Source organism: Streptococcus sanguinis, assembly GCF_026781265.1.
In the GTDB taxonomy this organism is placed as follows: Bacteria; Bacillota; Bacilli; order Lactobacillales; family Streptococcaceae; genus Streptococcus; species Streptococcus sanguinis_T.
Genome location: NZ_JAKUVC010000002.1, coordinates 346,029 through 403,699, shown reverse-complemented (window position 1 = coordinate 403,699; position 57,671 = coordinate 346,029). Strand labels below are relative to the sequence as shown.

General features: G+C 42.5%; 45 protein-coding genes and 1 other annotated feature (2 of these 46 cut by a window edge). Of the genes, 35 read left to right on the top strand and 10 right to left on the bottom strand.

Translation table 11 applies throughout. The annotated features are described in order from the left end of the window. The 5 genes from MK370_RS02750 to MK370_RS02730 form a co-directional block, all read left to right on the top strand. On the top strand, positions 1-7,751 hold the 3' portion of the coding sequence (locus tag MK370_RS02750; protein WP_268684054.1) for a ZmpA/ZmpB/ZmpC family metallo-endopeptidase. The gene continues 1,270 nt to the left of window position 1, outside the view; 7,751 of the gene's 9,021 nt are visible here — the last part of the coding sequence; its start codon lies beyond the left edge, outside the window; it ends in the stop codon at positions 7,749-7,751. Between the two features lie 388 nt (positions 7,752-8,139). Beyond that, positions 8,140-10,557: an SHIRT domain-containing protein gene (locus MK370_RS02745; protein ID WP_268684053.1), complete on the top strand. Its 2,418-nt coding sequence runs from the start codon at positions 8,140-8,142 to the stop codon at positions 10,555-10,557. 324 nt (positions 10,558-10,881) lie between these two features. Continuing rightward, on the top strand, positions 10,882-11,919 hold the full coding sequence (locus tag MK370_RS02740) for a M42 family metallopeptidase (protein ID WP_268684052.1): 1,038 nt from the start codon (positions 10,882-10,884) through the stop codon (positions 11,917-11,919). Positions 11,920-12,016: 97 nt separating this feature from the next. Next, positions 12,017-13,132, top strand: coding sequence for a glycosyltransferase (locus tag MK370_RS02735; RefSeq protein ID WP_268684051.1), 1,116 nt, complete (start codon positions 12,017-12,019; stop codon positions 13,130-13,132). 12 nt (positions 13,133-13,144) lie between these two features. Further along, positions 13,145-15,634, top strand: coding sequence for a MucBP domain-containing protein (locus tag MK370_RS02730; RefSeq protein ID WP_268684050.1), 2,490 nt, complete (start codon positions 13,145-13,147; stop codon positions 15,632-15,634). A 45-nt stretch (positions 15,635-15,679) separates the two neighbouring features. Here the strand turns inward: MK370_RS02730 and MK370_RS02725 are convergent, their stop codons facing one another. Then, the gene (locus MK370_RS02725; protein ID WP_268684049.1) at positions 15,680-17,146 is read right to left on the bottom strand and encodes an alpha-amylase; all 1,467 of its coding nucleotides are present in this window, start codon (positions 17,144-17,146) and stop codon (positions 15,680-15,682) included. Between the two features lie 196 nt (positions 17,147-17,342). Between MK370_RS02725 and MK370_RS02720 the strand changes: the two genes are divergently transcribed. After that, positions 17,343-18,086 (top strand): ABC transporter ATP-binding protein, encoded by a 744-nt coding sequence (locus MK370_RS02720; protein ID WP_268684048.1) that lies wholly within the window; start codon positions 17,343-17,345, stop codon positions 18,084-18,086. Further along, on the top strand, positions 18,076-19,713 hold the full coding sequence (locus MK370_RS02715; RefSeq protein WP_268684047.1) for a hypothetical protein: 1,638 nt from the start codon (positions 18,076-18,078) through the stop codon (positions 19,711-19,713). The genes MK370_RS02720 and MK370_RS02715 overlap by 11 nt, the downstream gene beginning before the upstream one ends. A gap of 82 nt (positions 19,714-19,795) precedes the next feature. Here MK370_RS02715 and MK370_RS02710 read toward each other — a convergent pair whose 3' ends face one another. Both MK370_RS02710 and MK370_RS02705 read right to left on the bottom strand, forming a co-directional pair. Continuing rightward, entirely contained in the window at positions 19,796-20,569 is a 774-nt protein-coding gene (locus MK370_RS02710; RefSeq protein ID WP_268684046.1) for an XRE family transcriptional regulator, read from the bottom strand. Between the two features lie 104 nt (positions 20,570-20,673). Further along, complete coding sequence (locus MK370_RS02705) at positions 20,674-21,516, bottom strand: DegV family protein (RefSeq protein WP_268684045.1); 843 nt, start codon at positions 21,514-21,516, stop codon at positions 20,674-20,676. Positions 21,517-21,650: 134 nt separating this feature from the next. Here MK370_RS02705 and MK370_RS02700 point away from each other — a divergent pair, with 134 nt between their 5' ends. Continuing rightward, the gene (locus MK370_RS02700) at positions 21,651-22,226 is read left to right on the top strand and encodes a TetR/AcrR family transcriptional regulator (RefSeq protein WP_268684044.1); all 576 of its coding nucleotides are present in this window, start codon (positions 21,651-21,653) and stop codon (positions 22,224-22,226) included. A gap of 11 nt (positions 22,227-22,237) precedes the next feature. Here MK370_RS02700 and MK370_RS02695 read toward each other — a convergent pair whose 3' ends face one another. The 3 genes from MK370_RS02695 to coaA all read right to left on the bottom strand — a co-directional run bounded on the left by MK370_RS02695 (position 22,238) and on the right by coaA (position 24,047). After that, the gene (locus tag MK370_RS02695; RefSeq protein ID WP_268684463.1) at positions 22,238-22,762 is read right to left on the bottom strand and encodes a DNA topology modulation protein; all 525 of its coding nucleotides are present in this window, start codon (positions 22,760-22,762) and stop codon (positions 22,238-22,240) included. A 57-nt stretch (positions 22,763-22,819) separates the two neighbouring features. After that, positions 22,820-23,056 carry a 30S ribosomal protein S20 gene (rpsT, locus tag MK370_RS02690; protein WP_002895661.1) on the bottom strand — a complete coding sequence of 79 codons (237 nt, stop codon included), beginning with the start codon at positions 23,054-23,056 and terminating at the stop codon, positions 22,820-22,822. Between the two features lie 70 nt (positions 23,057-23,126). Next, a complete protein-coding gene (gene coaA / locus MK370_RS02685) occupies positions 23,127-24,047 on the bottom strand; it encodes a type I pantothenate kinase (protein ID WP_268684043.1) in 921 nt (306 codons plus the stop codon). A 94-nt stretch (positions 24,048-24,141) separates the two neighbouring features. Between coaA and MK370_RS02680 the strand changes: the two genes are divergently transcribed. The 8 genes from MK370_RS02680 (at position 24,142) to MK370_RS02645 (ending at position 31,867) form a co-directional block, all read left to right on the top strand. Beyond that, on the top strand, positions 24,142-24,729 hold the full coding sequence (locus MK370_RS02680) for a class I SAM-dependent methyltransferase (RefSeq protein ID WP_268684042.1): 588 nt from the start codon (positions 24,142-24,144) through the stop codon (positions 24,727-24,729). A gap of 1 nt (position 24,730) precedes the next feature. Continuing rightward, entirely contained in the window at positions 24,731-26,008 is a 1,278-nt protein-coding gene (locus tag MK370_RS02675; RefSeq protein WP_268684041.1) for a pyrimidine-nucleoside phosphorylase, read from the top strand. A 17-nt stretch (positions 26,009-26,025) separates the two neighbouring features. After that, entirely contained in the window at positions 26,026-26,688 is a 663-nt protein-coding gene (gene deoC, locus MK370_RS02670; RefSeq protein WP_268684040.1) for a deoxyribose-phosphate aldolase, read from the top strand. Continuing rightward, positions 26,675-27,064, top strand: a complete 390-nt coding sequence (locus MK370_RS02665; RefSeq protein ID WP_268684039.1) for a cytidine deaminase — start codon at positions 26,675-26,677, stop codon at positions 27,062-27,064. Before deoC ends, MK370_RS02665 begins: the two co-directional genes overlap by 14 nt. Positions 27,065-27,135: 71 nt before the next feature. Further along, entirely contained in the window at positions 27,136-28,191 is a 1,056-nt protein-coding gene (locus MK370_RS02660; RefSeq protein WP_268684038.1) for a BMP family lipoprotein, read from the top strand. Between the two features lie 136 nt (positions 28,192-28,327). Continuing rightward, on the top strand, positions 28,328-29,860 hold the full coding sequence (locus MK370_RS02655) for an ABC transporter ATP-binding protein (RefSeq protein ID WP_268684037.1): 1,533 nt from the start codon (positions 28,328-28,330) through the stop codon (positions 29,858-29,860). After that, positions 29,853-30,908 carry an ABC transporter permease gene (locus MK370_RS02650; RefSeq protein ID WP_002906683.1) on the top strand — a complete coding sequence of 352 codons (1,056 nt, stop codon included), beginning with the start codon at positions 29,853-29,855 and terminating at the stop codon, positions 30,906-30,908. Before MK370_RS02655 ends, MK370_RS02650 begins: the two co-directional genes overlap by 8 nt. Before the next feature lie 2 nt (positions 30,909-30,910). Beyond that, complete coding sequence (locus MK370_RS02645) at positions 30,911-31,867, top strand: ABC transporter permease (RefSeq protein WP_268684036.1); 957 nt, start codon at positions 30,911-30,913, stop codon at positions 31,865-31,867. Between the two features lie 105 nt (positions 31,868-31,972). Here MK370_RS02645 and MK370_RS02640 read toward each other — a convergent pair whose 3' ends face one another. Further along, positions 31,973-32,938 (bottom strand): polysaccharide deacetylase family protein, encoded by a 966-nt coding sequence (locus MK370_RS02640; protein WP_268684035.1) that lies wholly within the window; start codon positions 32,936-32,938, stop codon positions 31,973-31,975. A gap of 140 nt (positions 32,939-33,078) precedes the next feature. On the opposite strand from MK370_RS02640, the gene MK370_RS02635 reads away from it, so the two are divergent. The 7 genes from MK370_RS02635 (at position 33,079) to MK370_RS02605 (ending at position 40,446) form a co-directional block, all read left to right on the top strand. Beyond that, positions 33,079-34,365 carry a homoserine dehydrogenase gene (locus MK370_RS02635; protein WP_268684034.1) on the top strand — a complete coding sequence of 429 codons (1,287 nt, stop codon included), beginning with the start codon at positions 33,079-33,081 and terminating at the stop codon, positions 34,363-34,365. Position 34,366: 1 nt separating this feature from the next. Further along, positions 34,367-35,233, top strand: a complete 867-nt coding sequence (gene thrB, locus MK370_RS02630) for a homoserine kinase (protein WP_268684033.1) — start codon at positions 34,367-34,369, stop codon at positions 35,231-35,233. Positions 35,234-35,578: 345 nt separating this feature from the next. Beyond that, positions 35,579-36,484, top strand: coding sequence for a UDP-N-acetylmuramate dehydrogenase (gene murB, locus MK370_RS02625; protein ID WP_268684032.1), 906 nt, complete (start codon positions 35,579-35,581; stop codon positions 36,482-36,484). 180 nt (positions 36,485-36,664) lie between these two features. Continuing rightward, a complete protein-coding gene (locus MK370_RS02620; protein WP_002904388.1) occupies positions 36,665-37,822 on the top strand; it encodes an ABC transporter ATP-binding protein in 1,158 nt (385 codons plus the stop codon). After that, complete coding sequence (locus MK370_RS02615) at positions 37,803-38,609, top strand: ABC transporter permease (protein WP_002895634.1); 807 nt, start codon at positions 37,803-37,805, stop codon at positions 38,607-38,609. Before MK370_RS02620 ends, MK370_RS02615 begins: the two co-directional genes overlap by 20 nt. Beyond that, positions 38,606-39,379 carry an ABC transporter permease gene (locus MK370_RS02610; RefSeq protein ID WP_002900472.1) on the top strand — a complete coding sequence of 258 codons (774 nt, stop codon included), beginning with the start codon at positions 38,606-38,608 and terminating at the stop codon, positions 39,377-39,379. Before MK370_RS02615 ends, MK370_RS02610 begins: the two co-directional genes overlap by 4 nt. Continuing rightward, positions 39,376-40,446 (top strand): ABC transporter substrate-binding protein, encoded by a 1,071-nt coding sequence (locus MK370_RS02605; protein ID WP_268684031.1) that lies wholly within the window; start codon positions 39,376-39,378, stop codon positions 40,444-40,446. Before MK370_RS02610 ends, MK370_RS02605 begins: the two co-directional genes overlap by 4 nt. 70 nt (positions 40,447-40,516) lie before the next feature. Here the strand turns inward: MK370_RS02605 and MK370_RS02600 are convergent, their stop codons facing one another. Together MK370_RS02600 and ppdK are read right to left on the bottom strand one after the other, a co-directional pair. Then, a complete protein-coding gene (locus tag MK370_RS02600) occupies positions 40,517-40,933 on the bottom strand; it encodes a DUF6556 family protein (RefSeq protein WP_268684030.1) in 417 nt (138 codons plus the stop codon). 185 nt (positions 40,934-41,118) lie between these two features. Beyond that, positions 41,119-43,740: a pyruvate, phosphate dikinase gene (ppdK, locus tag MK370_RS02595; RefSeq protein WP_268684029.1), complete on the bottom strand. Its 2,622-nt coding sequence runs from the start codon at positions 43,738-43,740 to the stop codon at positions 41,119-41,121. Positions 43,741-43,986: 246 nt separating this feature from the next. Between ppdK and MK370_RS02590 the strand changes: the two genes are divergently transcribed. The 10 genes from MK370_RS02590 (at position 43,987) to MK370_RS02545 (ending at position 53,276) form a co-directional block, all read left to right on the top strand. After that, complete coding sequence (locus MK370_RS02590; RefSeq protein WP_002906671.1) at positions 43,987-44,616, top strand: CBS domain-containing protein; 630 nt, start codon at positions 43,987-43,989, stop codon at positions 44,614-44,616. Positions 44,617-44,621: 5 nt separating this feature from the next. Beyond that, positions 44,622-45,440, top strand: a complete 819-nt coding sequence (locus tag MK370_RS02585; protein ID WP_268684028.1) for a pyruvate, water dikinase regulatory protein — start codon at positions 44,622-44,624, stop codon at positions 45,438-45,440. 41 nt (positions 45,441-45,481) lie between these two features. Continuing rightward, positions 45,482-47,392: a fructose-1,6-bisphosphatase gene (locus MK370_RS02580; protein ID WP_268684027.1), complete on the top strand. Its 1,911-nt coding sequence runs from the start codon at positions 45,482-45,484 to the stop codon at positions 47,390-47,392. A gap of 100 nt (positions 47,393-47,492) precedes the next feature. Beyond that, complete coding sequence (locus MK370_RS02575; RefSeq protein ID WP_268684026.1) at positions 47,493-48,635, top strand: cysteine desulfurase family protein; 1,143 nt, start codon at positions 47,493-47,495, stop codon at positions 48,633-48,635. 3 nt (positions 48,636-48,638) lie between these two features. Then, entirely contained in the window at positions 48,639-49,853 is a 1,215-nt protein-coding gene (gene thiI / locus MK370_RS02570; RefSeq protein WP_268684025.1) for a tRNA uracil 4-sulfurtransferase ThiI, read from the top strand. Between the two features lie 21 nt (positions 49,854-49,874). Next, entirely contained in the window at positions 49,875-50,396 is a 522-nt protein-coding gene (locus MK370_RS02565) for a methyltransferase family protein (RefSeq protein ID WP_268684024.1), read from the top strand. A gap of 170 nt (positions 50,397-50,566) precedes the next feature. After that, positions 50,567-50,654, top strand: a sequence feature (ribosomal protein L21 leader region). A gap of 33 nt (positions 50,655-50,687) precedes the next feature. Continuing rightward, a complete protein-coding gene (rplU, locus tag MK370_RS02560) occupies positions 50,688-51,002 on the top strand; it encodes a 50S ribosomal protein L21 (protein WP_002904398.1) in 315 nt (104 codons plus the stop codon). A 15-nt stretch (positions 51,003-51,017) separates the two neighbouring features. After that, positions 51,018-51,362: a ribosomal-processing cysteine protease Prp gene (locus tag MK370_RS02555; protein ID WP_002900460.1), complete on the top strand. Its 345-nt coding sequence runs from the start codon at positions 51,018-51,020 to the stop codon at positions 51,360-51,362. 17 nt (positions 51,363-51,379) lie between these two features. Beyond that, positions 51,380-51,673, top strand: a complete 294-nt coding sequence (gene rpmA, locus MK370_RS02550; RefSeq protein ID WP_002895619.1) for a 50S ribosomal protein L27 — start codon at positions 51,380-51,382, stop codon at positions 51,671-51,673. A gap of 250 nt (positions 51,674-51,923) precedes the next feature. Further along, positions 51,924-53,276, top strand: coding sequence for a vWA domain-containing protein (locus tag MK370_RS02545; RefSeq protein ID WP_125409166.1), 1,353 nt, complete (start codon positions 51,924-51,926; stop codon positions 53,274-53,276). A gap of 97 nt (positions 53,277-53,373) precedes the next feature. Here MK370_RS02545 and MK370_RS02540 read toward each other — a convergent pair whose 3' ends face one another. Next, positions 53,374-54,114, bottom strand: a complete 741-nt coding sequence (locus MK370_RS02540; protein WP_101771298.1) for a hypothetical protein — start codon at positions 54,112-54,114, stop codon at positions 53,374-53,376. A 236-nt stretch (positions 54,115-54,350) separates the two neighbouring features. Here MK370_RS02540 and MK370_RS02535 point away from each other — a divergent pair, with 236 nt between their 5' ends. Together MK370_RS02535 and MK370_RS02530 are read left to right on the top strand one after the other, a co-directional pair. After that, a complete protein-coding gene (locus tag MK370_RS02535; protein ID WP_268684023.1) occupies positions 54,351-57,149 on the top strand; it encodes a glycoside hydrolase family 3 N-terminal domain-containing protein in 2,799 nt (932 codons plus the stop codon). 285 nt (positions 57,150-57,434) lie between these two features. Next, positions 57,435-57,671: the start of a peptide ABC transporter substrate-binding protein gene (locus tag MK370_RS02530; protein ID WP_268684022.1), read on the top strand. 1,725 nt of this gene lie beyond the right edge of the window; the window shows 237 of its 1,962 coding nt (coding positions 1-237); it begins with the start codon at positions 57,435-57,437; its stop codon lies beyond the right edge, outside the window.

Here is a 57,671-nt window from a genome sequence, read left to right as displayed (position 1 = left end):
AAGTTCCAGAATTGACGAACTATGGTACAACGCCAGATACTGCACCTGTTCAAGAAGTGCCTGAGCTAATGACTTATGGCACTGCACCAGATACCGCACCTGTAAATAAAGTCCCAGAATTAACGACGTATGGAACGACACCAGATGCTGCACCAGTTCAAGAAGTTCCAGAATTGACGAACTATGGAACGACGCCAGATACCGCACCGGTTCAAGAAGTCCCCGAATTGACGTCTTATGGCACCGCACCAGATACTGCTCCCGTACAAGAAGCTCCAGAACTAACAACTTATGGTACCGTACCAGATGACTCACCAGTACATCAAGCTCCAGAATTAGAGCTGACTGCGACGGATGAAATAAGAAGAGAAAAGATAGATTTTTCCGTCGAAGAACAGTATACTGATGAGATTCCAGAAGGCAGTCGCCAAATTGTCACACCAGGAGTACAGGGCGAGCGGGCTATTACCACTCGTATCTATACCTCGAATGGACAAGAGGTTGACCGCCAAGTTTTATCGGATGAAGAAATTCTTGCAGCAGTTACTCAAATTATTAAGGTCGGTACAAGTAAGTCAAGCCTGATTCCAGGTGAAGCACCAAAGGTAGAAAAACTACCAGAATACCCGCTAACTTACACTGACGAAACGCGCGTAGAGAAAATCAACTATACCATTCGTGAAGAAGAGACTGACGAGCTAGTCCAAGGTGCCCATCAAATCGCGATTCCAGGAGTTGAGGGCGAGCGAACGATTAAGACTCGTGTCTACAGCTCCAACGGTCAGGAAATTGATCGTCAAGAACTTTCAAATGAGGAAACTCTAGCGCCAGTAACGCAAGTTGTCAAAGTTGGTACGGCAAAACCAACCCTTGTACCGAACGATGCGCCGAAAGCCGATGCTCTTCCAGAGTACCCGTTGACTTATACAGATGAAACTCGTGTAGAAAAGGTTAACTTCACGGTACGTGAAGAAGAGACGGACGAGCTGGTTCGTGATGCCCGTCAGATTGCGACTCCAGGTGTTGAGGGTGAGCGAACTATCAAGACCCGCGTTTATAGTTCCAACGGCCAAGAAATCGACCGCCAAGATCTGTCTAACGAGGAAACTCTAGCTCCAGTAACACGAATTGTTAAAGTTGGCACGGCTAAGCCACATATGGTACCGAATGATGCACCAAAAGCAGACGCTTTACCAGAGTATCCGCTGACCTATACGGATGAAACTAGAGTTGAAAAAATTAACTATACTATTCGTGAAGAAGAAACGGACGAGCTAGCCCAAGGTACTCGCCAAATTGCGACTCTGGGCGTTCAGGGTGAGCGAACTATCAAGACCCGCGTTTATAGTTCCAACGGTCAAGAAGTTGACCGCCAAGAGTTGTCCAATGAGGAAACATTAGCTCCAGTGACGCAAGTTGTCAAAGTAGGTACGGCTAAGCCGAATATGGTTCCAAACGAAGCACCAAAAGCAGACGCTTTACCAGAGTACCCTCTGACTTACACGGACGAAACCCGCGTAGAGAAAATCAACTATACTATTCGTGAAGAAGAAACGGATGAATTGGTTCGTGAAGCCCGTCAAATTGCGACTCCGGGTGTGCAAGGGGAGCGAACTATCAAGACTCGTGTCTACAGTTCCAACGGTCAAGAAGTTGACCGACAAGAGCTTTCTAACGAGGAAACTCTTGCTCCAGTTACGCAAGTTGTCAAAGTCGGAACGGCTAAGCCAACCATGGTTCCAAACGATCCACCAAAAGCAGACGCTCTTCCAGAGTATCCACTGACTTACACCGACGAAACGCGTGTTGAAAAAATCAACTTCACCATTCACGAAGAAGAGACGGATGAACTTGTACGAGATGCCCGTCAAATCGCCACTCCGGGTGTTGAAGGTGAGAGAACTATCAAGACCCGTGTTTATAGCTCCAACGGCCAAGAAGTTGACCGTCAGGAGTTATCGAATGAGGAAACTCTAGCTCCAGTTACGCAAGTTGTCAAAGTCGGTACGGCCAAGCCAACCATGGTGCCAAGCGATTCACCGAAAGCAGACGCTTTGCCAGAGTATCCGCTTACTTACACGGATGAAACTCGAGTGGAGAAAATAAACTTCACTATTCGTGAAGAAGAAACGGATGAGCTTGTTCGAGATGCCCGTCATATCGCAACTCCAGGTGTTGAGGGTGAGCGCACGATCAAGACTCGTATCTATAGCTCCAATGGTCAAGAAATCGACCGTCAGGAGCTATCCAACGAGGAAACTCTAGCCCCAGTGACGCAAGTTGTCAAAATCGGTACGGCTAAGCCAACTATGGTACCGAATGATGCACCAAAAGCAGACGCCTTGCCAGAGTATTCACTGACTTACACAGACGAAACCCGCGTTGAAAAAGTAGCCTTCAATATTGAGGAACAATATACTGATGAGTTACCACAGGATGTCCGCCAAATCGCAACACCGGGTGTCCAAGGTGAACGCACGATTAAGACTCGTATCTACAGTTCCAATGGTCAAGAAATCGACCGCCAAGAACTTTCCAATGAGGAAACTCTCGCTCCAGTAGCACAAATTGTTAAAGTCGGAACGGCTAAGCCAACCATGGTTCCAAACGATGCACCTAAAGCAGACGCCTTGCCAGAGTATCCGCTAACTTACATGGATGAAACTCGAGTGGAGAAAATAAACTTCACTATTCGTGAAGAAGAAACGGACGAGTTGGTTCGAGATGCTCGTCATATCGCGACTCCAGGTGTGCAAGGTGAGCGTACCATTAAGACTCGCGTATACAGCTCTAATGGCCAAGAAATTGATCGTCAAGAGATCTCAAACGAAGAAACTTTAGCACCTGTTACGCAAGTTGTCAAAGTTGGAACGGCTAAGCCAACCATGGTTCCAAACGATGCACCAAAAGCAGACACTCTTCCAGAGTACCCATTGACTTATACAGATGAAACTCGCATAGAGAAAATTAACTTCACGGTACGTGAAGAAGAAACGGATGAGCTTGTTCGCGATGCCCGCCAAATTGCCACCCAAGGTGTTGAGGGCGAACGGACGATTAAGACTCGTGTCTACAGTTCCAATGGCCAAGAAATTGACCGTCAAGAGATCTCAAACGAAGAAACTCTAGCACCTGTTACTCAAGTTGTCAAAGTCGGTACGGCTAAACCAAATATGGTACCGAATGAAGCACCGAAAGCAGCAGCCTTAGAAGAATTCGATTTAATTCCACTACATAATCTATTAGCAGAAGCGGATCAGATTAAAGCTCAGGCACGTTATTTCAACGATAGTCAGAGTCATCAATCTAGCTATGATACTGCTTTGACAGCAGGTCAAGCGATTCTTAATCAATCACAAGCCAGCCAAGCAGAAGTCAACCAGCTTGTTGAACAAATCAATCAAGCCAAGGCACAGTTAAGTGGCCTTGAGGTTGTCAAAACGGCTCTTCAAAACGAATACGATTTAAATCCAATTATCAAAGCAGCTCCAAAATATAAAAATGCTGATTCAGATAAGCAGACAGCTTATACTGACGAATTAGCCAAGGCAGAAGGAGTTCTGAACAATCAAACTGCTACACAAGTGCAGGTCAACCAAGCTTTTGCTAGCCTGACAGCTGCCAAAGAAGCTCTAAATGGAGTACCTAAAGTCAAGCCGATAGTTTCCATTCTAAGTCTGACAGAAAATGCAGAGGATAAGTCGATTACAGTCCAATATAGACTGGAAGACCAGACCCAGTCCTTCCGTTCAGCGACTGCAGAATTGTACCAGGGAGATCAGCTTGTTCGTACTCTTCCAATTACCAATTTCGCAGGAAGTCTGAAAATTGGCGACTTAGACTACTATACAGGCTATACTTTGAAAACCAAGCTGACTTATGAACTGGATAATGGCAGTTTCACAGACCTTGAAACCGATAGCCGCAATTTTGAATTGGAATACAAGAAGATTGCCTTCCGAGATATTGATTCGGTCGAGTTTTACAGAAAAGAAAACGACCAGTTTAAGCGCGTCGTGTCCATGAGCTCTATGCCTACGGATTTGTCTACCTACTTTGTCAAAGTCAAATCAAGTGAATCTAAAGAAATGCTCCTGCCGGTTCACAGCATAGCGGAAAGCCATAAGGATGGCAGGGATGTCTATAAAGTAACAGTCTCTCTGCCTGAGCTGGTACAAGAAGGTGAGACAGGCTATAAGTCTGGCTATGACTTCTATATCAGTAAGGCAGCTGTTCCTAGTCAGCATAATGTCTACACCAGCTTTGCTGGCTTATTAGACGCTATGAAGCAAAATATGGCTGGCAACTATGTTCTGGGAGCAGATTTGGATGCTAGCGAGGTCAGTCTGGCACCTGCGGACTATGTCTATCTCAAAGGGAACTTCACAGGCAGTCTGACAGGTAATCATAATGGCAAGCAGTACGCGATTTATAATCTAGCCAAGCCTTTATTTGAAAACCTCAAGAGTGGTTCCTCTATTTCTAATCTGGACCTCAAAGAGGTTAATATTGTAGGAACATATGATTCAGCAGCCCTGGCCCGCAATGCAGAAAATACTCGAATCATAGATGTTTCTGTCCAAGGTAGAGTAGAAGTAAAAGACAATGCTTCACAGGTGGCAGGTTTGGTCGTTATTGCTAACAATACCCAAATTACCAATAGCTCCTTTACTGGAACTATCGTGTCCAATGATAAGCAGGGCAAAGAATACAATGTCGGTGGTCTGGTTGCCAATCTTAAGGGAGGAAACTCCTTGATTAGCCAAAGCAGGGCAGATGTGACTATTCTAGCTGGCGCTAGAGCCAATAACCAACGCTTCGGCGGCCTGGTTGGCCGTTTAGAAAACAATGCCCGCATCAGCCGTTCTTATGTAACTGGAAAGATTCAAAACTCCACTAAGAACGGTCAGATTGGCGGAGTGGTAGGTTCCAATTACTTCAATGGCTTGATTGATAATGTCATCAGCAATGTCAGCGGAACAAATGTCTACAGTATTTCTGGAGATCAGGGATATGAGAATAACCGTATCACAGAAGCTTATGCCGTTGAAGGAAATAAAACGCTGGAAAATGACAAGTTTGTCTCATCAACACTGACTCTTGACCAGGCAGAAGATAAGCTGGCTAGCTTAGACATTACGACCACACTAGAAGACACGAATCTCAACCTTTATTCTGTCAATTATGCTCAGGAAAAGAATGCTCGAGAAGACCGTCTGATAGCTTATGCTAACATGGAAAAACTCCTGCCATTCTACAATAAGGAAACCATTGTTGCCTACGGAAATAAACTTCCAGATAATCACAAGCTCAATACCGATTACTTGCTGGATGTTGTTCCAATGAAGGGCGACCAGATTATCACTGATATCAATAGCAACAAGACAGCGATTAACCGCTTGATGCTACACTTCGAGGATAATACGGTTGACTACCTAGATCTGACCTATAAAGGAGATTTCAAATATAAGGCAATTGCAGAATATACTGTAAACGGCTTAGACCTCCTTTATACTCCAGAAGCCTTCCTATCAGACTATAGCAGAGTTCTCAATCAAGTGCTGCCGGAATTGAACAAGGTTGTCCTGGACTCACCGGCTATGCGGACTGTTTTAGGCGTGAATGCTGACACTTCTCTGGATGATCTCTATCTGGATACCGCCTTTAACCAAGTCAAGACCAAGCTGTCAGAAGAGTTGCGCAAAGTTCTGGCTATGGACAAGTCCATCAATACTGAAGGCGATGTCGTGGCTGACTATGTAGCACAGAAGATTAAAGCAAATAAGGAAGCCTTCCTGCTTGGTCTGACCTATCTCAACCGTTGGTATAATATCAACTATGACAATATCAATGTAAAGGATTTGTCAGCCTATAAATTTGACTTCTTTGGAAATCATAATGCTTCAACCTTAGATACCATCATTTCACTTGGTAAGTCAGGCATGAACAATCTTAAAGCTAAGAACAACTATATGGCTTATGATGCCTCACTTTCTGAAGCGACTGGTAAACGAGGGCTCTTCAACTATCTAGAAGGCTATCGTCAGCTCTTCCTGCCGGACAAGAGTAATAATGAATGGCTCAAGACCAATACAAAAGCCTACATCGTTGAGGCCAAGTCGGATGTGCCAGAAGCCAGACAGCTTCAGGATGGAGCCGAGGGCAAGAGTAAGTATTCTGTCGGCGTTTATGACAAGATTACTGCTGATAATTGGGAACACAAGGGCATGCTTCTGCCACTCTTGACCATGACTGAGAAAGGTGTCTATGCTATCTCCAATATGTCTACCATCTCCATGGGGGCTTATGACCGTTATCGCCTTGATGCCAATGGCAGAGTGCGAACAGATGCCGAGCTAGCGGAATATGTCGAAGACCGAGTGAGAAAAACAGCTGAGTACCAGCGCGATCATTATGACTTCTGGTATAAGATTCTAAGCGATGAAAGCAAGGACAAGCTCTTCCGTTCTGTTCTAGTTTATGATGGATTCTCAATGGTTGACAAGAATGGTCAAAAATATTGGGCTCCAGCTAATGACAAAAAATCACTAGCTATGCAGGAATTCTTTGGACCAGCCGGCAAGTGGTATCCAAGCAAGGGATATAATGCCTATGCTACGGGAAGTGTAACCCACTTTGATGCAGCTAAATTGTTAGAAGACTATGGTAACTCTGTCTATACGCATGAGATGACCCATAATTCTGACGGTGGCATCTACTTTGAGGGCTATGGCCGCCGCGAAGGTCTGGGAGCTGAGCTCTATGCTCGCGGGCTCTTGCAGTCCACTCCAAGTGCAGATGAGGCAACCATTACACTCAATACCCTCTTTAAGGTGGACAAGGACTCTAAGACGCGCCTACACACATATAACTTCAAGGAACGCGTTCAAAATGCAGAAGATCTGCAACACTATGTCCATGGTATGTTTGACATGATCTACACGTTAGATTACCTAGAAGGTACTTCTATGCTGAAGCAGAGTGATGATGCGAAACTTCAGTGGTTCAGAAAGATGGAGAATTACTACGTTACTGATAAGTATGGTAAGGAAACCCACGCTGGTAACGAGACACGTAGTTTCACTGCTGAGGAAATCAAAAAGCTTAAGACCTTTGACTCCCTGATTGACAATGATGTCATCACTCGTCGGGAGAATAAGGAAAGTGGTAGGTATGCACGAAATGGCTATCTCAGTCTCAGTCTCTTCTCACCAATCTATTCAGCCTTGAGCAATCCAAATGGAGCACCGGGTGATGTCATGTTCCGCCGGACGGCCTATGAGTTGCTGGCAGCCAAGGGATACCATGAAGGATTTATCCCTTATGTTTCTGGTAAGTACTCTAAGGAAGCCTTTGATGAAGGTAAGAAAACTTGGGATGGATGGTCTGGAAGAGATGTTGGTCTGATAACAGACCAGAAAGTCTTGGAAAATGTATTCAAAGGTGAATATGACTCTTGGGTAGCCTTCAAGAAAGCTATGTATAAAGAGCGGATTGATCAGCTGACCAAGCTCAAGCCAATCACCATTGAGTACGAGCTTAAAAATCCAAGCAGTACCAAGAAAGTAACCATTCGCTCTTATGAAGAGATGCAGAAGCTGATGGATGCAGCAGTAGCAGAGGATGTACGCAACATTAGCAATGCAACTAGTCGTGTTGATGCTAGCTGGGTCAACCTGCTCAAGAAGAAGATTTACAATGCTTATCTTCGTGAGACAGATGACTTCAGACAGTCAATCTTTAATAAGTAAGCAATAAGTTGTTTTCCGTATATGTTTAAAAATGCCTAGACTGTAAAAAGTCTAGGTATTTTTTCTGCTATTTATTTCTAATAAAACAATAATAATCCATCCGAGTTAGATTAAAAAAATAATTTGTAACTTTTTTGTAATGAAAGTAGACAAAGAACAGATAAATGCTAATAAAAATTGTAGTTTACAAGGCGTAAATTATAATATTTTATGTTATAATTGATATGTATATGTCATATTTGCTTATCATATACAAACACATTCATTTTTAGTTTGGTAATAAATCTTAATTTAGAACCGACTGAAAATGAGGGGGTAGACAGGTGATGGTGTGCCTGCCAGCATTTGTCAAAAATAAAATTTAAAAAGAAGGAGGACCGCATTCAAGGTGAAACAAACTTATCATAAAGTGTCTCATGCTCTGATGACTTTGCTGCTTTTGGTATCAACCTTTCTTCCCTTGTTAAGCTCAAGTCCTAGGGTTTCTGCTGCAGAGTTAGGTGATGGCGACTATCAACTAACTACAAACGTCACTATTAATACTAATCCTTTAAAGGATACTGGCTACGGTGAAGGTAAATTTTACATTGCACCGACCTATACATTTGCAGATAGCAAAGTATTAAATAATGGTGATACCATGGTTTATCGTGTTCCATCACAGTTCAAAATTGAGCGAACTTTGGAGGAAAACATAAGCGCACCGGATGGCACTGTTGTTGCCAAGTTGGTGACAGATCCAGTTACAAATACAGTAACCATTACTGTCACAAATGCTGAGTATTTTGCGAAAATGCCAGATACCAAGCTTATTCAATCTTCTTTCACAGTGGTTTGGGCTGATAATATGCCTTATGACCAAGAGCAAGAAGTTAATTTCCCAGGTGCTAGAACCTATAGGCTGAAGCGCATCAAGGTTGATGAGGAGCCTCAAGGTTATTCCAAGTGGGGTGTTCAGGATTCTAAGGATCCAAACTACGTCAACTGGCGTATCCGTGTCAATCGCGATGTCCAAAATCTTGGTCAAGTTGTCATTGAGGACGCTATTCCAGAAGACCAAGAATTGGATGAAGATACAGGGATTACAGGTTACTACTTTACTGAGTGGGAAGGTGCTTCTGGCACACGTAAATCCTTTAACCCGAGCGATGTCGTTTCAATTACAGACTCCAATCATTTCACAGTTAATGCTGGGGATTTGAGTGGAAGAGGTATTTATGTTATCTACCGGACCCGTTTGACTGAGCCAGTAGATAAGGTAACCAAAAAAGCCTTTAACGATGTAACCGTTACATCTAATGGGCAAAAGATGCCTGATTTGTTAGCACGTCCATTTGCGCCTTTGACAACTCTTGATGGTGTCGGGGAAGGTACCCGTTCTGATGAAGTTATCTTCAAAGTCAAAAAGGAATTGACTGGCCGTAATTTGGAGGATGGTGAATTTACTTTTGATTTGATTAATAAGGATGACAACGATAAAGTTGTCCAAACGGTGACCAATAAAGCGGGTGCCGTAACCTTTAAGAAACTTCGTTTCAAAAAAGAAGGAACCTTTAACTACGTCATTCGTGAACGCGCAAGCAATCTGCCAGGTGTGACAAACGATGCCAATTCAGACATCAATGTTACTGTTACTGTAACAGACAATAACGGCGTTAAGACAGCAGCGGTTACCTATGACCGTGATGCTTTTACCAATACATACAAGTTAGAGCCAGCAACTGCAGCGATTACCGCTAAGAAAGTTCTGGATGGTAAAGCACTTGAAGCTGAAAAGTATACTTTCAAACTAACTGAGGTTGGCGGAAATAACTTGGAGCTTCAAGCAGCTAACGATGCCAATGGTAATATCAAGTTCCTTGGAATCAACTATGATAAAGAAGGCACTTATACTTACAAGCTGACGGAAGTAGCTGGAAATGAAGCTGGAGTGACTTATGACAGTACAGAACATACAGTGACTGTCACAGTGACCGCAAGCAAGGGCAAGTTGGAAGCTACCGTCGAAGGAAATAATCCAGTATTCACAAACACTTATAAAGACTTTGGTGTTAGCTATGAGTTTCTCAGCAGCAATGCAGCCTATCCAAATCTGCCAAAAGAAGTAACAGATTTGCTTCCAGCAGATGCTAATCGCTACACTAGTGGTACTAATGTAGACGCTAAGCAGCCTGCTAAAACAAGTGTTACAGTTACTGAAGGCACATGGACTTTCGAAGGCTATGCGGAAACGAATAGCCAGACTGTAGCAGATAAGGATCTTAAGTTTACCGGAAAATGGAATTTCACTCCAGCACCGAAATATAAGGCAACTTATGAATTTGTAAGTGCAGATCCGAACCGTAGCTTGCCAGCAGAGGTCACAGCATTATTACCAAATGATGCCACTGAATATGCTGACGGTGCTGCTGTTCAAGCGGTTCAGCCAGCTAAGAAAACTGTTGAAGCAAGTGATGGTACTTGGAAATTCCTCAAATATGACGCAGATAGTAAAACTATTGCAGGTGCAGATGTCAAATTTACAGGCACATGGACATTTGAAGCTAGACGTCCACAAGGACCAACACCACCACCATCTTCTTCAGATTCGACACCACCGTCATCATCTGGTGACAAACCAGTTAGATCGACTGATGGAACCCCGGGTAATTCGTCAGATAAAGATGGAAAAGATGTTCGTGGATCAGCAACTGGCAAAAAAGTTTTGCCGAAAACTGGCAGTGAAACATCTATCTTTGCGATAGCAGCAGGATTTGCTCTGATTCTTTTATCAGCTCTTGTCTATCGTTTCAAAAAAGCTAATTAATATTAGCCAAACGAATCATCTCAGCTAGCTGAGATGATTTTTTCTTGTCTTTGTCATCATCTATCCTTGATAATGTACTGACGGTTAAATTTATAAACTCTAAAATAAGCAGTCATTCGAATGGATGTTTTTGCTTTTAGGTTTTCTGGGTAATCTCTTCTTTTGGGATTTGCAAAAGATTGAAGTTCAGGTGGAGAAGGAGTAGAAGTACGGCGATAGTAATTGAGGTGTCATAATTTCTCAAAATCATTAAAAGCCTGCTGAAAATCTATTTGCTCAGGCTTTCTTTGTGCTATAATAAAGAAAAACGATGAGGAGACATTTGTGAATCAAACTGTTCAATATTTACAAGAATTAACGGTTATCCCTTCCCCAACAGGCTTTACGGCTGAGGTGGCAGACTATTTGGTACACACGTTGGAGGGATTGGGCTATGAGCCTGTCCGGACCAATAAAGGCGGCGTTCATGCTGTGGTTAAGGGGGAAAATGACGCCCAGCATCGGGTAGTGACTGCCCATGTGGATACACTGGGGGCTATTGTTCGGGCTATTAAGTCTGACGGTCGTCTCAAGCTGGATCGGATTGGCGGTTTCCCTTGGAACATGATTGAAGGAGAAAATTGTCTGGTCCATTTGTCCAGCAGTGGAAAGACTATCAGTGGGACTATCTTAGTTCACCAGACTTCCTGCCATGTTTACAAGGATGCTGGGACGGTTGAGCGAACTCAGGACAATATGGAAGTCCGTTTGGACGAAAAGGTGACAAGTGAGAAAGAAACGCGGGATTTAGGAATCGAAGTCGGTGATTTTATTTCTTTCGATCCGCGAACCACAGTTACCAAGTCAGGCTTCATCAAGTCCCGCTTTCTGGACGACAAGGTCAGCGCAGCTATTTTGCTCAATCTTTTGCGCATCTATAAAGAGGAAAATATTCAGCTGCCGGTGACGACTCATTTTGCTTTCAGTGTCTTTGAAGAGGTTGGTCATGGGGCTAATTCTAGCCTGCCGGAGCAAGCGGTAGAGTACTTGGCGGTTGATATGGGGGCTATGGGTGACGATCAGCAAACGGATGAATACACGGTTTCCATCTGTGTCAAGGATGCATCAGGACCTTATCACTATGGCTTCCGCCAGCATTTGGTAAATTTAGCCAAGGAGCAGGACATTCCTTACAAACTAGACATCTATCCATTCTATGGGTCAGATGCCTCTGCAGCCATGAGTGCAGGAGCAGAAGTCAAGCATGCCCTGTTAGGCGCTGGCATCGAATCCAGCCACTCATATGAGCGAACTCATATCGATTCAGTCGTTGCGACAGAGCGTATGGTGGATGCTTATCTAAGGAGTGGCTTGGTGGATTGAGAAATCAAATTTTTAAAAAATCATCTGAAACGCTTGCATAAAATTGTAAGTTGTGAGATATTATTATATAGAATTACTTTAGGTTAAAAGGGAGAAAATGAAAGTAGTTTGTGTGGATGCTTGTATCCGTTCTAGAGCGTTTGGGATTGACATTGCCCTCCGCAATCGATTTGAACTTTTTGAAGAAATGAAAGTTCCTTATGAATTGTGGGTTTCTGAAGCGGATACAGATATATATGCTAATGCCTCTTCTAGGCAGATTGTGTTGGACAGTTATGAAGCCTTGGGAATTGATAGGAGTAAAGTCCGTTTTCTGGGCTTAGAATTAGCTGGTAGGAGCCTGCAGGAGTTTGCTGAGGAGGAGCTTGAGCCAGAAGACTGGCTGATAATGGAGCGTCTGGATATTCCAGAAAATATTCTCTTGAGACGTGGGCAAGATTTTCATGTAGGTCGCGTCCTTCATCAGGATCATATGATTGCCCTCGGACAAGAGTTAAATAAAAAGGTGATGAGCTGGCTGGATCAGGATGTGTTAGACTTTTTGGTTTTAGTTGGGGAAGGCCAAGAGGCTTATCTACCTCAAAAGATGAGGGATAAGGCCCTCTTTATTCCAACAACCTATGCAGATCAAGTAGTCCAATATCCAAGAGAGAGAGTCTTTGATCCTAAGGAGATTCGCTTGGTGACAGTCAGTCGTTTGTCTGAGGAGAAAAATGTTCTGTTATTGCTGAAAATCATGGCTTTGCTGAAATTTAAAAGGTATGAGCAATTTAGGTTAGATATCTATGGAGATGGTTCAGATATGGCTATGCTGCAAGATGTAGTTCAGCTCAATGATTTGGAAGATATGGTTCATTTTAAGGGATATCAGTCTCAGGTGCCTTATCAAGCTTATGATGCCTATATCAGCACCTCTTTATCGGAAGCCTTTGCGACATCACTCTATGAGGCTTTGGTCAATGGCTTGCCTCTGATAGGTTTGGATGTGCGTTATGCCAATCGCGCTTATATTAAGCATGGAGAGAATGGCTGGCTGATACCGCATAATGACGCTAATCAATATATAGCCTATCTGGAGCAGTTTAGCCAATTTGGAGAAAAAGAATGGAGGGGGTTTTCGGCAAGATCCAAAGAACTTGCCAATCGTTATCACAAAGAATTACTAGTCAATCTATGGGAAAAAGTTTTTAAATTATCTAAAATAGGAGATTAAAAGGAGAAGAAGATGAAAAAGACTTTAGGGAAAAAAGTAGAAATGGGATTGAAATTAGTCCCCATTCCTTTGTCCTTGCTGCTTGCTGGGACCATGGCAGTGGCTGTGCAGGCTGAGGAAGTAGCTAGTGAAACAGAGGGGAATCAAGTCCAGAATAACCAAGCGACTCCTCCTGTCAATCAAGAACTGCCAAATGATGGGACAATCAAAAATACCCCAAATCAGACTGAGGGATCTTCTGGTCTGACCATTTCAGAACAAGGGGAGAATGGCGTGGCTCAAGTCTCTCCTGAAATCAAACAGTTAGCTCAAGAATTTTATGACTATCATACCAAGGGAGAGAGAGATGAGATAACTAAGGCTGCAACCATGACCTCTGTTATGCCAGAGATGCAGTCGGTAGAGCAAATAGAAGAGGCAGCCAAAAAGTATGATTATGCTTATGCTATACGTAAGATAGATGGTGTCTTTAAATACATTGATTTGAAGCAAGTAGAAAATTTAAATCTTGTTAGAGATGAAAATTTTTATGAAGTTCCTTCAAGCAATATATATCCGGAACAATCACTTATTCAAAACAATACAGCCCTCTTCTTTTTGAATAAGTGGGAGTCTATATTCAATCCAAATCCAACGCCAGAAGAAGTAGCTAAGATACCAAAAGCTATTATTCCGCGCTCAGAATTGGATTTGACTCTAGATGATACGATTCATATCAACAAATTTTTGAATATGCTATTCGGAAGAGTTTCAGGTATGACATTTGAGGAGGGGTTTTCAAGAATTTATTTACCTGATTCGAATAATAGAGTATTATCTATGAAAGAGATTAAACAAATCTTTCTTAAAAACCCAGATATGTTCCGAATTGACGCTGGAAGTAGTACTTTATATCACGCTATTAATCCTTTCTTTCAAAAACTTTTTCTCAATGGAAAGGAAATCAAGTATTATGATTCGCTTTATAATCGTGAAATAAGTCCTGTTATAATAGATCCAAGACTGAATGGATATTCCGATGTTGTAATTCGTTACTCACCTTTTGATTATAGCGGTATGATGCCAATAAGCTGGGATTTAGGAAAATATAATAGGAAGAATAACTTTTTTGGAAGTGAGAGCGATATTGGTAATATGGTTTATATTGATTGGCTAGGAAATAACCCATCTCTCACTAATCCATGGTTTGGACGTGATAATGTAAAGACCTTTCACTATAAATTGTATCTTATGAAACCAGGTGATAAGACACGCTATTACATTGATAGAGATTATACTATTGAAATAGCAGGTTTCCCTTGGATGATAGAGACACCGGATGGTGGACTTAAAAAGGTAGATGAACATTATGAATCGGGGGGTTATACAGTAGGTGGCTATGAGCCTGACCAACATGAGATAGATAAACTTTTCAGGTCGGTAAAAACTGATGGTTTTGTCTTTAAACTTTCAGATGTTAAGAAGGTCAGGGAAGGAGAGACAGATCCAGGTAAAGTGCTTGTCCGTTACCAAGATGAGCAGGGCAATGTCATTGCTAACCCTATTATAGATGAGCAACCAGGTAAGACCAGATACACTGTCAGCCCTAAACCTCTTATTTCCTATAAGAATCAGCTCTATACTTATAAATCTCGTCTAGCATACTATGATGATGAAGCGGGAGAGTATGAAGCGGGAAGAACCAAAGAAATCGTCTATAAGTATGAACTCAGCCAGTTCCAGCTTCCAAATGATGCACCAAGCGAAGACAAGCCCATCTTGGAAATGACTCGTTTTGTAGATGAATCAGGTCATGAATTATCAGCTCCCGAGCAAGGTTTAGTGGCATCTAAGAGTATTGCTAACTATGACTTCCAGTCCAGCAGCGACGAGGACGGCATCCGCACTCATGTTTACCGAGCAATTGTTCATGAATTACCGACAGACGCTCCAAGCGAAGAGCGTCCAGTCATGGAAATGACTCGTTTTGTCGATGAATCAGGTCAAGAATTATCAGATCCTGAACGTGGTTTGGTGGCGTCTAAGACTATCGCTGGTTATGACTACCAATCCAGCAGTGACGAGGACGGCATTCGTACGCATGTCTATCGTGCCAGTGTGCATGAAGTACCGAAAGATGCTCCGGTTGAGGACAAGCCTTCTATCGAAATCACTCGCTTTGTAGATGTAGAAGGAAGACCTTTAGCAGCTGAGGAATTTGGTTTGCTAGATGCTAAGACTATTGAGGAGTATGGATTCGTTTCTGTATCAGATGCCAATGGCGTTCGCACTTATGTTTACAAGCCAAAAACGCATACTCAAACACCTTTGGGAACAGAAACTTCTGAGCAGAAGAGTCCTGCAAGGGTTGAAAACTCTGAGACTACTCCTGTTTTGTCTCGAGTGTCCAAACATCAATTACCAAATACTGGAAACACAAATTCATCATTCTTGGGAGCAGCAATTATCAGCCTTTTGGCTTCCGTTGGCTTACTACATTCCAAGAAAGAACGAAAAAAATAAGGCCAATTCGGTCTTATTTTTCTTTTTCCATATGTTTTCTGTGACTTATCTGACACTCCAGACACTAACTGATTTTTCCTCCACAGGAAATTCTCCCCAGCCTTGGTCGTCAACGGTTACGATTTGGGAGCTGTTGCCTAGATAGTCGCTGAATTCTTTGCCAGCCCATTCCGGACCGACCAGCATGGATTTGCTGGCTGCTTGGCCATTGCTGATAAGGACAGCGATTGGCTGACCATCGTCCATACCTTGGCGGGTCCAGCCGATACAGTTGGCATCGTCGAAGTAGTCGGTCTGCTCACCATAGGCTAGATTGAGACGGATGTCTAGGAGTTTATCCAGTAGCTCTTGAAAGCTCTCTTGGGCAAATTCTCCGCTAATGCCATAGTAGTCTCCATAAAAGACGCAGGGCAATCCAGCTTCTCTTAGAAGTATGAGAGCATAGGCAGCTGGTTTGAACCATTCTTCGACAGTAGATTCCAGAGCCTGACCTCTCTGAGTATCGTGGTTGTCCACAAAGGTTACAGCCGATTCGGGATGATTTTTTGCAAGTGTCTGATCAAAAATAGTGCGCAAGTCATAGTCTGCCCCAGATTTGCTGGCATCAAATAAATTCTGATGGAGCTTGACATCGACTAGGTCAAAGCGGTAGTCAATACTTTCTAGATAATCGTTATTGGCTGATTCATCCCCATTCCAAAATTCACCAAAGACATAGAAATCATCGCCGTATTTCTCAGTAATATCACGGATGAAATTCTTCATAAAGAAGGAATCAATGTGCTTAACAGCATCTAAGCGAAAGCCATGTACACCAGTGCTTTCAATAAACCAATGAGCCCAGTCGTAGAGATTTTGGATGACTTCGGGATGCTTGAAATCAATATCCGCATACATGAGATAGTCGTAGTTACCATTCTCATTGTCCACTAGCTCATTATTTGCCCAACCTTTATTGTCCCCTTGGATGAGAAAAATGCCTGACTTGTTGTTTTTGGCATCATAGTCAGTGCCAGTGAAGTGGTACCAGTGCCATTCGAAGTCATTATAGGCTTTTTTGCGGCCTGGGAAGACAAACTTAGTCCAGCCTTTGATCTCGAAAGGTTCTGACAAGACCTTTGTGCGGTCATTAGGATAAACTTCAACGACGGTAAAGCGCTCTTTATAGTCAGCTGCGGCCTTGTGATTGAGAACCACATCTGCAATAGCTTCGATACCGTTTTGGCTAAGCGCTTCAATCGCTCGGAGGTATTCTTCTTTCAATCCATACTTGGTGCGTACAGTCCCTTTTTGGTCGAACTCTCCCAAATCAAAGAGGTCATAAACACCATAGCCGACGTCATTAGAGCTGGTTCCCTTGAAAGCGGGCGGCATCCAGACCTTGCGAATTCCTTTCGCTGCTAAGTTAGGTGCGTCTTCTGCCAAGCGATTCCAATGCTGACCGTCATCTGGCAGATACCATTCAAAATACTGCATTAAGGTTTGGTTTTCCATATAAATTCTCCTCTTCATTCTCACTGATTGGCTTTATTGTACCAAAAGAAGCAGAAAGGCGCAATCGTTTGCGTTTTTTCACTCTCATAGATATTTGACTCTTTTATAATTTGAAAAATATTTTTAAAATTGAAAATGAAACATTTTTAACTGAGACAAAAAGCCGCAAAAAGTGTATACTAATCTGTATAGAAATCGGTAAAGGAGCTCTCTTATGATTGAATTTAAAGATGTCACTAAAGTTTATGAAGGAACGGTAGCTCTCAATCAGCTGAATCTGACCTTGCAAAGCGGAGAAATCGTCGGTCTGATTGGTCACAATGGCGCCGGAAAATCTACTACCATTAAGTCATTGGTCAGCGTCATCAATCCAAGCAGTGGACAGATTTTTGTAGATGGGAAAGAATTATCCGCTAATCGCTTGGAAATCAAGAAAAAGATCGGCTATGTAGCAGATTCACCAGATCTATTTTTGCGCCTAACTGCCAATGAGTTCTGGGAACTGGTAGCGACTTCTTACGATATGACAAATGCTGAAGTCGAAGAGCGACTGGCAAATCTGCTCCATATTTTCGACTTTGGCTCTCATCGGTATGAGGTCATTGAATCATTTTCTCATGGGATGAGACAAAAAGTCTTCGTCATAGCGGCACTTTTGTCTGACCCAGATATTTGGGTGCTGGATGAGCCGCTGACTGGTCTTGATCCGCAGGCGGCTTTTGACCTCAAGCAGATGATGCGGGAGCATGCAGATAAAGGAAATACAGTTCTCTTTTCAACCCATGTCTTGGAAGTTGCAGAGCAGCTCTGTGATAAGGTAGCCATTCTCAAAAAGGGGAAATTGATTTTCTACGGAACGATTGAAGAACTAAAAGGCCAACATCCAGAACAGTCTCTTGAAACCATTTATCTTGGTCTGGCAGGCCGCAGAGAAGAGGTGAGTCCTGATGCGCATTAAAGCTATAAAAAAACTTGTTGATATCAACATCCTCTACGCCATTCAGCCGTCTCAGCTGCAGCAGTACCGCAAGATGCAAGCTAAGAATCCTGAGCGCAAGGTCAATGTATCGCTGAAGGCCATCCGCATGTATCTGATTTTAGGACTGGTCTATCTCTTTCTTTTCGGCTTGATGGGCTCCCTGAACCAACTGGTTGGCAATCCAGGTCTCTTTGCCAATTTGGTTTCTGCTTTTGCTCTCTTTTCTATGTCTCAGGGCTTTCTGGTTTTTTACAATGTCTTTTATGAAAGCAAGGACTTGCAATCTTACCGTCCCTATGCTTTTAGCGAAACAGAAATCATCGTCGGCAAAAGCATTTCGGTTATCCTGACTTTGCTGATTGCCATTCTGCCTATGTTCAGTTATTTCTTGGTTTTGGCTTTTCAAGGTGGTAATCCTTTCTTGGGTCTGCCCTTGGCTCTGCTTGCTATTCTGATTTTAAGTTCGGTCATCACCTTTCTGATTTTAATTGCCGTCCATTTTATTACCAAGACAGCCTTTTTCAGGAAGTACAAGACCATCCTGTCCAATGTCATTCTGGCTCTTATTTCCGTTGGCTCCTTTTTCCTCTATTTTATGATTAATCAAATGAACAGCAGAAGCGTCATAAATCGTACGGAGGTCAAAGCTTTCTTCCCGCCAGTTCAGGTCTTTTATGATTTTATCCTTCATCCTTTTCATACAGCGTCCTTGCTGGGATTTTTGGGATGGGTGGCAGTTGCGGCTCTTCTATTTTTCATCGTAAAGACCAAGGTGATTCCAGAATTTTATGAGGCAGCTCTCATGACAGGCTCTTCAGTAGGAAAGCGGGAGCGCGTGCATGACATCAATATTGCGGAAGCAAAAAATCTCAAAAAGTTTGTCTGGCGATACAATATCAGGCTCTTGAGCGAGGGTTCTGTCATTATGCAGGCCATCTTTATGTCGGCCTTTCTCCCTTACATTGTCATTTTCAGTATGGGAATGGGTATGATACAAGGAGGCCTGTCTTTGACTTCTTATCTGGGACCACGTTTCCTCTTGCCAATGATGGCCTTGGCTGTTTTGATTGCAACACTAAACTCAGGTGGCAGCAACCTTACGGCTATTGGGATTTCTCTGGAAAGGGAAAATTTTGATTATCTCAAGGTTCTCCCCTTTGATTTGAAGCAATATATTCATCTGAAGTTTTGGCAACTCTTTGCAGTCCAGTCTATCCTGCCTCTGACCTTGCTCTTGATAACCAGCCTTGTTTCTGGTATGCATCCAGTGACTTTCTTGGGCATGGTGATTGTTTGGGCTTTAATCAGCCTAATGTGGAGTTCTTGGGGTTACTACCGAGATTATAAGCATCTCGTGACCAATTGGTCCAATGTCACAGAATTGATGAGCCGAAATAATAGTATGGTGAAAACTCTCCTAGCTATCGCTCTGATTTTAGGAATGTTGATTGTCATTACTCTTCTCTTCTTTATATCCAATGTTCTTGTGCCCCTGGTAATTTATACGATAGTAGCTCTAGTTCTAGTAGGATTAGCTGTGTTGTCTTACATAGTCCACAAACACTACATGAAAAAGCTGAATGAAGAGTTAGCAGTATTTTATTAAAAGAGCATCAGGAAGTCGAAAGACTTTCTGATTTTTTGACTGATAATCATAAAAATAACAGCTCTGTACATTTGCAGAACTGTTATTTGTTTTTCTTTATTTTTTCTATATCAAGTGGCATGAAAGTCGCCATGACCCGACCAATGAGTTTAGGTTCTTCCTCATGCGGGATAAACTTATCACTGTATTTTTTATTAAGGGAAATCAGACGGATGCCAGATGGATCGTTGAAGACCCTTTTTATAATGGTTTGGCCGTCATAGTCAATAGCATAGATAGCGCCAGCAAGCTCGAAATGGGTCTGCTTGATTAGCGCTACGGAATCTCTCGGATACTTGGGCTCTAACGAGTCAGTTCGTACCCAAAGGGCAATATCGTAGTCAATTTCTCTGTCCAGCCAGACTAAATCAGCTTGTTCAGGCTTATGCTGAGAGAGATAGTAATTTTCATAGACCAAGTAGGGGAAGTAGTCGTCCTTTAAGCTGGCTTGTGTTTCTTGCTCAGTCAGGCTAGCTTCTAGTAGATTTAATCCTTTCTCCTGTCTGTCTTGGTCAAGTTGTTGGTAAATACGATTTAAATCAGGAAATTGCTGAGGGATGTCTGCAATTAGTCGGTAACGAGGGTCAATTTCTTCAACCTCTACCTCAAAAAATCTTGCAATCTTTTCTAGATTGGCTGCAATAGGCAGAGATGTCCCTTTGATATAGCCAGTCAACGTACTAGCAGGAATGCCTGTTTCACGAGATAGCTCGACTTGCTTCTTACCTGTTTCCTTGAGAAGTTCTTTGAGTTTTTTAGAAATGAGAAGACTTGCTTCCTTATCTTGGGGGCTTGCGGCGCCTCTTCCTCTGGCCATAATATCAACTCCTTTACTTGTTTCAATTATAGCGAATTAAATCGAAAAAGTAAAGGATTAGGTCAATTATTTGAGCCTAGTCCTTTACTTTTTTAGATGCCGTATTAAATTTCGTAGCCCATTAAGATTCCGCCTTCCTCAGCGTAGAAGCTGCAGAGACCTGAAGTTGGTATTGTTTCGATTTGAGCTTGGGGATACTTTTCTTGTATCAGCTGACTAAATTGCTGGCAGAACTTTTCGTTATTGCGATGAGCGATGATGAGTCGGCCACCCTTGTAACCAGCTTTGAGTAGTTCTTCGATTGCAGAAGCGAGAGCCTTTTTCGGACCGCGTGCCTTTTGCAGAAGCTCTAGCGTACCAGTCTGGCTTGCTTCACCGACCATACGGATATTGAGCAAACCGACAACGGTTCCCAGAAGTTTGCTAAGTCTGCCGTTTTTTACCAAGTTATCTACCTTTGCCAGAACGAAGAGAAGCTTGGTTTTCTCCTGATAGCGACTAATGACTTCAACAACTTCATCAAAGCTGAGATCTTGCTGAATGAGTTCATTGAGTTTAGTAACAAGTAAGTCCACCTCGCCGCCAGCAGAAAGACTATCAATGACATGAATCTGGGCATCAGGATGTTCTTCCAAAAAGATTTTCTTAGCAACATGTGCACTATTATTGCTGCCAGATAGAGTTCCAGTGATAGTCACCACAAAGATCTTGTCAGCTCCCTCAAAGCTGTTTAGATAGTCATCTGGACTAGGGCAGGCGGACTTTGAAGCAGCAGAAGAATCATACATCTTCTCCATCATCAGGTCAATATCAAGTTCCTTATTATCTACAAAGATTTCATTTTCCACTTGAATGGTCAAGGGAACACTTTCAAACTGTGTGTCTTTAGCTAAGTTTGTCATTTCACGAAAGTCACAGCCAGAGTCGGCTATAATTTTCCAAGTCATATTTTTCTCCTTTTTTGTCAAGTATGTACAATAAAAAAATTGACAAAAAACCTGTCTTTTTTTACAATTATAACATGAAGAATGCTTACTAGAAAGCGGAAACTGTCAGCTGAGACAAGAGGGAAGAAATTGTTATGTCGGAAAAGAAAATATCGGAAAAATCACTCGCGAATTTAAAGAAATACAATCAGGAATCCAATCAAATCACGAGAGAGTCTCTGGAAATTTCTCTCATGAAGCTGCTGGAGAAGAAAGAACTTAAAAAAATTACTATTTCAGAGCTAGTTGAGCGAGCAGGGGTTTCCCGCGCTGCATTTTACCGCAATTATAGCTCTAAAGAGCAGATTCTGGAAGAGATTTTTAAAAATACTGTTCAAGGCATTACGGATAAATTAGAAGAGTTTAACTTTAAAACTGAGATGTACCAGATTTGGCTTTTTCTTTTTAAGGAAGCTAAGAAAGAAGCTCGGGTTATCAGCCTAGCCATCGACTATAATTTTGAAAAGCTACTGACTCAGGCTGTATTTGACTTTTTGGAAAAACGCAATCGCAATGCTAAGAAAACGACTAACTCTTACATGAATTCCTTCTGGAGTTCGGCAGTTGTTTCTGTTCTTTCCAAGTGGATTAAGGACGGCATGAAAGTTCCAGCTGAAAAAATAGCTTCTTTAGGTCTACCTCTTTTCCCACAGAAAAAGAAAATCAAATAAAAACAAGTGAGTCACAACGGCTCACTTGTTTTTAGCTTCTGTAAGAAGCTGGTCAGTTCTTTTTGGTTCCTTAATTCGTAGAATTTCTGAGGAAAGGTTTGTCGGATTCTCTTATATCTTGCCAGTGCTGTCTGACGTCGTCCTTTCCAAAGAACCCAGCAGGTAAACTCCCAGTCAAACTTTTCGGGGCAGCCTGGAGCCATGCTTTCTCTGGTCCGATTGCGATATTTTAGATGGCGTTTGAAAGCTCGATAAAGGCAGTTCCAGCGAGAGAAGTTTAGAAAGATGATTTGGTCGGCTTCTGCCATCCGACGTTCATAAAAACACCAAGAGTAGTTGCCGTCAATGATCCAGTCGGTATTTTTTGACAAAAAATTGTTCATCTGTTCTCGCATCCAATCACGGTCACTATCCTTCCAGCCGGGTTGGAACTGCAATGTATCCATGTGAAATTTGGGAATGGAGTAGTGGTGGGACAGTTGTGCTGCTAAAGTGGATTTGCCAGAACCGGAATAACCGATAATTGCTATTTTAATCCCTATCTCCTTTATGTTAGAAACAAAAAAAGCTCCTGAGAGCTCCCTTTGTATTCATTATTTAGCAAGTTTAGCTGAAAGGCGTGCTTTATCGCGGCTTGCTTTGTTTTTGTGGATCAAACCTTTTGTTTCTGCTTTATCGATAGCTGAGCTAGCAGCACGGAAAAGTTCTTCAGATGGGTTTGCTTCAAATGCTTTGATTGCAGTACGCATAGCTGACTTTTGAGCTGAGTTTTTTTCGTTATGTTTCACGTTCAATTCAGCGCGTTTGATAGCTGATTTAATGTTTGCCAAGTTGTTTCACCTCCATTGAAAATACTAACTATCTAATTATATATGAAAAGTTAGGATTTGACAAGCTTTTTTATTTTTTTAAGTAAATTTCATCAATTTCATGATTTTCGGCTTTGTGCAGGATAATTTCTGCCCGATTGCGGGTTGGTTCAATGTAGTCTAGCAGGTTGACAAGATTAATGCTTTTCCAGACATTATGGGCGAAGGTTACTACTTCCTCTTCTGCTTGAGTGGTGAAGCGGTGGTAGTAGTTTTTGGGGTCGTTTTCAGCTAGCGTCAGCATTTTTTTAAAGCGATCCAGATACCAGTTTTCGATATTTTCGATTTCTGCATCGACATAGATTGAAAAGTCAAAAAAGTCTGTCATATATAGGCGCTCGTTCTGAGGATTCTGGAAAACATTGATGCCTTCGACAATAACAAAATCAGCAGCCTTTACCCCTTGCATTTCCTGAGGGACGATATCATAAGTTTCATGCGAGTAGACTGGAATTTGGAAATCCTGACCGTTTTTTATGCTATCCAGAAAGGAAAGAAGCAGCTCCATATTATAGCTTTCTGGAAAACCCTTGCGGTTTAAAATGCCATGATCTTCCAAGGTTTTATTCGGAAATAAAAAACCATCTGTGGTAACTAGCTCGACTGTCGCATTTGAAAAAGTCCGAGAAAGCAGGATCTGCAGCAAACGGCTGGTGGTGGATTTCCCAACGGCCACACTGCCAGAAACTCCGATGATAAAGGGCTGTTTCCGGCTTTCTTTTTGTAGAAAAATCCCCTTGGAAAAAGCCAAGTCTTCCTTGGAACGCTTATAGATCTGAATGAGATTGGTCAAGGGTAAATAGATGTCCGTCACGTCCTGCAGGCTAATCTTGTCATTGAAACTCTTGATAGAGTTAAGTTCAGCTTGAGTCAGAGGCGGAGTTGTTTTTCGATGCAGGTTTTGCCATGTATGGCGGCTGATTTTTTCAAAGTGAAGAAATTCGTTAGTCATAAGTTACTCCTGTATGATGGACTTTAGTATAACATACTTTTTGGAGAAATGAAAACGATTTACAAATCTAGGAAAATTATGATAAAATGGTTGTATGACTAAAATGTATTTTGCAGAAAATCCTGATGCCAAACACGATATTCATGAATTAAATGTAGAACTGTTAGGACAGCGGCTAGCTTTTTTGACAGATGCTGGTGTCTTCAGTAAAAAGATGATTGACTATGGCAGTCGGGTTCTTTTGTCTGTCTTGGACTTTGAAGCTGGAGAACGGGTCTTGGATGTTGGTTGTGGCTATGGGCCTTTAGGTTTGAGCTTAGCCAAAGCGTACGGAGTGGCTGCGACCATGGTAGATATCAACCAGCGGGCCTTGGACTTGGCTCAGCAGAATGCTGAGAGGAATCAGGTATCTGCTCATATCTTCCAGTCTAACGTTTATGAAAATGTCAGTGGCATTTTCGACCATATTATTAGTAATCCGCCTATTCGTGCTGGTAAGCAAGTCGTGCATGAGGTCATCAGCGGAAGCTATGAGCATTTGACAGAAGGCGGTGATTTGACCCTTGTGATTCAGAAAAAGCAAGGAGCGCCCAGTGCTAAGTCGAAGATGGAAGCTACCTTCGGTAATTGTGAGATTGTTAAGAAGGACAAAGGTTACTATATACTAAGGAGTGAAAAATAAGATGCGTGCAGTTGATATTATCCAAAAGAAGAGAGATGGTCTTGAGCTGACCAGTCAGGAAATTCAGTGGTTGATTGAAGGTTATGTGGACGGGACGGTGCCTGACTATCAGATGGCAGCCTTTGCAATGGCTGTCTATTTTAAGGGCATGACAACTCGGGAAATTTCGGATTTAACCATGACAATGGTTGGGACTGGTGAGCAGTTTGACCTGTCAGAAATCGCAGGTATAAAAGTAGATAAACATTCTACTGGCGGTGTGGGTGATAAAGTAACTTTGGTCTTGGTACCATTGGTAGCTAGTTTCGGTGTGCCTGTTGCTAAAATGAGCGGCCGCGGGCTGGGCCATACTGGAGGAACCATTGATAAATTGGAATCCATTAAAGGATTTCAAGTAGAGCGCAGTCAAGAAGACTTTATCAAGCAGGTGCAGGAAATCGGCTTGTCCGTTATCGGTCAGTCTGATCAGTTGGTGCTAGCGGATAAGCTACTTTATGCCTTGCGAGATGTAACAGCAACTGTTGATACGATTCCGCTGATAGCTAGCTCTGTTATGAGTAAAAAGATTGCTGCTGGTGCCGATAGTATCCTTTTGGATGTGACTGTCGGTGAAGGCGCCTTTATGAAAAATATTGATGACGCTCGTGTACTAGCACGTACTATGGTAGATTTGGGCAAGGCTGTCGGCAGAAAAACAGTAGCTGTTTTGACAGATATGAGTCAGCCTTTGGGAACCAGCATTGGCAATCGTCTGGAAATCTTAGAAGCTTTGGATATCTTGCAGGGCAGGGGTCGTGAAGACATCACAACTTTCATTTGTGAGTTGGCTCAGATTATGCTCGGACTGGCAGATGTTGAGAAAACGGTGGAAGAAGTAAAAGAACAGCTGACCAACGGTGCTGCCTTGAAGCAATTTGAAGCTATGGTTGTAGCTCAAGGTGGTGACTTGGAAGATCTCTATCGTCTATCAAGTGCAGTTCATATTGTAGATGTGAAAGCAGAACAGGCAGGTTATATCACTGAACTGCCTGCTATGGAATTCGGCCTTTTCGCCATGAGACTTGGAGCAGGACGGGCAGTCAAATCTGACGACTTGGATTATGAAACAGGAATTGTTTTTGAAAAGAAAGTCGGAGACAAGGTCGAAATTGGAGAAGTTTTCGCAAAAATTTATTCAAATGAAAAAATTTCTCAAGAACTAGTTACAGAATTCCAAAAAAATGTTAAAATAGGTAGTGAAAGCGTTGCAGTAAACGAGATTATAGAGGTAATTTCTTAATTCTAGGAGAATCCAACATGAAGTTAAACAAATACATAGACCATACGCTTTTAAAACCGGAAGCGTCAAAAGAGCAGGTTCTTAAATTAATTGAAGAAGCAAAAGTTTATGATTTTGCTAGTATCTGTGTCAATCCAACCTGGATAGAGTTTGCTGCAGAGCAGCTGAAAGGTTCAGACGTCAAGGTTTGTGTACCAATTGGTTTTCCTTTAGGCGCCAACACTTCCGATGTAAAGGCCTTTGAAACGAAGGACGCCATCCAAAAGGGTGCTAGCGAAGTGGATATGGTCATCAATGTCGGTGCTCTGAAATCTAAAGATTATGATTTGGTAGAGCGAGACATTCGTGCGGTTGTAGAAGCTGCTAAAGGTACCTTAGTCAAGGTGATTCTGGAAACTTGCCTGCTGACAGATGAGGAAAAGGTTAAGGCTTGCCAACTGGCTCAGAAAGCTGGAGCTGATTTTGTTAAGACCTCTACGGGATTTTCAACTGGCGGTGCGACAGTCGAAGATGTTGCCCTCATGAGAAAAACAGTTGGTCCAGACATGGGGGTTAAGGCTTCTGGTGGTGCTCGTTCTTACGAAGATGCTCAGGCCTTTATTGAAGCTGGTGCGACTCGGATCGGAACTTCGGCCGGTGTGGCGATTATGAAGGGAGAAGAAGCTAGTGGCGACTACTGAGTTGATTGACTTGGCTGTTCAAGCCAGCAAAAATGCTTATGTTCCCTATTCTCATTTCCCGATTGGAGCGGTTTTGGTCGCTAAAGACGGACGGGTATTTACCGGCGTTAACGTTGAAAATGCCAGTTTTGGCTTGACCAACTGCGGAGAGCGGACAGCTGTATTTAAGGCAGTTTCAGAAGGTGCTTTAGATTTCGAGGAGTTGATTGTCTATGGTGAGACGGACAAACCCATTTCACCCTGTGGTGCCTGCCGCCAAGTAATGGCAGAATTTTTTGATGAGGATTTAAAAGTGACCTTGGTCGCTAAAGATAAATCGACGGTCGTGATGACGGTCAAGGAATTACTTCCATATTCTTTTACAGATTTAACATAAGTCTGTTATCGGTCATCTGACCAAACTCAAACTTGCAACTGTGTTGCACATCTTAATTAGGAGGTTCAGAAATGAACAAAAAACAATGGCTAGGTCTTGGTCTAGTAACTGTCGCAGCAATCGGATTTGCTGCATGTGGAAACCGTGCTTCTCGCTCAGATTCTTCAGATGCGAAAACTGACTTGAAAGCTGCTATCGTAACAGATACTGGCGGTGTTGATGATAAATCATTTAATCAGTCAGCTTGGGAAGGTTTGCAAGCTTGGGGTAAAGAAAACGGTCTTTCAAAAGACAATGGTTACACTTACTACCAATCTACAAGTGAAGCGGATTTTGCGAATAACTTCAGTCAAGCAGCTACAAATGGCTATAAATTAGTTTATGGCGTTGGTTATAAATTAGCACCTGCTGTTACAGCTGCTGCTGATGAAAATGCTGATATTAATTATGTTATTATTGATTCTGTTATCAAAGACAAGAAGAATGTAGCATCTGCTGTTTTTGCTGATAATGAAGCTGCTTATCTTGCAGGTGTTGCTGCTGCAAAAACTACGAAGACTAACAAAGTTGGTTTTATTGGAGGGGCACGTGGCGAAGTTATCACTCGTTTTGAAAAAGGCTTTGAAGCAGGAGTGAAGTCTGTTAACAAAGATATTTCAGTTGATATTCAATATGCCGAAGACTTTAATAATCCTGAAAAAGGAAGAACTATTGCTGCAACCCAATATGCCGCAGGAGCTGACGTGGTTTATCAAGCTGCAGGTGGTACTGGAGCAGGTGTCTTTAAAGAAGCAAAAGACTTGAATGAGAAGAAAAATGAAGACGAAAAAGTTTGGGTAATCGGTGTCGATCGTGATCAAGCTGAAGAAGGTAAATACAAGTCTAAAGATGGCAAGGAATCTAACTTTGTACTTGCTTCCAGCTTAAAACAAGTTGGCAAAACTGTTCAAGAGATTGCTACTCAAACTGCTGATGGTAAATTCCCAGGTGGGAAAGTAATTACATTTGGTTTGAAAGATGGCGGAGTTGAATTGACAACTTCTAACCTATCTGAAGATGCTAAAAAAGCTGTAGAAGATGCTAAGAAACAGATTATTGATGGTAGTGTAAAAGCACCTGAAAAATAATAAAGATCCAGAAGCGACCCAACCTTCTTGGGTTGCTTTTTTAGGGTATTGAGACATTTTGTCTCAATAGAACCTACTAACTTGATTAGTAGGCTCTACTGAAATAAAATATAATTTTCTAGAAAGGAATACTCTAATGGCACATGAAAATGTCATTGAGATGCGTGAGATAACCAAAGTTTTTGGTGAATTTGTCGCAAATGACAAAATCAACCTACAACTGCGTAAAGGTGAGATTCATGCACTTCTTGGTGAAAATGGAGCTGGGAAATCTACCTTGATGAATATGTTGGCTGGTCTTTTAGAGCCAACTAGTGGAGAAATTTTTGTCAACGGAAAATCGGAAAAATTGGATTCTCCTTCTAGGGCTGCAGCTCTCGGAATAGGAATGGTTCATCAGCACTTTATGTTGGTTGAAGCATTTACTGTTGCTGAAAACATTATTCTTGGTAGCGAAATAACGAATAAAGGTGTATTAGATTTGAAAAAAGCTAATGCAGATATCCTTGAATTATCAGAACGCTATGGCTTAGCTGTTGACCCAACAGCTAAGGTTGAAGATATTTCTGTTGGTGCCCAACAACGTGTAGAAATCCTGAAGACCCTCTATCGTGGTGCCGAAATTTTGATCTTTGATGAGCCAACGGCAGTATTGACCCCTGCTGAAATTTTGGAATTAATGGATATTATGAAAACTCTTGTTAAAGAAGGGAAAACTATTATCCTGATTACTCATAAACTAGATGAAATTCGAGCAGTAGCGGATCGTGTCACAGTTATTCGCCGTGGAAAATCAATTGAAACTGTTAGCATTGAGGGCGTTTCAAATAAAGATTTGGCTGAAATGATGGTTGGACGTTCGGTTTCTTTTGTTACTGAAAAGGAAGAAGCTAAACCGAAAGACGTTGTACTTCAAATTTCTGATTTGATAGTGAATGAGAATCGTGGTGTACCAGCTGTTAAAGAGCTTTCTCTTGATGTTCATGCAGGTGAAATCGTAGGAGTTGCTGGGATTGATGGTAACGGTCAGAGTGAGTTGATTCAGGCTATTACTGGACTTCGAAAAGTAAAATCAGGAAGTATTAAAATCAAAGGAAGGGAAGTTGTAGGACTTTCTCCACGAAAGATTACAGAAATGAAAGTTAGTCATGTACCTGAGGATCGTCATCGTGATGGCTTGGTTCTTGAAATGATGCTTTCTGAAAATATTGCTCTCCAGACTTATTATAAAGAACCGCTCAGTAACAAAGGTGTTTTGAATTATAATCAAATTAATTCATATGCCCGTAAATTGATGGAAGAATTTGACGTTAGAGCAGCTAGTGAACTTGTTCCAGCAGGTTCATTGTCAGGGGGAAATCAACAAAAAGCTATTATTGCTCGAGAAGTTGATCGTAATCCAGATCTATTAATTGTCAGTCAACCTACTCGCGGATTGGATGTTGGTGCGATTGAGTATATTCATAAGCGCTTAATTTCTGAACGTGATAAAGGGAAAGCCGTTCTTGTTGTCAGCTTTGAATTAGATGAAATTCTTAATTTATCAGACCGTATTGCTGTTATTCACGATGGAAAGATTCAAGGAATTGTGAAACCATCTGAAACTAATAAGCAAGAGCTTGGTATTCTCATGGCTGGTGGAAAAATCAAGGAGGGTTCTAATGGATAAAAAAACACAGCAAATTGCTATTCCTTTTATTTCAGTTCTTTTAGGAATCTTACTTGGCGCCATCATCATGTGGATTTTTGGTTATGATGCCTTGTGGGGTTATGAAGAGTTGTTCAAAACAGCTTTTGGTTCCATTAAAAATATTGGAGAAATTTTCCGAACCATGGGGCCTCTAATTTTGATTGCTCTTGGGTTTGCAGTGGCTAGCCGTGCTGGTTTTTTCAATGTAGGTTTACCTGGTCAAGCTTTGGCAGGTTGGATTGCAGCTGTTTGGTTTGCCCTATCTTTTCCAACCATTCCTCGTTTTGCAATGTTACCGCTGACTGTCCTTGTAGCAGCAGTTGCCGGTGGTTTAATCGGTTTAATTCCGGGTTTGTTAAGAGCATTTTTAGGTACAAGCGAAGTTATTGTTACCATTATGATGAACTATATTGTTCTTTTTGCTGGAAATGAAATTATTCGGAATTTTCCTAAAAAACTAATGGTTGATTCCGAATCAAGTATTCCTGTTTCGGCAAACGCTAGCTATCGTCTAGACTTTCTTACAGAGCTTACTAAGTCACGTATGAATATTGGAATTTTCATTGCTTTGATTGCTGTCGCTGTAATTTGGTTTATCATAAAGAAAACCACACTCGGATTCGAAATTCGCTCAGTAGGTCTCAATCCAAATGCTTCAGATTATGCAGGGATGTCGGCGAAACGTACTATTATTCTTTCAATGGTGATTTCTGGAGCTCTTTGTGGTATTGGAGGAGCAGTTGAGGGTATAGGTACTTTCCAGAACGTTTATGTTCAAGCAGGATCTCTGGCTGTTGGATTTAATGGTATGGCAGTTGCTCTTCTTGCTAGCAACTCTCCTATCGGAATCATTTTTGCTGCGTTTCTACTTGGAACATTGCAAACTGGTGCGCCTGGTATGACAACGGCTACTATTCCTCCAGAACTTGTCAATATTGTAACAGCTTCTATTATCTTCTTTGTAAGTGCTCACTACATTATTGAAAAATATATCAAACCGAAAAAACGAATGAAAGGAGTAGAGTAAAGATGAATATTGTTGCTATTCTAACAATACTTGTATCAAATATGCTGGTCTATGCCGCTCCTCTCATTTTCACCAGTATTGGAGGTGCTTACTCTGAGCATGCTGGTGTTGTTAACGTTGGCTTGGAAGGCATCATGGTCATGGGAGCTTTTACAGGAGTTGTTTTTAACCTGACTTTCGCTGAAAGCTTAGGAGGAATGACTATTTGGCTTTCTCTTCTCGCAGGTGGTTTAGTTGGTCTCATTTTTTCTGCGATTCATGCAGTAGCAACTATTAATTTTCGTGCTGATCATGTTGTTAGTGGTACTGTACTGAACTTGCTGGCGCCAGCTTTAGCCGTCTTTCTTGTGAAGGCTATTTATGGAAAAGGACAAACTAATAATATTGATTTATCTTTTGGTAAATTTGATTTTCCGATTTTGTCTAATATTCCTGTTATTGGAGATATTTTCTTTAAAAATACTAGCTTGATGGGTTACATAGCTGTTGGATTCTCATTTTTAGCTTGGTTCATCATGTTTAATACGAAATTTGGGCTTCGCTTACGCTCAGTAGGTGAACATCCTCAAGCTGCTGATACATTAGGGATTAACGTTTATCTTATGCGTTACTACGGAGTGTTGATTTCAGGATTTTTGGGAGGAATAGGTGGAGCTTTGTATGCTCAATCTGCTTCGGTTAATTTCTCTGCTACGACGATTGTTGGCCCTGGATTTATCGCTTTAGCTGCTATGATTTTTGGTAAATGGAATCCAATAGGTGCTATGCTTTCAAGTCTTTTCTTTGGACTTTCCCAAGCCCTAGCTGTTGTTTCTACTCAGATTCCTTTCCTTGCTCATATACCTGCGGTTTATCTTCGTATTGCGCCTTATGCTTTGACAATCATCGTTTTAGCCGCTTTCTTTGGTAAATCAGTTGCTCCAAAAGCGGATGGTATCAACTATATCAAGTCTAAATAAATCTTTACACCAGTCCTTTGGAACTGGTGTTTTTTTGGTGATTGAAAGAAGTTATAATCATAGGGATTGAAAAAGCCTGCTTCGTCTGAAGCGGGCTTTTTAAGATTAGTTTGTTGCGATTTCATTTAGCAGGTCTTCTGCAGTGGTGGTCGGGTTAACACGAACGCGATTGAGTGAGAGTAAGCCATTGGATAGGGAGGCTAGTCCGTTATTGGTTGTCAGTCCGATCTTGTAGCCAAGCCTTTCAGCAATCTGCAAGGTTGCATCACTGTATCGTCCAGATGGATAGGCAACGGTGGTTGTGGTTTGAGACAGATTTTTATCTAAGTAAGACTTGGAGTCTTTTAACTCAATTTTTTGTTGGTCTTCTGTCGTTGCTGAGAGGTCGGGATGGTTGACGGTATGGTCTTCAAAAGACATGCCTTTGTCCTTCATTTCCTTTATCTCATCCAGTGTCAGCATATCTTCACGACCGGCTTCAACAAATCCAGTAATGACATTATTGGTTGCTTTCATGTTATATTTCTGGAGAAGTGGAAAGGCATTAGTGTAGAAATCCTTTAAACTATCATCGAAGGTCAGCCAGACGACTTTTTTGTTTTCTGGCAGGACATTCTCCGTCAGGACTTTGTATGCTTCAGCTGGTGTCAGAGGGTAGTAGCCTGCATCTTTCAAAGCTTTTAGATGACTTTCAAATGTGGCTGGATCTACAATCAAACCGGCATTAGCTGCTTCTGATGGATCCATGACGTGAATGGCATGATACATCAAAATAGGAACTTGGACTGGCTGGTCTTGCTTAACCCATTTAATCTTGTCCTTACTGTTGTCATCCGAAGTCGTCTTTTTATCCCGAGTCGGTGCTGACGAAGTTTTAGATGAAGTATTGACTTGGTTCGTTGACACGTTATTAGCTTCTTTTTGGTTGTGCGAGTTTTGCAGCTTGGCTAGTAAAGAAAAGCCACCTACAATCAAGACAAGAAAAAGTAATAAACTCGTTAAAGAAAGCAAAATAGCTCTTTTTCTAGCTTTGCGCTGCTGCATGCGATTTCCTCGGTGTTTTCCTGTCATAATATCTCCTTTTTAAAAAAAATTACAATTCCTTGCGGAAATTTACATCTATTATAACAAATAAAGAAGTAGTTTTGTAGGCATTTTTTTATAATTTTGTTATAATATTTTTTATACAAGAAATTTTCAAGGAGTGCTTCATGTCTATTAAAATAGCTTTACTTGGTTTTGGAACAGTGGCCAGCGGTGTGCCTTTTTTGCTGAAGGAAAATGGAGAAAAAATCGTTCAAGCAGCTCATTCAGAGATTGAGGTTGCTAAAGTTTTGGTCAAAGATGATGCTGAAAAAGAGCGTCTTTTAGCAGCTGGAAATGTCTTTAATTTTGTCACAAATGTTGAAGAAATCCTGAACGATTCTGAGATTACCATCGTTGTAGAATTGATGGGGCGGATTGAGCCTGCAAAAACTTTCATTACTCGTGCTCTTGAAGCTGGCAAACATGTGGTAACGGCCAATAAGGATTTGCTTGCTGTTCACGGAGCAGAGTTGCTGGAAATCGCTCAAAAGCAAAATGTGGCTCTCTACTATGAAGCAGCTGTTGCTGGCGGAATTCCAATCCTGCGTACCTTGGTTAATTCACTAGCTTCTGACAAAATCACCCGTATCCTAGGTGTGGTTAATGGAACCTCTAACTTTATGATGACCAAGATGGTAGAAGAGGGGTGGTCTTATGAAGATGCTCTTGCTGAAGCACAGCGTCTTGGCTTTGCTGAAAGCGACCCAACAAATGATGTTGACGGTATTGATGCCGCTTATAAAATGGTCATTCTCAGCCAGTTCGCTTTTGGTATGAATGTTAAATTTGAAGATGTGGGTCATCAGGGAATTCGTCATATCACACCAGAAGATGTGGCTGTTGCTCAAGATTTGGGCTATGTAGTCAAGCTGGTAGGTTCTATCGAAGAAACAGCATCAGGTATTGCAGCAGAAGTAGCTCCAACATTTCTGCCAAAATCTCATCCGCTGGCTAGTGTCAATGGGGTAATGAACGCTGTCTTTGTCGAGTCCATCGGTATTGGAGAATCCATGTACTACGGACCGGGAGCTGGGCAAAAACCAACTGCAACTAGTATTGTGGCAGATATTGTTCGTATCAGCCGACGTTTGAATGAGGGAACAGTTGGCAAGGCCTTTAATGAATTTAGTCGTGAGCTTGTGCTAGCTAAGCCAGAAGATGTGAAGAGCAGCTATTACTTCTCTATCTTGGCACCTGACTCTAAAGGTCAAGTTCTGCATTTAGCTGAGATTTTCAATGCTGAGGATGTTTCCTTTAAACAGATTCTGCAGGAAGGTACAGATGGTGAGAAGGCTCGCGTGGTGATTATTACCCATGCGGTCAGCAAGACACAGCTGGAAAATGTCACTGCTAAGCTCAAAGAAGTTGCTGAGTTTGACTTGCTCAATACCTTCAAAGTATTAGGAGATTAAGATGAAAATTATTGTACCAGCGACCAGTGCCAATATCGGTCCTGGCTTTGACTCCGTTGGGATAGCCCTGTCAAAATATCTGAAAATTGAAGTCTTGGAAGAAAGCCAGGAGTGGGTGATTGAGCATGATCTCAATCCTCGAATTCCTAAGGATCGGCGCAATCTATTGGTTAAGATTGCCCTGCAGTTGGCACCAGATATTCAGCCACGCCGTTTGAAAATGACCAGTGATATTCCATTGGCTCGTGGACTTGGGTCTTCTAGCTCGGTCATTGTAGCTGGGATTGAATTGGCAAACCAGCTGGCTCACCTTAATTTGTCGGATTATCAGAAGCTAAAAATCGCTACAAAGATTGAAGGCCATCCTGACAATGTTGCGCCGGCTATTTATGGCAATTTGGTCGTATCTAGCTCGTCTAGAAATCAGGTATCGGCTGTGGTGGCGGATTTTCCAGAAGCCGACTTCATTGCCTATATCCCAGACTATGAGCTTCGGACAATCGAGAGTCGTAGGGTCTTGCCGAATCGTCTTTCTTACAAGGAAGCTGTGGCGGCCAGCTCCATTGCCAATGTTGCGATTGCAGCTCTTTTAAAAGGTGATATGAAAATCGCTGGTCGAGCTATTGAGTCAGATTTGTTCCACGAAAAATACCGTCAGCCTTTGATCAAGGAATTTTCAGATATTAAGTTCTTAGCCAGAAAAAATGGCTCTTACGCAACCTATATCTCAGGAGCGGGACCGACTGTTATGGTCTTATCGCCTAAGCACAAGACAGAGAAGATTTATCAGCTTCTGCAAAAACAGAATTTCAAGGGACAAATCTTCCGACTTCAGGTAGACACAGAGGGTGTCCGAGTAGAAAAATAAATCATCAAGAGGTTTTCTATGAACCTCTTTTTTCTTTTCTAAGAACTTACACAATAGAAGGAGTTGATATCCCTATCTTTTTATACCTAACTGTGCTATAATAGGGCTAGCTTAAAGGAGGTTAATTCACTTTATGGACCATTTAGAATTACAGGCTCTAGCGAGTGAGTTAGCTTTCGGTGCCATCAGAAATGCTCTTTCTACTCAAACACAGCGATTTGCTACTAGACAATTATAAGCATGAAAAAGCTGACCTTTCTCAGCTTTTTCTTTGTAATCTATCGTAAATGCCATAAATTTTTGATATAATAGAGTGTATTTTGTTTACATAAAAGAGAGAAAATCATGCAAAAACTAGAGAAATTAAAATCTGAATTAGAGGGAATCGACATTCGCTTCAATGAGCCTTTGAGCCAATACACTTATACAAAGGTCGGGGGCGCAGCCGATTTCTTAGTTTTCCCTCGTAATCGTTATGAGCTGGCTCGTATTGTCAATTTTGCCAATCAAGAAGACATTCCTTGGATGGTGCTGGGAAATGCCAGTAATATCATTGTGCGAGATGGCGGTATCCGAGGTTTCGTGATTATGTTTGATAAGCTCAACAATGTAGCAGTAGATGGCTATATGATTGAGGCAGAGGCTGGTGCGAATCTGATCCAGACTACCCATATTGCCTTACAGAATAGTCTGACAGGCTTTGAGTTTGCCTGTGGAATTCCTGGTAGCGTCGGCGGAGCTGTCTTTATGAACGCCGGGGCTTATGGCGGCGAGATTGCTCATGTTTTGGTATCTTGTAAGGTACTGACTCCTCAGGGGCAAGTCAAAACGCTGGACGTTAGAGATATGAAGTTTGGCTATCGTCACTCACTAGTTCAGGAAACAGGCGACATTGTTATTTCTGCTAAGTTTGCTCTTTCGCCTGGTGTTCACAGAACTATTCGTCAAGAAATGGAGCGCTTAACCCATCTGCGGGAGCTCAAGCAGCCTTTGGAATATCCATCCTGTGGCTCTGTTTTCAAGCGTCCTTTGGGTCACTTTGCTGGTCAGCTCATTAGTGAAGCAGGTCTCAAAGGTCATCGTATCGGCGGTGTAGAGGTATCCGAGAAGCATGCTGGCTTTATGATTAACGTTGATAGAGGAACGGCTCAAGATTACGAAAATCTTATCGCTCATGTGATTGAAAGGGTGCGGGAAAATTCAGGTATTACTCTGGAGCGCGAAGTCCGCATCATTGGTGAATCTCTGTAAGACAGATTGATTTCCAGTAGAAGTATGCTGGATCAGGAACTGCAGCTGGCTGCAACTTAGTAAGGGGGTGAAAGCCTATCGACACGGAATTTATAAAGGGCCTTTACAGCCCTCACGAGGTAGCAGCGGTCTGACAGAACCCTTAATCTGTTAATACGAGAAAGAAGGAATTTATGACAATTGAAAAAACCAATCATCGAGTTTAAAAACGTTTCAAAAGTTTTTGAAGATAATAATACTGTCGTTCTGAAAGATATTAATTTCGAGCTGGAAGAAGGAAAGTTCTATACTTTGCTGGGCTCTTCTGGCTCTGGAAAATCAACGATTCTGAACATTATTGCCGGTCTTTTGGACGCGACAGACGGGGATATTTTTCTTGATGGTGTCCGCATCAATGATATTCCCACCAATAAAAGAGACGTCCATACGGTGTTTCAGTCCTATGCACTGTTTCCGCATATGAATGTTTTTGAAAATGTTGCCTTCCCGCTGCGTCTGCGCAAGGTTGATAAAAAAGAAATTCAAGAGCGGGTTGCAGAAGTGCTGAAAATGGTTCAGCTGGAAGGCTTTGAGCGCCGTTCTATTCGTAAACTGTCGGGCGGTCAGCGCCAGCGTGTAGCCATCGCGCGGGCAATCATTAATCAGCCGCGGGTTGTTTTGCTGGATGAGCCTCTGTCTGCTCTGGATTTGAAGCTGCGCACGGACATGCAGTATGAGTTGCGGGAATTGCAGCAGCGTCTGGGCATTACCTTTGTCTTTGTCACGCACGACCAAGAGGAAGCCTTGGCTATGAGCGACTGGATTTTCGTTATGAATGACGGCGAGATTGTTCAGTCGGGAACGCCTGTCGATATTTATGACGAGCCTATTAACCATTTTGTTGCAACCTTCATTGGCGAGTCCAACATCCTGCCAGGCAAGATGATTGAAGACTATCTGGTTGAGTTTAACGGTAAGCGTTTTGAAGCAGTGGATGGCGGGATGCGCCCAAATGAATCTGTTGAAGTAGTGATTCGGCCGGAGGACTTGCGGATTACTCTGCCAGAAGAAGGCAAGCTGCAGGTTAAAGTTGATACCCAGCTTTTCCGTGGCGTTCACTATGAGATTATCGCTTATGATGAACTGGGCAATGAATGGATGATTCACTCGACTCGCAAGGCCATTGTTGGTGAAGAAATTGGTCTGCATTTCGAGCCTGAAGATATCCATATCATGCGTCTCAATGAAACTGAAGAAGAATTCGATGCCCGTATCGAAGAATATGTAGAAGTAGAAGAGCAAGAAGCGGGTCTAATCAATGCCATTGAGGAGGAACGCGATGAAGAAAACAACCTCTAATCTCTTTCTCTTGCCCTACCTGCTCTGGATTTTCCTTTTTGTCTTGGCACCTGTTGTCATGATTATCTGGAAATCCTTCTTTAACATTGAAGGCCAGTTTACGCTGGAAAATTACCAGACCTACTTTACATCGCAGAACTGGACCTATCTCAAGATGAGTCTGAACTCGGTCCTTTATGCAGGGATTATTACTGTTGTTACCCTGCTGATTTCCTATCCGACCGCCTTCTTTTTGACTCAGCTCAAGCACAAGCAGCTCTGGCTGATGCTGATTGTCCTGCCGACCTGGATTAATCTCCTGCTCAAAGCTTATGCTTTCATTGGTATTTTCGGCCAGAATGGCTCAATCAATCAATTTCTGACTTTTATCGGAGTAGGACCGCAGCAGATTCTCTTTACGGACTTTTCATTTATCTTTGTAGCCAGCTACATCGAGCTGCCTTTTATGATTCTGCCCATTTTCAACGTTCTGGATGATTTGGATCCTAATCTTATCAATGCCAGCTATGACTTGGGAGCTAATCGCTGGGAGACTTTCCGTCGGGTTGTTTTCCCTTTGTCCTTGAATGGTGTCAGAAGTGGAGTGCAGTCAGTCTTTATCCCTAGTCTCAGTCTCTTCATGCTGACCCGCTTAATCGGTGGTAATCGAGTGATTACTCTGGGAACTGCCATTGAGCAGCACTTCCTGACTACTCAAAACTGGGGCATGGGCTCTACTATCGGTGTGGTACTGATTGTTGCTATGCTCTTTACCATGTGGGCAACCAAGGAAAGGAGAGGGCGATGAAAAAAATTGCAAATCTCTATCTGGCCTTTGTCTTTTTGGTCCTCTACATTCCCATCTTTTACCTGATTGCTTATGCCTTTAATGCTGGGGAAGACATGAATCGTTTTACAGGATTCAGTCTCAGCCACTTTCAGAATCTCTTTGAGGATTCACGGCTGATTCTGATTTTGGTTCAGACTTTCTTTCTGGCTTTCCTGTCTTCATTGATTGCGACGCTGATTGGGACTTTTGGAGCCATCTATATCTATCAAGCTCGCAAGAAATATCAGGATGCCTTTCTGTCTATCAACAATATCCTCATGGTGGCACCGGATGTCATGATTGGGGCCAGTTTTCTGATTCTCTTTACCACTGCAAAATTCCAGCTGGGCTTCCTGTCTGTATTGGCTAGCCATGTGGCCTTTTCCATTCCGATTGTGGTGCTGATGATTCTTCCACGTCTGAAGGAAATGAATGATGATATGATTAAGGCTGCCTATGACCTAGGTGCCAGCCAATTGCAAATGCTGAAAGAAATCATGCTGCCTTATCTGACTCCAGCCATTATCGCTGGCTACTTCATGGCTTTTACCTATTCGCTAGATGATTTTGCTGTGACCTTCTTCGTTACAGGCAATGGTTTCTCTACTCTGTCTGTTGAGATTTACTCCCGCGCTCGTCAGGGGATTTCTCTGGAAATCAATGCCCTATCAGCCTTGGTCTTTCTCTTCAGCATTGCTTTGGTAATTGGGTATTACTTTATCACCCGTGAGAAGGAGGAGACCGTATGAGAAAGCTCTATTCATTTTTAGCGGGAATTCTGCTGATTATCCTAGTTTTGTGGGGTGTTAGTTACCAGATTGAAAGTCGGACGCAGAGCAAGGAGAGCGATAAGCTGGTCATTTACAACTGGGGGGACTATATCGATCCTGAGCTGCTGACTGAGTTTACTAAGGAAACTGGTGTCCAAATCCAGTACGATACATTTGACTCCAATGAAGCCATGTATACGAAAGTAAAGCAGGGCGGCACAACCTACGACATTGCTATTCCTAGTGAATATATGATTGCCAAGATGATGAAGGAAGGCTTGGTGGAAAAGCTAGATCATAGCCAGATTAAAGGTTTGGAAAATATAGGATCTGACTTTTTAGACCAGCCTTTCGATCCTGGAAATCAATACTCGATTCCTTATTTTTGGGGAACACTGGGCATTGTCTACAATGAAAAAATGGTTGATAAAGCTCCAGAGCATTGGAATGACCTCTGGCGTCCTGAATACAAAAACTCCATCATGATGATTGACGGAGCCCGTGAAGTCATGGGACTTGGTCTGAACTCGGATGGCCATAGTCTCAACTCCAAAGATGCAGATCAGCTCCAGGAGGCTGTTGATAAGCTCTACACTCTGACGCCAAACATCAAGGCCATTGTGGCTGATGAGATGAAAGGATACATGATTCAGAACAATGCAGCTATCGGTGTGACCTTTTCTGGTGAGGCTCGTCAGATGCTGGAGGCCAATGAAGATCTGCGCTATGTCGTACCAACAGAAGCTAGCAATCTTTGGTTTGATAATATTATCATTCCCAAAACAGTCAAAAATAAAAAAGCAGCCTATCAGTTTATTAACTTTATGCTGAGACCGGAAAATGCTTATAAGAACGCCCTTTATGTCGGCTATTCGACACCAAATCTTCCTGCCAAGGCCATGTTGCCTAAGGAAATTCAGGAAGATGAGGCTTTTTATCCGACTGAGGAAACGATGAAACACTTGGAAGTTTATGAGCAGTTGGGTCCTAAATGGCTGGGGACCTACAACGACCTCTATCTTCAAGTCAAGATGTATCGGAAATGATAGTCAAGCAAGGTTGCTTGATGAATACAAAAAAACGCCTGGCTCAATGAGCTGGGCGTTTTCTGCTTGCTTAGTTTGAAGCTTCTGTCTGAGTATTGGTTGCAGTGTCTTGACTCTGGCTAGAAGCGGTAGTGTCACCTGCTGCTGTATCTGCCGCAGAGCTAGAGGCACTAGTCTCAACCGCTGCTGTATCACTGCTGGAAGCGGCTGTATCAGTTGCAGCCGTTGAAGCAGGTCTGCTTGTTTCTTTTTCGATTTCCTTGATAATGGTAGTCGTTGCAGTGGAACTACTGGTATCAGATTTTGATTTGTCATCCTTATAACTGGTCAGATTCATGATCGTGATGCTGGCAATGATGATGGACAAGATACTGGCAACCGTTGCAATAGTCTTTTGGAAGGCTGAAAGACCAGTTTTAATATGCTGTTTAGTAGGTTTTTTAGATGATTTTGTCTTATTTTTATTGCTGCGAGAATAGTTTTCCATGCTCGAAAGAATCTCCTTTTAAAATTTCAATTGATGTCTCATCTCTCATTATACGTTTTTTATCTGAAAATGTCTTAAAAAAATCAAATTTTTATCTATGAAAACGCACACAGAAGATTGCTGTCAAGAAAAGAAACTGCCCAAATTTAGATTGAGCAGCTTCTTGAGCTAGAATAGCAAAGTAATTACGCCTTCTCATCTTGGAGTGCTGCTTGAGCGACAGCTAGTCTTGCTGCTGGAACCCGATAAGGAGAGCAGGAGACGTAGGTGACACCAATTTCTTGGAAGAAGGGGATGGAAGCCGGATCGCCACCGACCTCACCGCAGATGCCGATAGGAAGGTCGGGCTTGACTTGACGGCCCTTGCTGATGGCTATCCGCAACAATTCACCAACACCAGCTTGGTCGACGGTTTGGAAAGGATCAAAAGGAAGGATTTCTTTCTCCTTATAATGGCCGATGAATTTTCCAATATCATCCCGTGAAAAGCCGTAGGTCATCTGGGTCAGGTCGTTAGTACCAAAGCTGAAGAAGTCTGCTTCCTGAGCCAGCTGGTCTGCAACCAGACAGGCACGCGGTAGTTCGATCATGGTGCCAATTTCATAAGGGAAAGGTTCATGACCCTGATGCCTAAAGAGCTTGTTGATATGTTGGGTGAGAAAGGCTTTGACAGAGTCCAGCTCAGTCTTGTCTGCAATCAGCGGAATCATGATTTCTGGCTTGACGGTCAATCCTTCCTGACTCAGCTTGATAGCACTCTTGAAGACGGCTTCGACCTGCATCTTGTAAATCTCTGGTTGCGTAATCCCCAGACGACAGCCGCGGTGGCCTAGCATTGGATTGCTTTCCTGCAGCTGTTCAATGCGGCGAGTCAGTTTCTCTGGCGATTTATGTAGCTTATCAGCCAAAGCCTTAATTTCCTGTGAATCTTTAGGTAGAAATTCATGCATTGGTGGATCCAAAAGACGGATAATCATAGGTTTGTCCTGCACTGCTTGGAACATTTGATAAAAGTCATTTTCTTGGAATTCCAGCAGTTTTTTGAGGGCGGATCTGGTTTCCAATTCATTGTCAGCCAGAATCAGGCGTCGCATTTCTAGAATCCGTTCCTGACCAAAGAACATGTGTTCGGTACGTGCCAGACCGATGCCCTTTGCCCCAAACTTAATAGCTGTTTTTAGATCTTGAACGGTCTCTGCGTTGGCACGGACTTTGAGCTGTGCGAAATCATCTGCCCATGAAAGCAAGCGCTGAAGTTCTTGGTCATTTTCGATTAGGACGGTCGGAATCTCACCGCTATAAATGCGCCCAGAGCTGCCATCAACTGAAAGGACATCACCTTCAGTCAAAACAAGACTTCCGCAGGAAACAGTTTTGCTTTCCTCGCTGATGGTCAACTCTCCACAGCCAGCCACACAGCAGGTTCCCATTCCCCGGGCTACGACGGCTGCGTGAGAGGTCATACCGCCCTGACTGGTTACGATGGCTTGGCTGACGACCATGCCCTCAATGTCTTCAGGTGAAGTTTCCTGACGGACTAAAATGACCTTTTTACCCAAGGAGTGGTAGTCTTTGGCGCGCTTAGCTGTAAAGACAATCTCGCCAGTTGCAGCACCAGGGCTTGCTGGCAGTCCTTGAGCCAAGAAAGGAGCATCTTGTAAGGCTTTTTCTTCAAATACAGGATGGATGAGCTGGCTAATCGTAGCAGGAGATACGCGCTGGAGAGCTTCTTTTTTGCTGATAATGCCCTCGTCTACCAGATCTAAGGCGATTTTCAAAGATGCCTTGGCGGTCCGTTTACCGTTTCTAGTTTGGAGAATATAGAGTTTACCCTTTTCAATGGTAAATTCGATATCTTGCATGTCCTTGTAGTGATTTTCGAGAATCTTAGCATAGTCTTGGAAGGCTACATAGGCCTGAGGGAGAGCTGTCTCAAGTGCAGCAATAGGCTCAGGGGTTCGAATTCCGGCTACGACATCCTCTCCTTGTGCATTGAGCAAAAATTCGCCAAATAGCTGATGCTCACCGCTGGCAGGATTTCTCGTGAAGACAACTCCTGTACCACTGGCTTGGTCGCTATTTCCGAAAACCATGGCTTGGACATTAACCGCCGTTCCCAAATCATGAGGAATATCATTCAAGTTGCGGTAAACCTTAGCTCTAGGGTTATTCCAGGACTTGAAGACTGCCTTGATAGCAGCATAGAGCTGTTCTTTCGAGCTTTGGGGGAAGGTTTGATGATGCTCGCGATAAAGCTGCTTATACTGCTCAATCAAAGCTTGGTGCTCTTCCAGTGTGAAATCCTTGGCCTGTTTGCCAGCATTCTTTTCAAAATAGCCCAAGAGGTCATCGAACTCGTCCTTGGAAATGCCATAAACCACATCAGCAAACATTTGCAGCAGACGGCGGTAGCAGTTGTAGGCAAAGTCAGCATTGGTCTGCTCAGCCAGAGTCTGGGTTCTTAAATCATTCAGACCTAGATTGAGAATAGTGTCCATCATGCCCGGCATGGAAAACTTGGCTCCGCTTCGAACAGACACTAAGAGCAAGGCAGAATCGTTGCCACTAAAATATTTACCAGTTTTCTTTTCTAAATCGGCAACCGCTTTCAAAACATCTTCTTTTAAAGAAGATTCAAAGAAATAAGGGCTTTCTAAATATTCGATACAGCTTTCTGTGGTAATAGTAAAACCTGGAGGGACAGGCAGTCCCAAATTGGTCATTTCAGCTAGGTTGGCTCCTTTTCCGCCAAGCAGGGCTTTGTCATCTGAACATCCTTCCTCGAAGGAGTAAATCCATTTCGCCATATTTACCTCCAAAATTATGAAATATGTGTCATATTGTAGGACAAATACATTGTAATATACATCATATATATTTGTCAACCCGAAAAAAGCATCTTTTTTTATTGACAATTTTTCTTATTTTGTTATAATGTGTTACAAAATAATGATTATTTAAACGTTTAAAAATGAAATATGAGCAATAATTCTTAAATTTTTAATAAAATTCGGTTAATCATCTATTATAAAGAACGAAGGAGTCAGACCTATTTGAAATTAAGTGAACGGCAAAAGAAAATTGTAGAAATTGTAAAAGAACACCAGCCACTCAGCGGTGAGAAAATCTCTGAATTACTTGATATTTCTCGGGCGACCTTGCGCTCGGACTTGTCTTTTCTGACCTTGGTTGGGATTTTGAAGGCTACGCCTAAAGTTGGTTACACATACTCGGGCTCAGATTTAGAGACGCTTTTCTTTTTTGATACCTTTCGAAAGGAAGTGGCAGAGATTATGACTTCGCCTGTTTTGGTATCTCATGATTCTTTTATTCAAGATGCCATTATTACATTATTTATGTATGATGCGGATGTTCTCTATGTCATTGATGAGCATAAGCTGCTCTTGGGGATTTTGTCGCGTAAGGACCTGCTTCGGGCTTCGCTCAATACTAACATTGACAGCACTCCTGTAGCGGTCTGCATGACTCGAATGCCCCATATCAAAACTTGCTACAAGGATATGAACATTTTGGAAGCGGCAGCAGTTTTGCAGGATTTTGCGATTGATTCGCTGCCGGTAGTGGATAAGAATAATGAGCGTAAGATTTTAGGAACTGTGACCAAGTCAGCCCTGCTGGATTACATTATTCAAGAGGCCAGAAGTGCTGAGGTTAATAGATAAGAGGAATGAACATGAAGAAAGAAATTATTGTTTACAGCATTTCAGATTCTTTGGGGGGGACTTCGCAGAAGCTACTGTCTGCAGTGACAGCCCAGTACCCAGATATTATTTTTAATAACAGCTATCGTTTTCCATTTATCAACAGGGAAGAAGAATTGCTGGAAATTCTGCGTGACGCCATCAAGGACGATGCCCTTGTGATTAGTACTCTGGTTGATGGCAAGCTAGCAGCTGTAGCTAGAGAGTTCAGTCAGGCTAATGGCCTTGCTTATCTGGATTTGATGCATCCATTTTTTGAGATTATCAAGGAAAAGACAGGTACCAGTCCAATAGAGGTGCCGGGTACCTTGCACCGGCTGGACACTGAGTATTTTAATAAAATCTCCGCTATTGAGTTTGCGGTCAAATACGACGATGGCAAGGCACCACAAGGATTTTTAGATTCAGATTTGGTGCTCTTGGGCGTCTCCCGTACATCCAAAACGCCACTCAGTATTTATCTGGCTAATAAAGGCTACAAGGTTTCCAACCTGCCTTTGATTCCAGAAGTTCCTCTTCCTCAGGTCTTGGATAAGGTTGATCCAGAGAGGATTATCGGCCTCTTATGCGAACCAGAAAAACTGTCTAAGATACGCAGTAATCGTTTGAATTCTCTGGGATTGACCCAGTCGACCAGCTACACAGATCTGGAAAAGATATACGAAGAACTAGACTACTCAAAAGAAGTCTTTAAAAAGTATCGGGCGCATGTCATCAATATCACGGATAAATCAATTGAGGAGACGGCTTTCTTGATTGAAGACCATTTAAAGAAATTGAGATAAGAGAGAAGATTGAGAAAGTGGTTATAGAGTGAGGGTTGAAGATGGAGCAATATAAGCGTATTTTACTGAAAGAATTTGACAGTCGGCAGAAGGTCATTACAGAGCTGACTAACCTAGAGGCAATTTTGAACCTGCCCAAAGGGACGGAGCTGTATATCAGTGACATTCACGGGGAGTTTGCTGCTTTTGAATATATTTTGAGAAGCTGCGCAGGTATCCTCAATGAGAAGATCAAGGACTGTTTTGGGGACAGCTTGTCAGAATCTCATAAGGATCGGCTGTCAGCGCTGGTTTCCTATCCTGAGCTTGTGTTGGGGGAAGAAACTAAAGGCCAAGACTGGTATCAGGAAACCATTCCCCAGCTCTTGAATTTGCTGGCTTTTGCAGGTGCGAAATACAGTCGCTCCAAGGTCAGAAAGGCCTTGCCTCCACAATATGCCTATATTATCGAGGAGTTGCTCTATAGTGACAGGGCTCTAGCTGATAAAAAATCCTATTTTGAGAATATCCTGACTTATGTGATTGAATTGCGGGAAGCTGTGCCTTTTATCCTAGGCTTGTCCCGAAGTATTCGGCAGTTGTTGATCGACCATCTGCATGTGGTTGGAGATATTTTTGACCGAGGAGCTGGCAGTGCTCAGGTCATGGATGAACTGCAGCATTTTCACTCGCTTGATATTCAGTGGGGCAATCACGATATTATCTGGATGGGAGCCTTTTTTGGCTCTAAGGACTGCTTGCTCAATGTGCTGCGCATCGCAGCTCGCTATGGCTATCTATGGGATATCGAGAAAGATTATGGTTTAAACCTGCGTTCCTTGACTCTTTTTGCGGACAAGACTTACCAGTCTAATCCTAAGTTTAGACCCATTCTAGGCGGCAGAGAGCAGGAGTTTTCAGATGAGGAAATTCTGCAGCTGGAAAAGGTTCACCAAGCCTTAGCGATTATCCAGTTCAAACTGGAAAATCAACTCATCAAACGACGGCCTGAATTCCAGATGCAGGACCATGTTATGCTGGACAAGATTGATTATTGGGAAGAAAGTGTTACGATTGACGATACTAAACATGCCCTGGTTAATACCTGCTTCCAAACTATCAATCCGGAAAATCCTTCAGCTTTGACACCAGAAGAAAATCAAGCTGTAGACAGTATGCTGGCCTCGTTCCAAAGTTCTCTTAAGATGGCTGAGCATATGAGCCTTTTGATGAACAAGGGCTCTATGTATAAGATTTACAACCAGCATTTGCTTTTTCACGGCTGCATTCCTCTGGAGCCGTCAGGAGAATTCCAGCCTTTCATTCTCAATCAAGCCCATTATGCGGGCAAGGAATTGCTGGATTTCTTTGAGTATCATATTCGACAGTCGGCCAAGAACAAGGAAGTGGGTGATGATTTGTCGACTGACTTGATTTGGTATTGCTGGAAAGGTAAGCTGTCGCCCCTGTTTGGAAAAGAAAAGATGACTACCTTGGAGCGCTATTTCATTGAAGATAAGGACACCCACAAGGAAGTGGAAAATTCTTATTTTTCTTATCGTAATTCTGAGAAAGTCTGCCAGCTGATTTTGGAAGAATTTGGTCTCTTTTCTCAAGAGTCTAGGATGGTCAATGGCCATACTCCGGTTAAGACGGGTAAGGGAGAGTCGCCTATCCGTGGCGGCGGTTTGCTCTTTGTAATTGATGGCGGTCTGTGTGAAGCCTATCAAAAGAAGACCGGTACGGCGGGCTATTCCTTGCTCAATAATTCCTACGGTTTTCAGTTGGTCACCCATCAGCCTTTCCAAAATGCCCAAAAGATTGTGGAGTCGCCTTTTGCTCAGACCTCTTTGAAAAAGGTGGTTGAAAATGTAGAGGAACGAACCCTCATCAAATCTACTACCATAGGTCAGAGCTTGTTAGCTCAACAACAGGAACTCTTTGGCTTACTGCATGAGTTTTATGACCGGTGATGTTTAGTCCTAAGTTCTAACAGAATTTAGGGCTTTTTCTTTCTTGTTCCAGCTTCTCTTTCGTGTTACAATAGGAGTATTCAAATTTAGAGGAAAGAACATGATTTATTTAGATAACTCAGCGACAACCAAGCCTTATCCTGAGGCTTTGGCCGCTTACACAGAGGTCGCTTCTAAAATCTGGGGCAATCCATCCAGCCTGCATAGTTTAGGCAGTCAGGCAACCCGTCTCTTAGAAGCTTCTCGCCAGCAAATAGCAGAGCTTTTAGGCAAGTCTTCTTCGGAGATTTTTTTTACGTCCGGAGGAACAGAAGGGGATAACTGGGTGCTTAAAGGAGTTGCTTTTGAAAAAGTTCCCTTTGGCAAACACATCATCGTATCTAACATTGAGCATCCCGCAGTTAAAGAATCAGCCCTCTGGTTGCAGAGTCAAGGCTTTGAAGTTAATTTTGCCCCAGTAGACAAGGCAGGTTTTGTTGAGGTAGACAAGCTGGCTGAGTTGATTCGACCAGACACTACTCTGGTCTCCATCATGGCTGTCAATAATGAAATCGGCAGTATTCAGCCCATTCAGAAAATATCCGAACTGCTAGCAAACAAACCGACTATTTCCTTTCACGTGGACGCTGTACAGGCTATTACGAAGATTCCGACGGCTACTTATCTGACGGATCGTGTGGATTTTGCGACATTTTCCAGTCATAAATTTCACGGTCTGCGGGGCGTAGGATTTGTCTATATCAAGTCTGGCAAGAAAATCAGTCCCCTCTTGACTGGTGGCGGTCAGGAGTCGGACAAGCGCTCAACGACGGAGAATTTAGCAGGTATTGCAGCGACAGCTAAGGCTCTGCGGCTGTCCATGGAAAAGCAAGAAGTATTTGCCCAGCGGACGGATCAGATGAAGAAGATTCTTCTTGAAGGACTGCAGAAGTATCCAGATGTGGTGATTTTCTCAGACATGGAAGATTTCGCCCCCCATATACTAACCTTTGGTATCAAGGGAGTGCGGGGTGAAGTCGTCGTCCATGCATTTGAAGACTACGAGATCTATATCTCGACTACCAGTGCTTGCTCTTCTAAAGCTGGAAAGCCAGCGGGAACCCTAATCGCTATGGGCGTCGAAAAGTCTCTGGCTCAAACTGCTGTTCGCATCAGTTTGGATCTTGACAATGATATGAGCCAGATGGAGCAGTTTTTGACAGCTTTTAAAATCATTTACGAAAAAACCAGAAAAGTAAGGTAAACAATGCAATATTCAGAAATTATGGTACGCTACGGTGAGCTGTCTACTAAGGGCAAGAACCGCATGCGCTTTATCAACAAACTCAAACGCAATATCCAAGCTGTCTTATCGATCTATCCGCGGGTTCATGTCAAGGCTGACCGTGACCGCACTCATATCTATCTGCAAGGAACCGACTATCAGCCAGTCGCCGAATCACTCAAGCAGATTTTTGGGATTCAGAATTTCTCACCATCTTATAGGGTTAAAAAGTCTGTATCAGCCTTGATTGAAGCTGTTCAAACCATCATGAAGCAAGTCTATCAGGAAGGCATGACCTTTAAGATTACCAGCAAGCGCAGTGATCACAGCTTTGAGTTAGATAGCCGCGAGCTTAACCAGACACTTGGTGATGCTGTTTTTGAGGCCATTCCTAATGTTCAGGTCAAGATGAAAGCGCCGGATATTGAGCTACGTGTCGAAATTCGTGAAGAAGCGGCCTATATCTCTTATGAGACAATTCGTGGTGCTGGGGGACTGCCAGTTGGCACTTCAGGAAAAGGTATGCTCATGCTGTCTGGCGGAATCGACTCACCGGTGGCTGGTTATCTGGCCCTCAAGCGCGGTGTGGATATTGAGGTGGTTCACTTTGCCAGTCCTCCTTATACTAGTCCAGGTGCTTTGAAAAAAGCTCAAGATTTGACGCGCAAACTGACCAAGTTTGGTGGCAATATCCAGTTTATCGAAGTGCCCTTTACAGAGATTCAGGAGGAAATCAAGGCCAAGGCTCCAGAAGCCTACCTGATGACACTGACTCGACGCTTTATGATGCGTATTACAGACCAGATTCGGGAGAAGAGGGGCGCTCAAGTTATCATCAACGGAGAAAGTCTCGGTCAGGTGGCAAGTCAAACCATTGAGAGTATGCAGGCTATCAATGCCGTGACCAATACACCGGTTATCCGTCCTGTCGTGACGATGGACAAGCTGGAAATCATTGAGATTGCAGAAAAAATCGATACTTTCCAAATTTCTATCCAGCCATTTGAAGACTGCTGTACTATTTTTGCTCCAGACCGTCCTAAGACCAATCCGAAAATCAAGAATGCTGAGAAGTACGAAACTTACCTAGATGTTGAAGGCTTGGTTGAGCGCGCTGTTGCAGGCATTATGATTACAGAAATCACACCAGAAGCTGAGACCGACGAAGTTGATGAGCTGATTGAGGGACTGTTGTAAAAGCGAGAGAAGGTGACGTTTATGCTTGCTTTTTTTCTCTTAATTCCTTTTTTGCTGATTCGTTTTCCTTTATTGAGTCATTTCGAAAAAAACGCTTTGTCACGCGCAGCTTATTTTGCGCCGGTACAAGGAAAGGAAAAGATAGCTTATATGATTTATCAATTGAGCAATCTAGCCGTGTTCATAACTCCTTTTTTGCTTGAAATTAAGTTTGATTTTTCTGTTTTCTTTTATGCTGGTATAGCTATTTACCTGCTTGGTTTGGCTTTGTGTGCTATCAGTATGAGGGATTTCGCTAGACCAGATGCAAACGGCATGAATACAAAGGGCCTTTATCGCTATTCCCGTAATCCCATGTATGTAGCTTACTTTGTTTGTTTTTTGGGAATAGCTTTTTTGACTAAGTCAATGATTTTCTTTCTGATTTTAGTGATTTTTCAGACTGCGGCCCACTGGATTATTCTCTCAGAGGAGCGCTGGTGTCTTGAAAAATTCGGGAAATCTTATCAAGAATATCAAGATAGGGTGCGGCGTTATATTTAGAAATTTTTTATCTAATCATTATTTAACAAGGAGGTTAGCGGATAACTGAGATTGTCTTTGTTCATTAGTGGACAAAATCTAAAGATAATCCTTGAAAATCCGTTTTCATGAGCTGAAAAAGCTTGCTAAAGAGCTGCAGAAGTGCTATACTTATAGAGTTGACTATGCACATTCCTGTGCAACCGCACGATCATCGTTGCTCACTCAGTGAGATAGAAGTGGTTCGTCCCACGATGCTAGGCGAGTCTTCACAAAATCTGGGGAAACCCTAAAAATCATAGGAGGTGCATAATGAGCACATACGCAATCATTAAAACTGGCGGAAAACAAGTTAAAGTTGAAGTTGGTCAAGCAATCTACGTTGAAAAGTTGAACGCTGAAGCTGGTCAAGACGTTACTTTTGACGAAGTTGTTCTTGTTGGTGGTGAAAACACTGTTGTAGGAACTCCGCTTGTTGCTGGAGCTTCTGTTGTCGGAACTGTTGAAAAACAAGGCAAGCAAAAGAAGGTTGTTACTTACAAGTACAAACCTAAAAAAGGCAGCCATCGTAAACAAGGTCACCGTCAACCATATACAAAAGTTGTCATCAACGCTATCAACGCTTAATTTTAAGGAGATTAAATGATACAAGCAGTCTTTGAAAGAGCCGAAGATGGCGAACTGAGGCGTGCAGAAATCACAGGTCACGCCGCGAGTGGTGAATACGGCTTTGATGTCGTGTGTGCGTCCGTTTCGACGCTCGCCATTAATTTTGTCAATTCAGTTGAGAAATTCGCAGGCTACGAACCAAACTTAGAATTAAACGAAATAGAAGGCGGTTATCTGAAGGTTGAAATTCCTCAGGATATACCGTCGCACCAAAGAGAAATGACTCAGCTTTTCTTTGAATCATTTTTCCTAGGAATGGCAAACTTATCGGAGGACTCATCTGAGTTCGTCCAAACCAGAGTTATCACAGAAAACTAACACGGAGGAAAAACATTATGTTAAAAATGAATCTTGCTAACTTGCAATTATTCGCCCACAAAAAAGGTGGAGGTTCCACATCTAACGGACGTGATTCACAAGCAAAACGTCTGGGAGCTAAAGCAGCTGACGGTCAAACCGTAACAGGTGGTTCTATCCTTTACCGTCAACGCGGCACTCACATCCATGCAGGTGTCAACGTTGGACGCGGCGGAGATGATACTTTGTTCGCAAAAGTTGAAGGCGTAGTACGCTTTGAGCGCAAAGGACGCGATAAGAAACAAGTTTCTGTTTACCCAATCGCTAAATAATTAATAAGAAATCCCCATGCTCGGATATTGAGCATGGGGATTTCTTATTAGAGACGGCACGATAAAGCATTTATTTAATAATTCATGATGATGCTCATCAATTTTAGCATACAAACTCTGATAATATTCTAAAATTTTAATTTTTAGACTAATAAATATTTGAAATCGCTTGCAGTTCCTATTTTTTTATGTTATTCTATATAAAATAGATGCAATCATGTTTCTAAATCTAAAAAGATAAGGAGAAATTATGGAAAAAGAATCATTTAAACTTCCAAGCTTTTCATTGTACAAATTGAAAGTTGGATTAGCATCAGCAACTCTTCTATTTGCCTTTTCACAAGCTTCGCATGTTTTTGCAGACCAGGTTGGGACACCATCTTCAAGCGGTATAGCAAAAACTGAAGCAGTAAGCTCTCCGATTGAAGCTGCTGGTGCTGAAATTGCTGCTGATACGACGAAACCTGTTGTTGAAGAATCTGCAGCGAAACCAGGAGATTTGATTGATGTCTCAAAAAAAGTATCGCCTGTTGATGTCAAAGAAAGTCAAGAAAGCAATCAAACAGTCCGTGTAGAAACGGCAACCGTTGATGTTACAAAGACAGAAGTGGCTCCGGCAAAGGTTGATAAGGCGCCAGAGCCAATAACTAGACGTACTGAAAATACTTTATCTGGCACTGATGAAAATGGGAATCCCTATACGCAGTATGAGCGAGTAGATAAGACTACAACCATCACCTACACCTCAACGCCACCAACTGTGACAAAAGCTGGTTCAGCTGATATTGTCTTTGTTGTCGACCGTTCAGGATCCATGGGTGGCACAATTGATATTGTTCGTGCAAATATTAATGAATTTGTGCGAAATATTACTAAAGAGGGTATTACAGCACGTTTTGGTTTGGCAACATTTAGCGATGAAGTCTACGGCCGTAATTCTGGCAGCAAAGATGAAGATACGGTTCTAACACGGTTTGGGTCATCTTATTTTACAACTGATCCGGCTGAGCTCGAAAAAGCATTGGCTGCAATTCGTATAGCGAGTGGAGGAGATACTCCAGAAACACCAACTCCTGCCCTGAACCAGATTATTTCAACCTATGATTGGTCTAAGTCATCTAAAAATAAGAAATTCGTCGTTTTATTGACAGATGCTGAAATGAAAGAAGACCCTTCAATTCCAACGGTTGCTGATACACTTGCTGCTCTAAAAGCTGCTGGTATAGAAAGAACTGTAGCGACGGTAAAAGCGATTGAGGGAATTTACAAAAATTTTGCAACAGAAGGCAGAGTGCTTGATATCGAAAATAACTTGGCTGATGCTCTGACAAAGGGAACCACTTCATGGATTGTTGAAAGTGTCAATGAAGCTCGTTACTATAAAATCATAAAAGATAGTTATCAATTCTATCTTGAGCGTCGTACTACAATGCCTACATCTACCGTCTACCATGTTCAGGCACCAACACTTTTGGCCAAATCAGAACAGTCTCTTCCTAAAACAGGAAGTAGCGAAAAGGCAGTCTATAGTGTTGTGGGGCTTGGTTTGCTTCTGGCTGGATTGGGGCTAGATATTAGTGTAAGAAAATCAAAAGAACAATAACCATCTGCTTATAAAAAATGAATTTTCTATTTGAGTGATTTTGAATAAAATAAATACCAGAAACGAAGACATACGTCCTCATTTCTGGTATTTTTCGTTATGGTGTAACTTCTTCGTCTTTTATATTGACAACGCCATGCCAATTAGTATAATAGGTCTTTCCTTTGTAGTCGAAAGAACCTTGCCTCAAAAGATCGCCATACTCGGTAAAGTAATAATAGTACTTGCCAATCTTATAAAGTCCGTTTTTATAAGGCGATCCATCTCCTCCGATGTAGAAGGTATATTCAGTGAAATCAATAAATCTGTTTTTAACCAGTCGTCCGTAAGAATCAAAGAAGTATTGCTTGCCATCAACAGTGTAAAAGTTAATGACCCTTTGTCCTTTGTTATCAAAATAATAGACGTTACCAGTTGGGCTGGTATAGAAGGAATTTTTTAGATTCGTCGGAATTTGTTCTGCTGGGTCATCTTGAACTTTGTATGTATAACCAGAGAGGTCCGCGCCGTAGTATTTACCCTCGTGAAGAACGATTCTATTTGTAATTCTTTCGCCAGACTCATCATAAAAAGCATTAGGGAACTCACTCTTAGGTGCTTCCGGAACCTTGATAGGTCCTGGATCATCAAAGATAGTAGGGTCGTCCTCAATATCTGGTACACTAGGATCGTAAATACCAACTTCACGTCTAGAAGCCCAGTCAGGGATTGACTTGTTCTCCGCTCGAACTGTTCCGGTGGAAATCAAAGCAGCGGCTAAAGTCGCAGCAGAAGCCAGGGAAAGCCCCAGCCAGTAGCGGCGGTTGAGCATTACTTTAGTCTTCTTTTCTTGTCTCATAGCAAATCCTTTCTATGCAACTGTTAGCACAAGATAAAAGAATCTTGTTTTTAACAGTTAGGTTATGTTATTTCTATAAAATTATACCTCTGTAACATTTCTATAATATTGTAATACTATTTCATTTTTATAGAGATTGTATTACTAATTGGTGATAAAAACAAACAACAATTAGATAATATGTAAACGTTTACAAACATCGTTTTTTGTGCTATTATTATAGGGATGAAAGGAGAATGCCTATGATGAAAAGGTATAAATTGCTATTGGCGCTTGCCTTGTCATTACTAGTTTTTTGGCCATTGGGAGCCATAAAAGCAGATACGGCTAATCAGCCACCGGAATCTGCCAACCAGTATGAACAAGCAAGTGCTGCAGTCGTAACAGACTCTTCTGATAGTAGTGCAGAGGCTAGGGGTACACCAAGTCAGGATAGTCAGATTGTTACAAAAGCTCTGCCGGTCTCTGATGCTTCGGCAGTTGCAACTACTGAAACGGTTGCTTCAAGCCAAGCAGGCAATGCTGGTAATTTGGTAGAAGATACTGTCAAACCAGCGACAGCTCAGTCTGCAGAAGTTTCCTCTGCTACCAATCAGGCGCAGGGTCAGGCAGCAAGTGATGCCCCTTCGGCTTCTAAAAGAGTTCAGGAGCTTGTGGCAGATATGACACTTCGTCAGAAGATTACCCAAATGCTGATGCCGGACTTCAGAAAATGGCAGCAAGAGGGCCAAGCCTCCCAGTCAGATATGACGGAGCTTAATAAAGAAGTGGCAGAAGCGGTTGATAAATACGACTTTGGTGGTGTCATTCTTTTTGCTGAGAATGTGAAAGGGACTGCTCAAACCTTGGCCTTGACGCAGGCCTTGCAGCAAGCAGCTATTAGTAACCAAGCTAATAATGGCAAGTTGCCGCTTTTGCTCGCGATTGACCAAGAAGGTGGTATCGTCTATCGTTTAGGTAGCGGGACAGCTCTTCCTGGCAACATGGCGGTTGGCGCGACGCGAGACCCGGAATTGGCTAATCAAGCAGGTCAAATTATCGGACGGGAGCTATCGGCTCTAGGTTTGAATGTCAACTTTGCTCCTGTTTTTGATACAAATAACAATCCGCAGAATCCCGTTATTGGTTTGCGGTCCTTCTCTTCAGATCCTAAGGTGGTTGCCCGTTTGGGAACGGCTATGATGGAGGGGATTCAGAAATACAATGTCGCAGTAGCGGCTAAGCATTTTCCTGGGCATGGTGATACGGCGGTAGATTCTCACACTGGTCTGCCTCTGGTAGACAAGTCCTATGCGGAGCTCGAAGCGCTGGAGTTGCTTCCTTTCAAGGCTGCTATTGACAAAAATGCTGATATGCTGATGACCGCCCATATTCAATATCCTCAGATTGAAAAAGAAACGGTTATATCTAAGCAAACTGGAGAAACCATCTATATCCCTGCCACCTTGTCTGATGACATTATTACCGGTATTGTTCGCAAGAAATTTGGCTACAAAGGTGTAGTAGTATCTGATGCTATGGGCATGGATGCGATTGCCAAGAACTTTGGAGAATCTGAAGCAGCTATCATGGCAATCAAATCAGGTGTGGATATAGTCCTGATGCCAACCGTCTTACGGAGCAAGAGTGATTTAGCTAAAATCGATAAGATTATCAATGATATTGAGCTGGCGGTTCAGAGAGGCGATATTCCAGTCAGCAGATTGGATGAGTCTGTTACCCGCATCTTGAACTTAAAAGAAAAACGAGGTATTTTAGACTTTGACCCATCTGAGCGTACTCAAGCTAAGGCTGAAGCAACTGTTGGCTCAGAGTTAAACAGAGATACTGAACGTAAAATCGCTGCTAGTGCGGTGACGGTAGTTAAAAACGATGATACTATTTTGCCTTTTAAGGTCAAATCTGGCGACAAGATTTTGCTGTTAGCGGCTTATGACGATGAAGTGCCTGGGCTAGAGCTGGGTGTCAAGCGTCTGATAGCAGACGGAGTGATTCCAGCAGGCGTCACATACGAAGCGCTGAACTACAGCAAGACAACCAAGTTGGAAGATTTGAAAGGAAAGATTGACCAAGCGACACACCTTGTCCTGATTTCTGAAATTGGTCGTCAATCTCAACTAGCAAGTGATTTTTGGCTGACAAGAGTTCCGACAGAAGTTGTGGACTATGCAAATACAACTGGAAAACAGGCAGCTATCATGAGCATTTCCAAACCTTATGATGTAGCGAATTATCCTAATGCTAAGGCAATTGTAGCAGTTTATGGAAACAAGGGCATGGATCCGACTGAGTCTCTGAAGCCGGACAACGCCTTCGGTCCTAATATCCCAGCAGGTGTGGAAGTCATTTTCAATGGTCAAAAACATGTGGGGACGCTACCGGTAAATGTGCCGCGTATCAAGGATGGCATCATGTCTGAGACAGAGGTTGCCTATCCTATCGGGCATGGTCTCTTTTATACCGATCCAGTTAAGGATATCAAAGTCAATGTCCCTGCATCTGCTCAGCTAGATCAGCCTTTTACAGCTACGGTTACCCTGAGTGGACTAAACGGTCTAGAGAAAAATAACTATCGTCTTGCTCTTAAGATGGATAGTCAGCATTTTAGCGTCCTGCCAAGTCCAGATTATACCATCTCTGGTGATACTGTTCTAATTTCTAAAAAAGCCAACGATACTAATTCGGTTGAGATTGGCTTGAAAGGCATAGTAGAAGGACAGTTCAGTCCGGTACTTTCCCTAACCATGATTGACAATCAAGACAGAGAATTCAGCATGGGAGAAGGTTATTACAAGGAGCTTGTTCAGATTACTGAAGCTAGGCAGAGCATGGTTCCAGGTCAACAAAATCCTCCGCAGTTGAGTTTGAGTTCTGTTGAACCTGTAAGTTCTCGTCGGCAACTAAGTCAGCAGGCTGCACAGGTAAGCCAGCTTCCTAAAACAGGAGACAGCGGCAGTTTGTTCTTAGTCTCGCTGGGTGCCTTGTTCTTGTTTGGAGCTGTCTATCTGTATAGCTTATCATACCGAAAACTCTAAGAAATAAAAGAACGAGCAAGCATTGTTAAACTTCTAACAGTTCTAGTCATTCTTGATAAAATAACAAAAAGGAAGAATCCGAGACAACTTTACAGTAAAAGCGGATTCTTCCTTCTTTATTTAGAAATTTGCAGAAATACAGTAACGGAAAGCTTTGTGAGCTTTCTAAAAACATCCACCCTTAGATATTTTACTCAACTGTCATCGGTTTACTATTTACTTTTTATACGTTTTTTGGTATAATAGTTCATGTTATAAAATGTAACATCAAAGGAGGTTCTATCCATGAAAGCATCAAAATGGCTTATTGCGACTGGAGTTGCACTGAGTGCCGGGCTATTGCTGACGGCTTGTAGCCAGTCTTCATCTAGCACAAATAATTATACTTACGTTTATAGTTCAGACCCTGACAGCTTGAACTATCTTGCTACAAACCGTGCAACGACAAATGATGTCATTTCCAACCTGGTCGATGGACTTTTTGAAAATGACAAGTATGGGAACTTGGTTCCCTCTATCGCG

Excerpts from the sequence above, each read along its gene's own strand:
- MK370_RS02735 (WP_268684051.1), top strand. The coding sequence starts at position 12,017 with ATGAAAGTAGTTTGTGTGGATGCTTGTATCCGTTCTAGAGCGTTTGGG.
- MK370_RS02730 (WP_268684050.1), top strand. The coding sequence starts at position 13,145 with ATGAAAAAGACTTTAGGGAAAAAAGTAGAAATGGGATTGAAATTAGTC.
- MK370_RS02725 (WP_268684049.1), bottom strand. The coding sequence starts at position 17,146 with ATGAAGAGGAGAATTTATATGGAAAACCAAACCTTAATGCAGTATTTT.
- MK370_RS02720 (WP_268684048.1), top strand. The coding sequence starts at position 17,343 with ATGATTGAATTTAAAGATGTCACTAAAGTTTATGAAGGAACGGTAGCT.
- MK370_RS02715 (WP_268684047.1), top strand. The coding sequence starts at position 18,076 with ATGCGCATTAAAGCTATAAAAAAACTTGTTGATATCAACATCCTCTAC.
- MK370_RS02710 (WP_268684046.1), bottom strand. The coding sequence starts at position 20,569 with ATGGCCAGAGGAAGAGGCGCCGCAAGCCCCCAAGATAAGGAAGCAAGT.
- MK370_RS02705 (WP_268684045.1), bottom strand. The coding sequence starts at position 21,516 with ATGACTTGGAAAATTATAGCCGACTCTGGCTGTGACTTTCGTGAAATG.
- MK370_RS02700 (WP_268684044.1), top strand. The coding sequence starts at position 21,651 with ATGTCGGAAAAGAAAATATCGGAAAAATCACTCGCGAATTTAAAGAAA.
- coaA (WP_268684043.1), bottom strand. The coding sequence starts at position 24,047 with ATGACTAACGAATTTCTTCACTTTGAAAAAATCAGCCGCCATACATGG.
- MK370_RS02680 (WP_268684042.1), top strand. The coding sequence starts at position 24,142 with ATGACTAAAATGTATTTTGCAGAAAATCCTGATGCCAAACACGATATT.
- MK370_RS02675 (WP_268684041.1), top strand. The coding sequence starts at position 24,731 with ATGCGTGCAGTTGATATTATCCAAAAGAAGAGAGATGGTCTTGAGCTG.
- deoC (WP_268684040.1), top strand. The coding sequence starts at position 26,026 with ATGAAGTTAAACAAATACATAGACCATACGCTTTTAAAACCGGAAGCG.
- MK370_RS02660 (WP_268684038.1), top strand. The coding sequence starts at position 27,136 with ATGAACAAAAAACAATGGCTAGGTCTTGGTCTAGTAACTGTCGCAGCA.
- MK370_RS02655 (WP_268684037.1), top strand. The coding sequence starts at position 28,328 with ATGGCACATGAAAATGTCATTGAGATGCGTGAGATAACCAAAGTTTTT.
- MK370_RS02650 (WP_002906683.1), top strand. The coding sequence starts at position 29,853 with ATGGATAAAAAAACACAGCAAATTGCTATTCCTTTTATTTCAGTTCTT.
- MK370_RS02645 (WP_268684036.1), top strand. The coding sequence starts at position 30,911 with ATGAATATTGTTGCTATTCTAACAATACTTGTATCAAATATGCTGGTC.
- MK370_RS02640 (WP_268684035.1), bottom strand. The coding sequence starts at position 32,938 with ATGACAGGAAAACACCGAGGAAATCGCATGCAGCAGCGCAAAGCTAGA.
- MK370_RS02635 (WP_268684034.1), top strand. The coding sequence starts at position 33,079 with ATGTCTATTAAAATAGCTTTACTTGGTTTTGGAACAGTGGCCAGCGGT.
- thrB (WP_268684033.1), top strand. The coding sequence starts at position 34,367 with ATGAAAATTATTGTACCAGCGACCAGTGCCAATATCGGTCCTGGCTTT.
- murB (WP_268684032.1), top strand. The coding sequence starts at position 35,579 with ATGCAAAAACTAGAGAAATTAAAATCTGAATTAGAGGGAATCGACATT.
- MK370_RS02615 (WP_002895634.1), top strand. The coding sequence starts at position 37,803 with ATGAAGAAAACAACCTCTAATCTCTTTCTCTTGCCCTACCTGCTCTGG.
- MK370_RS02610 (WP_002900472.1), top strand. The coding sequence starts at position 38,606 with ATGAAAAAAATTGCAAATCTCTATCTGGCCTTTGTCTTTTTGGTCCTC.
- MK370_RS02605 (WP_268684031.1), top strand. The coding sequence starts at position 39,376 with ATGAGAAAGCTCTATTCATTTTTAGCGGGAATTCTGCTGATTATCCTA.
- MK370_RS02600 (WP_268684030.1), bottom strand. The coding sequence starts at position 40,933 with ATGGAAAACTATTCTCGCAGCAATAAAAATAAGACAAAATCATCTAAA.
- ppdK (WP_268684029.1), bottom strand. The coding sequence starts at position 43,740 with ATGGCGAAATGGATTTACTCCTTCGAGGAAGGATGTTCAGATGACAAA.
- MK370_RS02585 (WP_268684028.1), top strand. The coding sequence starts at position 44,622 with ATGAACATGAAGAAAGAAATTATTGTTTACAGCATTTCAGATTCTTTG.
- MK370_RS02580 (WP_268684027.1), top strand. The coding sequence starts at position 45,482 with ATGGAGCAATATAAGCGTATTTTACTGAAAGAATTTGACAGTCGGCAG.
- MK370_RS02575 (WP_268684026.1), top strand. The coding sequence starts at position 47,493 with ATGATTTATTTAGATAACTCAGCGACAACCAAGCCTTATCCTGAGGCT.
- thiI (WP_268684025.1), top strand. The coding sequence starts at position 48,639 with ATGCAATATTCAGAAATTATGGTACGCTACGGTGAGCTGTCTACTAAG.
- MK370_RS02565 (WP_268684024.1), top strand. The coding sequence starts at position 49,875 with ATGCTTGCTTTTTTTCTCTTAATTCCTTTTTTGCTGATTCGTTTTCCT.
- rplU (WP_002904398.1), top strand. The coding sequence starts at position 50,688 with ATGAGCACATACGCAATCATTAAAACTGGCGGAAAACAAGTTAAAGTT.
- MK370_RS02555 (WP_002900460.1), top strand. The coding sequence starts at position 51,018 with ATGATACAAGCAGTCTTTGAAAGAGCCGAAGATGGCGAACTGAGGCGT.
- rpmA (WP_002895619.1), top strand. The coding sequence starts at position 51,380 with ATGTTAAAAATGAATCTTGCTAACTTGCAATTATTCGCCCACAAAAAA.
- MK370_RS02545 (WP_125409166.1), top strand. The coding sequence starts at position 51,924 with ATGGAAAAAGAATCATTTAAACTTCCAAGCTTTTCATTGTACAAATTG.
- MK370_RS02540 (WP_101771298.1), bottom strand. The coding sequence starts at position 54,114 with ATGAGACAAGAAAAGAAGACTAAAGTAATGCTCAACCGCCGCTACTGG.
- MK370_RS02535 (WP_268684023.1), top strand. The coding sequence starts at position 54,351 with ATGCCTATGATGAAAAGGTATAAATTGCTATTGGCGCTTGCCTTGTCA.